This is a genomic window from Mycobacterium venezuelense (genome assembly GCF_054919535.1).
The window spans coordinates 56,704-113,949 of record NZ_JBONDW010000012.1 but is presented as its reverse complement, the minus strand read 5'-3'; the positions used below and the strand labels follow the sequence as shown (position 1 = coordinate 113,949).

The window sequence follows — 57,246 nt, the reverse complement described above, 5'->3', positions numbered from 1 at the left end:
CGCGGGCCAGGAACATCACGTGCGACGAAACACCTTGCAGTGCATCGGTTTCTGCGACGCCGGCAGCGCTGTCCGACGCGGCGGTCTCCAGGATCACGAACTGCGGTCCGATATGCAGGGCGGCATCCGGTGAGGCTACTTCGACCGTCAACTCCGGCAGCGCCCAATGACCGTCGGGCCGCTTGTTGCCGCCGAACACCTGCCACAGCGGCGGCAGATCCGGCCCGTCGACGACGTCGATCGGATCGACCGGCATCTTCTGCAGACCGTCCGGCGGGCTGCCGATCGCCACGCCCTGACCTTCGGTGAGCGCGATGACGCGGTCGGGCCGATCGGCGTCGAAAATGACCGACCGGCTGTAGCCCATCTGCCTGCCGCGTCTGAGCACCTCCGAATCGACCCGGATGCGGCGGACATCGAGCCCGGGGTCGAGGATGTGGCACGAGTGGATCACCGGATTGGGCACCGCTTCGAGGTCGGACATCCCGCCGCCCTCGGGCGACGAGATGCCGAGGACCGCCAGGAGAAGTCCGCCGCTCGGGTTGCGCATGTCGCGCCGCAGGGTGACGGTGTCGTCGGCGGGGCCGAGATCCATCGACGAGTACGTACGGCCCAGATACCGGTAGCTCAGCAGCCCGCCCCAGCGCCGGCGCAGTTCGGCCGCATACGCATCGGGGTCGGCGGCGAGGTCGCGGATATCACGCAACATTCCAGCGACAGTAGCGGGTCGGCAGGGATTAGCCTCGATGCCATGACCCTCAGCCGATTCAGTACAGACGTCTACGCCAAGCGGCTCCGGATGGCCGCGGCCGCCACCGCCGACGCCGGCCTGGCCGGGCTGGTCATCACCCCTGGTTATGATCTGCGCTATCTGGTCGGCTCGCGGGCCCAGACGTTCGAACGGCTCACGGCTCTCGTGTTGCCCGCCGATGGGGACCCCACGATCGTGGTGCCGCGTCTGGAACTGGCCTCCCTCAAGGAGTCGGCGGTCACCGAACTCGGTGTCGCGGTGGCTGATTGGGTCGACGGTGACGACCCGTACCGGCTCGTGGCCGACGCACTCGGGGGCGGGCCCGCCGCGGTCGCGGTGACCGATTCCATGCCTGCGCTGCACCTGCTTCCGCTGGCAGAGATACTCGGCGTCGTACCCGTGCTCGCGACCGATGTGCTGCGACGGCTGCGCATGATCAAGGACGCCGCCGAAATCGACGCCCTACGTAAGGCGGGCGCGGCGATCGATCGAGTACACGCCAGGGTGCCCGAATTCCTCGTTCCGGGCCGCACCGAGGCCGACGTGGCCGCCGACATCGCCGAAGCGATTGTCGCCGAGGGGCATTCGGAGGTGGCGTTCATCATCGTCGGTTCCGGCCCGCACGGTGCCGATCCGCACCACGAATGTTCGGACCGCGAGCTGAAGAAGGGTGACATCGTCGTCGTCGACATCGGCGGTCCCTATGAGCCCGGCTACAACTCCGACTGCACCCGCACCTACAGCATCGGTGATCCCGACCCCGAGGTGGCGCGCCGCTACGCGGTCCTGCAGCGTGCTCAGGCGGCCGCCGTTTCCGCGGTGCGGCCCGGGGTGACCGCCGAGCAGGTCGACGCCGCGGCGCGGGACGTGCTCGCCGCCGAAGGGATGGCCGACGCGTTCGTGCACCGCACCGGGCACGGCATCGGCCTGTCGGTGCATGAGGAGCCCTACATCGTGGCGGGCAACGACCTGCCGCTCGAGGCAGGCATGGCGTTCAGCGTCGAGCCAGGTGTGTACTTCCCGGGGCAGTGGGGTGCGCGCATCGAGGACATCGTCATCGTGACCGAAGACGGGGCGCTGTCGGTCAACAACCAGTCGCACGATCTCGTCGTGGTGCCCGTGCGATAGGGTCCGGCCGGTTGATCTCAGGCAGGGCCGCGGTCGAGCAGTTCCGAGGAGCCCAGCACACGTTCGATACGGACCTCGATCACGACGCGCCGCGGATTGACTCGTGGGGTCCGGTAGCGCTGCGCGTAGCGCAGCTCGGCGTCACGTACCGCGTCGGCATCGGTGCTGACGGTGGACTTGCCCTCCAATGACAGCCATCGGGCGCCGTCAACCTGGCTGAGTACCGCGACGCCACGCTCGTGGGCGTTGACGGCCTTCTGAGATCCGCCGGTGGTGATGACCCTGGCGATATGCGTCTTGGGATCGAAGGTGAACCCGACGGCCACGACGTGCGGGGAATTGTCCGAGCGCAGTGTGGTCAGCATCGCGAGATGGCGTTCGGTGAGAAACGCCAGCGCGTCGTTGGTGAGCCGGGTGGTTGCCTTCGCCATCGATGTCCAAACTAGCGCAGGACATAATCGCTGCCATGAATGACACGGCTGACACGGATCGTCGTGTCGTGGTGATTTTCGGTGGCCGCAGCGAGATCGGCACCGAACTCGCAGTTCGGCTGGCCTCGGGGGCCACCGTGGTGCTCGCCGCCCGAGGCGCCGACCGGCTCGCCCAGCAGGTCGACGCGGTGCGCGGCGCGGGTGCCGCGGCCGTGCACACGTGCGAGTTCGACGCCGACGACGTCGGATCGCACGCGGGGCTCATCGACGCGATCGAGTCCGCGCACGGCCGGATCGACACCGCGGTGCTGGCGTTCGGGGTGCTCGGGGATCAGGCCAGGGCGGAGGCCGATGCCGCGCACGCGGTGGCCGTTGTCCACACCGACTACGTCGCCCAGGTCAGCCTGCTGACCGTGCTCGCGCAGCGCATGCGCGCCGCCGGACGCGGTCAGCTCGTGGTGTTCTCCTCGATCGCCGGAGCGCGGGTGCGCCGCGCCAACTATGTCTACGGGTCGGCCAAGGCCGGGCTCGACGGTTTCGCGTGTGGCCTGTCCGATGCGCTTCACGGCACCGGCGCGCAGCTCCTGATCGTGCGGCCGGGGTTCGTGATCGGGCGGATGACCGAGGGCATGGATCCGGCGCCGTTCTCCAGCACGCCGGCCCAGGTCGCCGATGCGGTCGCGAAGGCGCTTGCCCGCGGCAAGCGTGCGGTGTGGGTGCCGTGGGCCATCCGGCCGATGATCTTCCTGACGCGATTTGTGCCGCAGACGATCTGGCGGAGGATGCCCCGATGATCATCGTGGTGGGGATCGGGGCCGACGGCATGACCGGCTTGTCGGCGGCCGCGCGCGCGGAGTTGGCCAGAGCGAAGGTGATCTACGGGTCGCGACGGCAGCTAGAACTGCTCGACGACTCCGTGACGACAGACCGCCGGACCTGGCCGTCACCGATGCTGCCCGCGCTGCGCACGCTGTTGGACGGCGTCGACGGTGATGTTCACGTGGTGGCGAGCGGTGACCCCATGCTGCACGGCATCGGAAGCGTGCTCATCCGGATGTACGGTCCGCACGCAGTCGCCGTGCTGCCGCACGTGTCGAGCGTGACGCTGGCGTGCGCGCGGATGGGGTGGTCGGTGCAGGACACCGAGATCATCAGCCTGGTCACCGCCCTGCCGCACACGGCGGTGCGTCGCGGTGGCCAGGCGGTGGTGTTGTCGCGCGACAGCACCAGCCCGGCCGCCCTGGCGAAGTTGTTGTCCGAGTCCGGCCGTGGCGACTCGGAGCTGACGGTGCTCGAACAGCTCGGCGGGCCGAGGGAACTGCGCCGCTCGGCTTCCGCGCGTGAGTGGGCGATGCGCCCGCCGCGTGACGTCGACGCACTCAACGTCATGGCCGTTCGTTATCTGCCCGACGACCGGTTGCTGGCGACCCTGCCAGACGAGGTCTTCGACCACGACGGGCAGATCACGAAGCAGGCCATGCGCGCGGTCACCATGGCCGCGCTCGCGCCGCGCCCCGGGGAATTGTTGTGGGATGTCGGTGCCGGATCCGGCAGCGTCGCGATCGAGTGGTGCCGAAGCGGACCGGGGTGTCGCGCAATCGCATTCGAACGCGACGACGCACGGCGCAGCCGGATCACCCGCAATGTGGCCGCATTCGGGTCCAGGGTCGAGCTGCGGAACGGGGCACCTGCGGCCTTCGACGGCGCGGACCAGCCGGCCGCGGTCTTCATCGGCGGCGGCGTCACCCAGCCAGGTCTGGTCGACGCATGCTACGAGCGGCTGCCCACCGGCGGCAGGCTGGTGGTCAACGCTGTCACGGTTGAGTCAGAAGCGCTTGTCGCGCAATGGTATTCGAAGGAGGGTGGCGATTTGCGGCGGTATCAGCACTATCAGGGCGGCGCGATCGGTGGGTTCACCGCGTGGCGTCCGGCGCTGCCCGTGACGCAGTGGTCGGTGGTCAAGCCGTGACGGTGTACTTCATCGGTGCCGGACCGGGTGCCGCCGATCTCATCACCGTGCGCGGGCAGCGACTGCTCAGCACCTGCCCGGTATGCCTCTATGCGGGCTCGATCATGCCTGCCGACCTTCTCGAGCTCTGCCCGGCCGACGCGAAGGTGGTGGACACTGGGCCGCTGAACCTCGACCAGATCGTCGACGAACTGGTCGCGGCGGACCGCGCCGGTCTCGATGTCGCGCGTCTGCACTCCGGAGATCCGTCGATCTACAGCGCGCTGGCCGAACAATGCCGCAGGCTCGACGCACTGGGCATCGAGTACGAGATCGTGCCGGGCGTACCGGCTTTCGCGGCCGTCGCCGCGGTGCTCGGCCGCGAACTCACGGTTCCCGGTGTCGCGCAAACCGTCACGCTGAGCCGGGTCGCCACGTTGTCGACCGCGATGCCGGAGGGTGAGGACCTGCGCACGCTGTCGCGGCCGGGGGCGACGCTGGTGTTGCATCTGGCGGCAGCTCAGATCGATGCCATCGTGCCACAGCTCGTCGACGGCGGGTATCGGCCCGAAACTCCTTGTGCGGTGGTCGCCTTCGCCAGCTGGCCCGAGGAAACCGTCCTGCGGGGCACCCTGGCCGACATCGCCGACAAGATGCACGCCGCGCAGGTGACGCGCACGGCGGTGATCGTCGTCGGTGACGTGCTCGCCGCGGAGGGTTTCACGGACAGCTACCTGTATTCGTCGGACCGGCGCCGCGGCAGCAGGCACTGATCACCGATGAAGATCCTGCTGCTCGGTGGGACGGGGGAGGCGCGCGCGCTGGCCGCCGCGCTGCACCCCGACGTCGAGGTGATCAGCTCGCTGGCCGGACGCGTGCCCGATCCGGCGCTGCCGGTGGGCGAGGTCCGCATCGGCGGGTTCGGCGGCGTCGACGGGATGCGTCGTTGGCTGCTGGATTCCGCCGTCGACGGCGTCGTCGATGCCACGCATCCGTTCGCGGCGACCATCACCGCGCATGCGGCGCAGGTGTGCGCCGAGTTGCTGCTACCGCATCTGGTGCTGGCCCGGCCGGCCTGGCCGCCCGGGGACGCGATACTGGTGGGATCTGACACCGAGGCCGCGGATGTGGTTACGCGACGGCGATTTTCCCGGGTCTTTCTGACCACCGGGCGTTCGGGCACCGCGGCTTTCCGTGATGTGGACGCCTGGTTTCTGATCAGGGCCGTCACGAAGCCGGACGCCGAAACTCTGCCGGCCCGCCATCGGTTGGTGTTGTCCCGCGGGCCCTATCACTACGAGGGCGAGTTGGCGCTACTGCGCGAGCACGGCATCGACGCCCTGGTCACCAAGAACAGCGGCGGCGACATGACCCAGCCGAAGTTGCGGGCCGCGGCCACGGCCGGGGTTGCCGTGGTGATGGTTGACCGGCCTCCGCTGCCGGAGGGCGTGCGATCCGTGGCGACGGTCGACGAAGCGCAGACGTGGGTCAGAGGGCTGCGATGAGGTCGAGCGTGCCGAGTTCACGGATAGCCTGACACCCGCGTTCGGCCATCACCACCATCATGTCGTCACCGCGTTCGGTCGACGTCGCGAACGCACAACCCAAGACGGTGATCAGCGGAGCCTGCAGCATGCCCAATCGGTAATCGCTCCAGCACGTTTCGCGGTCGTATCCGGTGACGCCGTGACCGCGCAACGTGCGGTGGTATTCGTCGACCAGATCTGCTTCGACCGCCGCCCGGATCTCGGGCAGCAGGCTGGTCGCGGTGAAATACGACAGGTCGCGGGTGGGCAACCCGGAACCCAGCGTCTGCCAGTCGACGATGGTGATGCGCGTGCGGTCGGGGTCGAACAGCATGTTGTCGAGGCGGTAGTCGCCGTGCAACACCGCGAACCGGTCCGGTTCGGCCAGCAGCCACGGGGTCACCACGGCCATTGCGGCAGCCAGGGTTTCGCGATTCTCGGGGCTCATGCGATCACCCAGTTTGTCGAGGGTGATATCCGCGGCCATCTTTGCGACGTCGCCGAAACCCTTCGCCGAGTCCGGCTCGGGCTTGGGCATGGCGATGCCGGGGAAGTTCGCCCACTGCGGATCGCACCACGTCGGCCCGTGCAGGTCGGCCAGTGCCCGCACGGCGAGCGCGGCCTCATCGCGCGTGCAGCCGGCGATTTGATCGCCCTGAACGGCTGGCGCCATATCGGCCAGCAGCAGCACGAAATCGGCTCCCTCGGCGGCGATCTCACAGTGATGGCAGTGCGGTACCGGAATGCGCACGTGGCGTGCGACATTGGTGTAAAAGGCATGCTCGGAGCGGTATCCGATGGTCACGCGATCGCGCACGGTTTCGTCCTGCGAGGGCAGCTTGATCGCGAAACTCGCGGGCAAATCGGGGTTCTCGTCAGCGTAGGTGGCCGAAACCCGATAGGTGGCGCCGGTCTGACCGGTCCCGATCGGGGCGGTCGTGACCGAACTGACGTCGGCGCGCAGGACCGTCGACAGCCACGCAGCCGTCACATCGGCCGGTCGGCTCGGGATGGACACCGCCGCGGTCATCGTGCCGTATCCCGATCGTTCGTCGTACCGTAGATCGCGCCCATCCACATCGCCTCCGCACCTTCCAGCAGTTGTCGGCGCGTCAGCGGACCGCCGATGATGAGCCGCTCCAGCAGCCGGTCGTTGAACTCCATCAGCAGGCTCGCCAGCACCTGCGCATCCGTGCCGTCCGGGGCGCGGCCGCTCGCGCGTTCGGCGGCGATCACCGCAGCGACGGTGGGGACGAACGACTCACGAGCCTGGTCCCACATGTCTCGCACCGCGCGACTGACCCCGCGGGCCTCCAACATCGCGCGGAACAGGTAGCGGTGGTCTTCGGCGGTCCGGAGCACCGCGTCAAGCGTGTCGTGTATCCGGACCCGCGGCGGTGCCGTGGTGTCGGCGAGGATGTTGTTGGCCGCGAACAGCGCATCGTGCATGGGCTCGAGCAGGGCGGCCACCGCGGCCGCCTTGTTCTCGAAGTAGAAGTAGAAAGCCGATCGGCCGACCCCGGCCTGCCGCGCGACCTCGGCGATGTTGAGCGCGTCGAAGCCGGTCTGCATCAAGTGCTCGTTGAGAGCATCCAATATTGCGGTGCGGCGTTGGTCGCTGCGCTGAGGTTGGCGCCGATCGATCGGCGATCGCACCGATGCACCCTGCTGTGCCACGCGTCTCCCATTCGACTGGTGTGACGCCGGACACTAATCGGCTTTCTGACAGCAGTCAATAAAAATCGACGGCAGTCAGTCCGGATAGTTGCGTGGGGTGAACACGCGTTCCTCGGTCTTGCCGTCGGAGGTGTCGCTGTACCACTGCGTCTGGGAAGACCCGATGATCAACAGGCAGCGCATGTCGACCTCGGTGGGGTCCAGTTCGGCGAGCCGGACCACGCGGACGCTTTCGCCCGGTCCGGGCCGCGCACCCGAAACACTCCGTCCGATGATCACCGGCGTACTCGGATCGCGATAGGTCAACAGCATGTCGCGCATCGCGCCGACCTGCCACGTGCGGGTCTTCGACGCCGGGTTGTAGATGGCGAGCACCAGGTCGGCCTTGGCGGCTGCGGTCAGTCGGTCGACGATGACATCCCACGGCTTGAGCCGGTCGGACAACGAAATCACCGCATAGTCGTGCCCCAGCGGGGCGCCTGCCCGGCTGGCCACCGCCTGGGCGGCCGTCATCGCCGGAATCACCCGCACTTCGACGCCCGGCCATTGCTTTGCCTCCTCGAGCACCGCGGTGGCCATGGCGAACACGCCCGGATCGCCGGACGACACGACCGCGACCGCACGGCCCTGTTGAGCCAACGTGCACGCGAGCCGCGCGCGTTCGGGCTCATCGGTGTTGTCGCTGGGGTGGTGCCGTTGCCCGGGCCGCAGACCCACCCGGTCGAGATAGGGGCCGTAGCCGATCAGGTCCGTCGCGGCCGCGAGTTCGCGCCGGCTCTGCGGGGTCATCCAGTCGTAGTCACCGGGGCCGAGGCCGACGACGACCACGCTGCCCTCGGTCGCCGGGCGACGCCCGCCGCCCGGGATCATCGCCAGCGAGAAGTACGGCACCTTGGCGGCGTCGACCTCGCCCGCGGGTGTCACCCGCTCGCGCTGCGTGCTGGCCCGCTCGACGTAATAGGCCTCATCGAGCCGGCCCGTCGTCGAAAGTGCTTCGCGCACCCGGGTATAGGAGCGGCCCAGCTTGAGCACCACGGCGGCGTCGGTGTCGGCCAGCCGCCGTTTGAGCTCGTCCTCCGGCAGAGTGCCGGGCAAAATGGTCAGCACGTCATCGCCCTGCACGAGTGGCGTGCCGATGGCGGCAGACGCGGCGCTGACAGACGTCACGCCAGGCACGATCACGGCGTCGAATCGCTGCGTGAGCCGGGTGTGCATGTGCATGTACGAGCTGTAGAACAGCGGGTCGCCCTCGGCAAGCAACGCGACGTCGCGCCCGGCCTCGAGGTGGACCGCGATCCGCTCGGCGGCCTCGGTGTAGAAATCCTCCATCGCCCCGGCGTAGCCACCGGGATGGTCGGTGGTCTCGGTGGTGAGGGGATAGACGAGGTGCTCCTCGAGCTGCCCCGGCCGCAGGTAGCGCTCAGCGATGCTCCTGGCGATGCTGTGGCCGTGCCGGGCACTGTGGTAAGCGACGACATCGGCTTCGCCGATCAGCCGGGCGGCCTTGACCGTCACCAGCTCAGGATCGCCGGGCCCGAGACCGACGCCGTACAGCACTCCTCTTGAAGTCATTCCCGCTCACTCGCAATCGCGTTGACGGCGGCCGCGGCCATGGCGCTGCCTCCGCGCCGGCCGGTGACCACCAGGTAGGACATCCCACGGGGACGGTCGATCAACTCCTGCTTGGACTGCGCCGAGCCCACAAAGCCGACCGGCCCGCCGAGCACCGCGGCAGGCGTCGGCGCCCCGTCGTCGAGCAATTCCAGCAGCCGGAAAAGCGCCGTCGGCGCGTTGCCGATCGCCAGCACCGCACCGTCGAGCCGGTCCGCCCACAGATCGACCGCCGCGGCCGACCGGGTGCTGCCGAGCCGCGCTGCGAGCTCGGGCGCGCGGCTGTCGGCCACCAGCGAAACCACCTCGTTGTCGGCCGGCAGGCGCGATCGGGTGATACCGGCCGCCACCATCGACGAGTCACACAGGACCGGCGCGCCTGCGGCGAGCGCCGCGTACGTCCTGGTCACCACGTCGTCGGTATAGGCGACGTGCTCGGTGACGTCGACCTGACCGCAGGTATGGATCAGCCGTACCACCACGCGCGACACGTCGGCGGGGAATCGCGACAGCTCCGCCTCGTCGCGGATCGTCGCGAACGACTGCCGGTAGATCTCGGCGGCATCGCGGATGTAGTCGAGCACCCGCTAACCCTACGGGCTGCGCAGTCGGTATCCCTCCTCGGTTGCCACCAGCACCTCGCCGACGGGCGGGCTGCCGCAGGCGCGGTCGCACCCCACAAAGTGGCGGTGGACGTCGCGCCGTGGACCGGCGCCATCGGCCTGTGCGGAGTTACTCACCGCCTGCGCCGCGTCGGCGCGCACATCGGCGGCCGACTTCGCGCAGCCCGGGCTGCCGGTGCAGGCGCTGACGTCGAGCCATGGCGAGTTCTCGTCGAACACGAGTCCCATCGGGGCCAGCACCCGCAACGCCACGTCGGCGGTGCCCTCGTCGAGGTCGAACACCAGAACCGAGCGCCATGGCGTGATCGCCAGGGGAGCCTCGATGGCCGCCAGGAACTGCGCCTCCCGTGCGCCCAGCACGCCGAGCGGCAGCCCCGCCCCGAGTGCGATCCTGCCGTCGCGCTGCTCGATCCAGCCGACCGGCGGCTTCACGGTCGGTGGCCACCGGGTGCCGCCCGGCTCGGCGGCGGACAACCCCGCGAGCAACTCCGTCGTGTCATCGAGTTCTGTTGTACGCCAGGCTTTTCCGCGCGTCGCGACGAAGCGTAGTGCCACGTCGACCAGGGTCGGGACGGCCTCGGCGGTGGGTAGCCGCACCCCGGTATCGGTACCGGCGAGCAGCAGCGCGGCGGTATCGCCGTCGAGGACGTGTACGCCGACGTCGGCCCCGGATCCGGATACGTCACCGCGGCCGTCGTCGATGCTGAACCAGAACCGGCCGGGCAGTTCGGCGAGCACCGGTTGGGCCTGGATGGCCGAATCGAGTTCGCCGGCCAGGCCCCGGACGTCGGCAAGCCCGCCGACGCGGCCGGACAGCGGTGAGGCCACGATGTTGCGGACGCGCTCATGGGTCGGCGACGGCAACAACCCGGCGTCGGTCAGCGCGGCGGGGACGGCTTCGGTGTCGGTGAGGGCCCGGAGCTGAATGTTGCCTCGCGAGGTGAGTTCCATTGCGGGGGAGCCGAACTCGTTGGCCACCTCGGCCAGGGCCGCGAGTTGCGCGGCGGTGATCACGCCGCCGGCCAGCCGGATGCGCACCAGGGCGCCATCGGCGGCCTGGTGCACGGTCAGCGCGCCGGGGCAGGCGTCGTGGTCACGGGTCCGAGCCATATCGGACCCATTCTAGGGATCAGCCCGCGAGCGCGACCGGGGCGACCACGCCCGAGTACGCCGAGGCGTCGCCGCTGACGACGCGGCTGCGCTCGCCGTGGATGTCGACCGGGACGTCGCCGGCGAGCGTGACGCGGTTGAGTCTGCGGTACTGGTCGTCATAGTCGGCGACCGCGTAGTGCTGGGTGGCGCGGTTGTCCCAGATCGCCAGGTCGCCGGGACGCCAGCTCCATCGAACGGTGTTCTCCAGCTTGGTGATCCGGTCCTGCAACAAGCGGAACAGGGCCGCCGACTCGGTCGAACCGAGGCCGACAAACTTCTTGACGAAATGCCCGAGCAGCAGCACACGCCTGCCGGTCTCGGGATGCACCCGCACGACGGGATGCTCGGTTTCGTAGTAGTCGGAGACGAATTGGGCGCGATACGCCCGCTCGGTCGCGCTGGGGTTGTCGCCGTCCGGCGCCGGGAATTGCGCGGCGTAGTCATACAGGTTGGTGTGAGTGGCCCAGAGATTCTCGACCAGCGCCCGTAGCGGTGCGGGCAGCTGATCGTATGCCGCCTCGGTCGAGGCCCACGTCGTGGTGCCGCCGTAGTCAGGCAACGCCACGGCCCGCAGAAGGGATGCCTTGGGGATCCGGTCGACGAACGTGACATCGGTGTGCCAGCTGTTGGCCTTGTCATAGCGGGAGTCGATCGAAAGCACCTGCTCGCCGCGCGACAGCGTGGGATGCGCCGTGGTGGGCGTGCCGAGGAGCTGCGCGAACGCGAGCTGCCCGTCGTCGTCGAGATGGTGCTGATCGGGAAAGAACAGCACCTTGTGGTCGAGCAGCGCGGCGTTGACGGCGTCGACAGTCGAGGGGGCCAGATCGCCGCCCAATCGCACGCCTTCGACGCGGGCGCCGATGTGCGCGCCGAGTTTGGTGACGGTCAGGCTGGTTGCGCGGGTTTCACTCACCCGGTCATTGCGTCACTTTTGCGCGGCTTGGTAAAGCATTTCGCTGGCCGCGATCGAAAACCGTGCGACGATTGTCCAGGCGATGCCCGGTATCGATAAGGCGGCAGGGCGCGTGGCCACAGTGCTCGTGCTTGTGGTCCTGGCTGCCATCGCCTTGCGCGGATATGTGCCCGGCGGGCGGCGCGCGCCTGTCGAAGCTCGCACCGACTCCCCGGCCAGCCTTGTCGCGGTCGTTGCCCTGCTCACGGTCGCGCTCGCGGGATTCGCGTTCGCGGTGATCGCCGCGCCCCGCAAACCCGACCGCCCGGCAGGCGAGGAGGGGTTCGGGCGCCTGGAGTCACGGGGACTGCGGGTCCGGCTGCGCTGGCGGTGGGCGCTTCTCGCGTTGGCGGTGCTGCTGTGGTGGTTGGTCGTGCTCGTTCTGATCACCCGGCTGGCCGACCCCGACAAGCCTGCGCCCGCGTCGGCACCGCCGACGTCGGCACCGCCGCGATCACCCCCGCAGCAACCCCCCGACCCCGTCGGTGGCGGCGACAGCGCATTGAAGTTTCTGGCGATCGCGACCGTGATCCTGTTGCTCATCGTGGCGTTCGGCACCGTCGTGCAGGCCAGAAGACGTGCGCGCCCGGTCACCTGGTTCGACGACGGCGAGCGCATCGCGTCACCGCCGAGGCCGGGGGGACCCGAAACTCTCGCGCACGCAGCCGAACTCGGCCTTGCCGAGATCGCCGACCTCAGCCGTGATCCACGCACCGCGATCATCGCGTGCTACGCCGCGATGGAACACGGGTTGGCGCACGCGCCGGGTTCGGTGCCGCAGGATTCCGACACCCCATCGGAGGTGCTGGCCAGGGCGGTCAGTCATCGCGCGTTGTCCGCCGGCAGCGCAACCGAACTCGTCGAGTTGTTCACCGAGGCCAGGTTCAGTCCGCACATCATGACCGAAGCGCACCGCGATGCCGCGGTGGCGGCGCTGCACCGGGTACTCGCCGACCTTCGGAGCCTGACGTGAAACGGACAGTGGTGGGGGGTTTTCTGCTGGTGATGCTCGTTGAGGCGTGGTCGCTGGCGCTGCCCGATCGGACCCTGGTGGGCTGGGTGACCGGTGCGGCACTGGCGATACTGTTGCTGGCGGTCCGCCGGTCGCTGCGCTCCGACGGCGAGGCCGGCGATCGATGGTCGTCCTCCGACGATGCCGCGGAGTTGCTGGCGCAATGGAAGACCGAGACCGAAACGTTGATCCGGCGGGCCGATTCCACCCGGCTCCAGTGGGACCGGCATCTGCGGCCGCGACTTGCGCGAGAGTTCGCCGCGGCGACCGGCCATCGGCAGGCCGCCGATCCCGCGGCGTTTAACGCGACCGGCCGGATGCTGTTCGGCGAACAGTTGTGGCAGTGGGTGGATCCGAACAACGTCGCAGGCCCGGCGGGCCGCGCCGACGAACCCGGCCCAGGGCGCGCAGTGCTCGGCGAGATCCTCGAACGATTGGAGCGGCTATGACCGGCCCGTCGCCCGTATCCGCCCAGGAGTCGGCGGCCGCGACCGCGCATGCCGTGCTCGACGAGATCGAACGGGTCGTGGTGGGCAAGCGCGATGCGCTCACGCTGATCCTCACCGCGCTGCTCGCCCGCGGGCACGTGCTCATCGAAGACCTTCCCGGACTGGGCAAGACACTCATCGCCCGCTCGTTCGCCGCGGCACTCGGGCTCAAGTTCACCCGCGTGCAGTTCACGCCGGATCTACTGCCTGCCGATCTGCTCGGCTCGACGGTCTACGACATGCAGTCCGGCCGCTTCGAATTCCGGCCGGGTCCCATCTTCACCAATCTACTGATGGCCGACGAGATCAACCGGACGCCGCCAAAGACCCAGGCCGCGCTCCTCGAGGCGATGGCCGAGGGCCAGGTCAGCATCGACGGTCAGACACACCGGCTGCCTGCCCCGTTCATCGTGCTCGCCACCGACAATCCGATCGAGTACGAAGGCACCTATCCATTGCCGGAGGCGCAACTCGACCGGTTCGCGATACGCCTTGAGCTCAAATATCTCTCGACCGCCGACGAGACCGCGATGCTCCGGCGCCGGCTGGACCGGGGCTCGGCCGAGGTGATCGTGAACCAGGTGATCGACGGCCCGCAGTTTCTCGCGATGCGCGACGCGGTGGAGCATGTGAGCGTGCACGACGACGTGCTGCATTACGTGGTTGCCCTGGCCGCGGCTACCCGGCACCATCCGCAGGTCGCGGTCGGTGCCAGTCCGCGCGCCGAACTCGATCTCGTCCAGCTCGCGCGCGCCCGTGCGCTGTTGCTCGGCCGCGACTACGTGATCCCCGAAGACATCAAGACGCTCGCGGTGGCTGCGATCGCACACCGCATAAGCCTGCGCCCGGAGATGTGGGTACGCAGCATCCACGGCTCGGACGTGATGAACGAACTGCTGCGACGACTTCCGGTGCCTCGCACCCATGCCGGGCCCGCCTGATCCGGCCATGTCTTCCGTCCGTTGCGTTGAAGCCGAACCGCGCTGGCGCGCGGCGCCGCTGGCCAAGGCGCTCGCCACCGCAGTGGCTCTCGTACTGGCGGCTGCGGTGGCCGGATCACGTTGGCAGTTGGTCGCTTTCGCGGCTCCGCTGCTCGGGGTGCTGTGCTCGATTCACTGGCAGCGCCCACCGGGCCGGATCGAGGTGTCCGGTGAACCTGCCGCGGTGCGGTGCTTCGAGAACGAGACCGCGCCCGTTTCGGTGCGGGTCGAGGCCGCGTCCGGCACCGCTTGTGCGTTGACGGTCGAGCCGATCGCGGGCATGCAGGTCGAGGTGGGTGCCGCGACGGGTGACCGCGTCACGGTCGCGGTAGGAGCGCCGCGGTGGGGCCGGTATCCGGTACGGGGCCGTGTCGAGGTGACCCCGCCGGGCGGGCTGATGGTGGGCGAGGCGATCGCCGACGCCGCCGAGGTGTACGTGTTCCCGCTCGCCGCCCCGCAGGGCACCCCGATCCCGCGCGCGGAATTGCCCGACCGGCTCGGCACTCACCTGACCCGGCACACCGGGCCGGGCGTCGAGTACGCCGACGTGCGGCCTTACGTCCCCGGTGATCATCTCCGCACGGTCAATTGGCCCGTGAGCGCGCGGCGAGGACGGCTGCATGTCACCGAACGGCTCACCGACCGCGGGGCCGACGTCGTCGTGCTGATCGATACGCACGATCAGGCGCCCGGTCCGGCCACGCACGCCACCGAACGCACGGCCCGCGGCGCGGCCCAGGTGGTGCAGAGCGCGCTGCGCAACGGGGATCGCGCCGGCATCGTCGCGCTCGGCGGCCGCCAACCTCGCTGGCTCGGCCTCGACATCGGCCGCAGGCAGTTCTACCGCGTGCTCGACGCCGTACTGGGTGCAGGCAGCGGATTCGAGACCACCACCGGCACGCTGGCACCGCGCGCGGCCGTGCCGGCCGGGGCCATCGTGGTGGCCTTCTCGACCCTGCTGAGTACCGAATTCGCGTTGGCGCTGATCGAACTGTGTAAGCGCGGGCACCACGTCGTCGCCGTCGACGTGCTCGAGGGGGCGCCGTTCGAGGGCGACCTTGACCCGCTCATCGCGCGGATGTGGGCGCTGCAGCGGTCGGCCATGTACCGCGATATGAGCACGATCGGTGTCGACGTCGTGCACTGGCGCAGCGACGGCCCGTTGCAGGACGCGATGCGGCTGATACCCGACCGGCACCGCCACGTGCACCGGCGGTTGTGAAGATGTCGGCGCAACCGGCTCCGCGGACCTTCTCGACGGTGTTCGGGTTGCTCATGGCTGCCGCCACGGCGGCTCCGGCCGACGGTCTGGCGTTGGTGGCGGCGGCGCTGGCCGCGGGAGGAGTGCTCGTCGGGCTGGTGCTGCGGCCCGTCGCGACCGCTGCCGTCATGGCGGCCGCGGCCGCGCTCGCGCTGGCGGAACCCGAGCCGGTGTTCGCGGCCCTCGCCGGACTCTCGGCGACGGCGTATCTCGTGATCAGGTACGCGGTCGGCACTCCGGAGGTGGTGACCACGACACGCCCCACGATGCTCACCGCGATCGGTTTCACCGTGGTGGGGCTGGCTGCGAGTTCGTGGGCTGTCACAGTGCCGTGGCTGCCCCTGCTGGCGCCACTGGCGGCCGGTGTCGTCTACGTGCTGGCGCTGCGCCCGTTCGTCGAGGAAGGGCGGTGGTCCACCGCACAGTACCGCCAGATGTGATATCTGTCACAGTTTCGGAAAGCTGTTCCGTCCCTTACAGATCGGCGACTTTGGGCTTCGCTGGGCGTACGTTTGCGGCAAGTATCCGGGACCACCGGTACCGGGAGTTGAAACCGGTTCTAGAAAGGAGCGACCATGCTTGCCTTTGGCGTCTTCGTCGCATTCGTGCTGGTGCTCGTGGCAGCTACGGGCCGGCCGTATCGGCAGTCCTGGCACGACCGCTTCGGCGAAATCCAGCGCTGACACCCGCGCGTACCGCACCGACTGCACCACCGCGTCGGCCGGTGCGGTACGAATGGTGAGTGTCTGACCCACTAGATCCGGCTGATCCGGCCACGTCCGCTGCTCCTACCGTTCTGCTGCTGTCGACGTCGGACACCGATCTGATCACCGCCCGCGCCAGCGGCGCGGAGTACCGGTGGGCCAATCCCTCGAGGCTGGTCAGCGGCGAACTGGAGGAATTGCTCGCGGGTGCCGACATCGCCGTCGTGCGTATTCTCGGCGGCTACCGCGCGTGGCAGGACGGCATCGACACGGTCGTGGCCAGCGGTGTGCCTGCCGTTGTCGTCAGCGGTGAACAGTCACCCGACGCCGAACTCATGGGCCATTCGACCGCGCCGCAAGGCGCGGCCCTGCAAACCCACATCTACCTCGCCCAGGGCGGCGTGGAAAATCTCGTCAATCTTCATCACTTCCTGTCCGACACCTTGCTCATGACCGGGTTCGGGTTCGCGCCGCCGGTCAGCACGCCGAGCTGGGGGGTGCTCGACCGGGCGGCAGCCACGGCCGATGGCCCCACCGTCGCCGTGCTGTTCTACCGCGCCCAGCAGTTGGCCGGGAACACCGGATACGTCGACGCACTGTGCGGCGCCATCGAGAACGCCGGCGGGCGCGCACTGCCGATTTTCTGTGCCTCGCTGCGGACAGCCGAGCCCGAACTGCTCGAAATGCTCGGCACGGCAGACGCTCTGGTGACCACGGTGCTGGCCGCCGGCGGATCGACACCGGCGACGGTTGGCGCCGGCGGAGCCGACGACTCGTGGAACGTGGCCCACCTTGCCGCGCTGGACGTTCCGATCCTGCAAGGGCTGTGCCTGACCAGTTCGCGCGAGCAGTGGTCGGGTAACGACGACGGCCTGTCCCCGCTCGACGTCGCCACCCAGGTGGCGGTGCCCGAGTTCGACGGCCGCATCATCACGGTTCCGTTCTCGTTCAAGGAGATCGACGACGAGGGCCTGATCTCCTATGTGCCCGACCCGGAGCGCTGCGCGCGGGTGGCCGGGCTGGCCGTGCGCCATGCGCGGCTGCGAGCCGTCCCGGCTGCCGAAAAGCGCGTCGCCCTGGTGTTCTCGGCGTATCCCACCAAACACGCCCGCATCGGCAACGCGGTCGGTCTCGACACCCCGGCGAGTGCGGTCGCGCTGCTGCGCGCGATGCGGGAGGCCGGATACGACCTGGGCGAGGCCGACGACATCCCCGGTCTGGAATCCGGCGACGGTGACGCCCTGATGCACGCGCTCATCGAGCGCGGCGGCCAGGACCCGGATTGGTTGACCGACGGGCAACTGGCCGGCAATCCGATTCGCGTGCCCGCCAAGGACTATCGCGCGTGGTTTGCCACGCTGCCCGCCGATCTCGCCGACGCGGTGGTCGAGCACTGGGGGCCGCCGCCGGGTGAGCTGTTCGTCGACCGCAGCCGCGAACCCGACGGTGAGATCGTCATCGCGGCGATGCGGGCAGGCAACGTGGCCATCATGGTCCAGCCGCCGCGCGGCTTCGGCGAAAATCCCGTGGCCATCTACCACGACCCCGACCTGCCGCCCAGCCATCACTATCTGGCCGCCTACCGATGGCTCGACGGGCAATTCGGCGACTCGTACCCCCATTTCAAAGCCGACGCCGTCGTGCACCTCGGCAAGCACGGCAACCTGGAGTGGTTGCCCGGCAAGACTCTTGGTATGAGCGCGGCCTGCGGTACCGACGCCTCGCTCGGCGACCTGCCGTTGATCTACCCGTTCCTGGTCAACGATCCGGGGGAGGGTACGCAGGCCAAGCGGCGTGCCCACGCGACCCTCGTCGACCATCTGATCCCGCCGATGGCGCGCGCCGAGAGCTACGGCGACATCGCGCGTCTGGAGCAGCTTCTCGACGAACACGCCAACGTCTCCGCACTCGACCCAGGCAAGCTGCCTGCGATCCGTCAGCAGATCTGGACGCTCATGCGGGCCGCCAAGATGGACCACGACCTCGGGCTCGAGGACCGTCCCGACGAGGACTCGTTCGACGACATGCTGCTGCACGTCGACGGCTGGCTGTGCGAGATCAAGGATGTGCAGATCCGCGACGGTCTGCACGTGCTGGGAGACAAACCCGCCGGTGAGGGCGAACTCGACCTGGTACTGGCGATCCTGCGCGCCCGGCAGCTGTTCGGTGGTGAGCAGACGGTCCCCGGCCTGCGGCAGGCGCTCGGCCTGACCGAGGACGGTTCCGACGATCGCGCCGCGGTCGACGCGGCCGAAGCCGCGGCCCGCGAGCTGGTGGCTGCCCTACAGGAAAGTGGTTGGGACCCACGCGCTGTCGACCGCTTGACCGACAACCCCGAGATCGCACGCATTCTGCGGTTCGCCGCAACCGAAGTCGTCCCGCGGCTGGCCGGCACGGAACGCGAGATCGACCAGGTGTTGCGGGCGCTCGACGGTCGCTTCATCGCCTCCGGGCCGTCGGGCTCGCCGCTGCGCGGCCTGGTCAACGTGCTGCCAACGGGCCGCAACTTCTACTCGGTGGACCCCAAAGCCGTGCCGTCGCGGCTCGCCTGGGAAACCGGTGTCGCCATGGCGGATTCGCTGCTTGAGCGGTACCACACCGATCACGGCCGCTGGCCTCAGTCGGTCGGGCTATCGGTGTGGGGGACGTCGGCCATGCGCACGGCAGGCGACGACATCGCCGAAGTGCTTGCCCTGCTGGGGGTTCGGCCGGTGTGGGACGACGCGTCGCGTCGCGTCGTCAACCTCGAGCCCATCGAGCTCGCCGAGCTCGGGCGGCCCCGTATCGACGTCACGGTGCGTATTTCGGGCTTCTTCCGGGACGCGTTCCCGCACGTGGTCACCATGCTCGATGACGCCGTCAAGCTGGTCGCCGGTCTCGACGAGCCCGTGGCCGACAACTATGTGCGGGCGCACGCCCAGGCCGACGTGGCCGAGCACGGCGATGAAAGACGCGCCACCACACGCATTTTCGGTTCCAAGCCGGGCACGTACGGCGCCGGGCTGTTGCAGCTGATCGACAGCCGCAACTGGCGAGACGACGCCGACCTCGCCCAGGTCTACACCGCATGGGGTGGCTTCGCGTACGGACGCGGGCTCGACGGTGCGCCCGCCGCCGATGACATGAACCGGGCCTACCGGCGAATCGCCGTGGCGGCGAAAAACACCGACACCCGCGAACACGACATCGCCGACTCCGACGACTATTTCCAGTACCACGGCGGCATGGTCGCCACGGTGCGTGCCCTGACCGGCAAGGCGCCCGTGGCCTATATCGGCGACAACACCCGCCCCGACGCCGTGCGCACGCGCACGCTGTCGGAGGAAACCAACCGCGTGTTCCGGGCCCGCGTCGTCAATCCACGGTGGATCAACGCCATGCGCCGCCACGGCTACAAGGGTGCGTTCGAGATGGCCGCGACCGTCGACTACCTGTTCGGCTACGACGCCACGGCCCACGTGATGGCCGACTGGATGTACGAGCGGCTGTCGGCCGAGTACGTGCTCGACGACGAGAACCGCAAGTTCATGGCCGAATCCAATCCGTGGGCGCTGCACGGCATGGCCGAGCGTCTGCTGGAGGCCGCGGGCCGTGGTATGTGGGCACAACCCGAACAGGCCACGCTCGACGGCTTGCGGCAGGTGTTGCTGGAAACCGAAGGTGAGCTCGAAGGGTGAGCCCACGCTAAGTTCGTGGCATGGCTCTCACCTTCGCCGATGTCGCCGGATCCGAATACATCCTGCTCACCACATTCACCAGGGACGGTCGCGAGAAGCCGACACCGATCTGGGCCGCCCCGGACGGCGACGGCCTGATCGTGATCACGCAGGAGAAGTCCTGGAAGGTCAAGCGGATCCGCAACACCCCGCGGGTCACGATCGCCAAGTGCGATATGCGGGGCAACCCCAAGAGCGAGCCGGTGGAAGCGGTCGCGGCCGTCAACGCGGTCCGCACGGCCGACGCATATCGCGCGATCGGCAGCCGCTACGGGCTGCTCGGCAAGACGTTCAACTTCTTCTCCAAGCTGCGCGGCGGCATGAAGAACAACGTGGCGCTCGAAATCCGGGCGGTCGCCTGAGCCCGGCCTTCGCCGGAGGAACCCTGGGCGGCCCTCGTCCGTTGTCAATGCATGCTGATGCGGTACTTCTTGCTCTACGTGATCGTGGAGATGGCGGTGATCGTCGCGCTCGCGGCCACCATCGGCGTCGGCTGGACCTTGTTGGCCCTCGTGGGCGCATTCGTCGTGGGGCTCGCGCTGGCCGGGTCGCAGCTGCGCCGTCAGCTCGCGACGCTGCGACGCGGTTCGACGAACCCCGGTGCGCAGGTCACCGATAGTGCCTTGGTCGCACTCGGCACCGTGCTGGTGTTCGTGCCTGGCCTGGTGACCACAGCCGTTGGCTTGCTGATGCTCGTTCCGCTCACCCGCTCGGCGATGCGTCCGCTGGCCGCGGGGCTTGCGGCGCGCGGCATGGCCCGGCACGTCACGTTAATCACACCGCGACGTGACTACATCGACGGTGAGGTCATCGACGTCCACGATGCACCCGGCGCGTGGACGCCGGCACGCCCGGCGATCAGGCCGCAGCCCGAATAACAAGCCGTCCGCGGGCGCCAAGTACGTTCTTGAGCGTGACGACGCTGCTGCTCAACGGGCACATACACAGCCCGAGTCATCCCGACGCGACGGCCATGGCGGTGCGCGACGGTGTGATCGCGTGGCTGGGCAGCGATGACGTCGGCCGCTCCCAATACCCCGGCGCCGACGTCGTCGACCTCGACGGTGGTTTCGTCGCACCGGCGTTCGTCGACAGCCATGTCCACATCACCGCCACCGGGTTGAACCTCGACGGGCTCGATCTGCGGGTGGCCACGTCGCTCCAGCACTGTCTGCGGCTGATCGGCGACTACGCCGCGAAGCATCCGGACGGGCCACTGTGGGGGCACGGGTGGGACGAATCCGGCTGGCCCGAGCGCACCCCGCCGAGCACCGACGACCTCGACGCCGTGCTGGGGGACCGGCCCGCGTACCTGGCCCGGGTCGACGTTCACTCGGCGGTCGCGACGTCCGCGCTGCGCCGGCTTGTCCCCGAAGTGGTTGATGCCGCCGGTTATTCGCCGCAGCAGCCGCTCAGTGCGCAAGCCCATCACCTGGTCCGCGCGGCGGCCCGGGATCGCCTGACCGCGCAGCAACGGCATGACGCGCGCGTCGCGGCGCTCGATCACGCGGCCGCGCTCGGCATCGTCGCGGTGCACGAATGCGCCGGACCGCAGATCGGCGGCCTCGTCGACTGGCAGGAACTGCGCGAGCTCGAGCACGGCGTCGAGGTGATCGGCTACTGGGGCGAACCGGCTCGCGACGCCGAGCACGCGCGGACCCTCATGGCCGAGACCGGGGCCAACGGGCTGGCCGGAGACCTGTTCGTCGACGGTGCACTGGGTTCGCGCACGGCTTTTCTGCATGGCCCGTACCACGATGCGCCCGACAGCTGTGGCAACCGCTACCTCGACGCCGAGACCATCGCTGCCCACGTGCACGCCTGCACCGAGGCCGGCATCCCCGCCGGGTTCCACGTGATCGGCGACGCGGCCGTCACGGCAGTCGTCGAAGCCATGGCCGCCGTCGTCGACCGGGTGGGGGCGCCTGCGCTCGCGCGCTGCGGCCACCGGCTTGAACACCTGGAGATGGTCTCTCCAGACCAAGCCCGCCAACTCGGGTCGTGGGGTGTGACGGCGAGCATGCAACCCAACTTCGACGCCTTGTGGGGCGGTCACGACGGCATGTATGCGCAGCGTCTCGGCTCTGATCGAGTCGATCGGCTCAACCCGCTCGCGCTGTTAGCATCCGAAGGCGTGCCCCTCGCCTTCGGCTCCGACACCCCGGTCACCAGCATGAACCCCTGGGAGACGGTGCGCGCCGCGATCGAGCACCGGACGCCGTCCAGCGCGATCTCGGCTCGCGCCGCGTTCGCCGCCGCGACCAGGGGAGGGTGGCGTGCGGGCGGTGTGCGCGATGGCGTCACCGGGACGCTCGTGGCGGGTGCGGCGGCCAGCTATGCCGTGTGGGATGCCGACGATCTCGAGGTCAGCGCACCCGCGAACGCGGCACAGCGCTGGTCCACCGATCCGCGGTCGCGGGTGCCCGCGCTACCGCGACTGGCCACCGGGTCGGCGCTTCCGCGCTGCCGGCAAACGGTCCACCGGGGTGTCCGCATTCATGGCTGATGACCGGCCCAGGCATTCGGGAAGCCGGTTCGACCGGCTTCGCGAGGGGCCCAACGAGGTCACCGAGGTGATACCGGCGATCGGTGACGACGAACCGATCGAGGACCTCGATCGCGACCCTCTGGCCGGCGATCTCGACGACGATGTCGATGACGCCGAACCAGCCGGCAAGGATCCGGAAGCCACGCGCCCTGCCTGGACCGCGCGGTTCGGCCGCGCGGTGCTGGACCGGTGGCCACAGCTGACCGCGACGATCGGCGGCGGCCTGGCGATGTGGGTGAGTTTCCCGCCTGTGGGTTGGTGGTTCGCCGCGTTCGTCGGGTTCGGCCTGCTCGCCTGGGTACTGACGAGCCGATCCACGACGCGCGCAGGCGGCTTCGGGTACGGACTGCTGTTCGGTCTGGCGTTCTACGTTCCGCTGCTGCCGTGGATCAGCGGTTTGGTCGGGGCGGTGCCGTGGCTGGCCCTTGCCACTGCGCAGGCGCTGTTCTGCGGTCTGTTCGGACTGCTCGCCGTGGTGATCCGACGGCTGCCGGGCTGGCCGGTGTGGTTCGCCGCGCTGTGGGTCGCCCAGGAATGGCTCAAGTCGACCGTGCCATTCGGCGGATTCCCCTGGGGCGTCGTCGGATTCGGGCAGACCGACGGCCCGCTGCTGCCGATCGCGCGACTGGGCGGGGCGCCACTGTTGTCGTTCGCCGTCGCGCTGGCCGGATTCAGCCTGACACTGGTCGCGCTTGAAATCGTGCAATGGTGGCACCACGGGCACAAGCCCGGTATGCCCGCGCCCGCTGTCCTGTTGCCCGGTGCGTCGATTGCCGTCGTGCTCCTGGCCACCGCTGTGGTGTGGCCCGCGGTGCGGCACTCCGGCATGGGTGCAGGCGATGATCCCTCCGTCACGGTGGCCGCCGTACAGGGCAACGTGCCGCGGCTCGGGCTCGAGTTCAACGCGCAGCGGCGCGCGGTGCTCGACAACCACGTCAAGGAAACGCTGCGACTGGCCGACGACGTCCGGGCGGGCCGCGCGGCACAACCCATGTTCGTCGTCTGGCCCGAGAATTCCTCCGACATCGATCCGCTGGCCAACGCGGATGCCGGCGCACAGATCAGCGCGGCGGCCGAGGCGATCGACGCGCCGATCCTCGTCGGCGGTGTGGTCAAGGCACCGGGGTACACCCCGGACAACCCCGTCGCAAACAACACCGTGATCGTGTGGAATCCGACCGACGGCCCCGGTGAGCGGCACGACAAGCAGATCGTGCAGCCCTTCGGCGAATATCTGCCGTGGCGCGGATTCTTCCGGCACCTGTCGTCATACGCGGACCGGGCCGGTTACTTCGTCCCCGGCAACGGCACGGGCGTCGTCCACGCGGCCGGTGTCCCGATCGGGGTGACGACGTGCTGGGAGGTCATCTTCGACCGCGCCGCGCGCGAGTCGGTGCTCAACGGCGCCCAGGTTCTCACGGTGCCCACCAACAACGCCACGTTCGACGAGGCCATGAGCTCCCAGCAACTGGCATTCGGCAAACTGCGCGCGGTCGAACACAACCGCTACGTGGTGGTCGCCGGGACCACCGGCATCAGCGCGGTGATCGCACCGGACGGCCGTGAGCTGGCCCGCACCGAGTGGTTCCAGCCCGCTTATCTCGACAGCCAGATCCGTCTCAAGTCAGAGTTGACGCCAGCCACGCGATGGGGTCCGATCGTCCAGGCAGTGCTGGTCATCACAGGTTTCGGTGCCGTCCTCGTGGCGGCCGTCACCGCGTTGTTCACGACGATGATGCACAATGGAAGGTTCGTGCCAAAAAGATTTCGGCGCCGGGCGGCAAACGCCGGCGATGATGAAGGAGCAACATGAGCCCGAGTCAGCGCACTCTGGTGATCATCCCCACCTATAACGAGCGGGAGAATCTGCCGCTGATCGTCGGGCGCGTGCACCACGCCTGCCCTGAGGTGCACATCCTGGTAGTCGACGACGGCAGCCCCGACGGCACCGGCAAGCTTGCCGACGAGCTGGCGCTGGCCGACCCTGATCGCGTCCACGTCATGCACCGCACCACGAAGGCCGGGCTCGGCGCGGCCTACCTGGCGGGCTTCGACTGGGGCCTGGGTCGCGGCTACTCGGTACTGGTCGAGATGGACGCCGACGGCAGTCATGCGCCAGAGGAGCTCAGCCGGCTGCTCGATGCCGTCGACGCCGGTGCCGACCTGGCCATCGGATCGCGCTATGTCCCCGGCGGCACCGTCCGCAACTGGCCGTGGCGGCGCCTGGCGCTGTCGAAAACCGCCAACACCTACTCCCGGTTTCTGCTCGGTGTCGGCATCCACGACATCACCGCCGGCTATCGCGCTTACCGGCGCGAGGTGCTGGAGAAGATCGACCTGTCGGCGGTCGATTCCAAGGGCTACTGCTTCCAGATCGACCTCACCTGGCGCGCCATCAACAACGGGTTCACCGTCGTCGAGGTCCCGATCACCTTCACCGAGCGCGAACTCGGCGTGTCGAAGATGAGCGGCTCCAACATCCGCGAGGCCATGTTCAAGGTCGCCGAGTGGGGTATTCGGGGCCGCCTGGACCGCGCTCGGGGCGTGGTCCGCTAGCGCACGCCGGCCGCAGACAAAAAAGAACCGCGAGCGTGGACACGCTCGCGGTTCCTTTATGGCGTTCAGCTACCGCGCCGCTTGGTCTTGATCAGGTCGAGACGCTCCTTGAGCAGCTCCTCGAGCTCCTCGACCGAGCGACGCTCCAGCAGCATGTCCCAGTGGGTCCGGGGCGGCTTGACCTTCTTCGGCTCCGGGACGTCACCCTCGATCAGGGTGCCCTCGAGGCCGTTGCGGCACAGCCAGGTGCCTGGAATCTCTGCGTCGTCGGCGAACGGAACGTCGAACTCCTCGCCGTTCTCGGTGCGGTAGCGCGCGACCTGACGCGGCGCCAGGTCATGGTTGCGGTCGGTCTCGTAGCTCACGGCTCCGAGGCGACTGCCTCTCAGGACACGATCAGCCATCGTCAAACACTCCTCATCACGCGATTTGGCCCGGATTACACAACGCATAACGGCGTTGCCAAGTTCCCGACTCGACCGTCCATGATACGCCGGATGCGGCAAGGGTCCGTCTACAGTCAGGACACATGGCCACCGGAAACAGCAGACGCCACCGTCCGCAGCCGTGTCGGTGGTGCGGGCGGGAGGTCTCCGACGCGCAGATGGGGCGCCGTCGCCAGTACTGCAGACAGTCCTGCCGGCAGCGCGCCTACGAACAGCGCGCAATGGTCAAGGGCACATCGCTGGCCCCGGATTCGGTGGTCCTCAGCGCCGACGAGGCTTCGCAGCTGTCGGACCGGGTGTATCAGGTGCGATGTGCGGCCGAGGATCTCGCGACCGCGGTCGACGAAGGTGCCGGAACGGATGAACTCCGCCAACTGTGCGATGCGCTGATGCAGGCGGCCAAGGCCGCTGACGGTTGGCGGTAGGACCGATTTGCTCCCCGATGTCGGCGGGGCCTTATCTGCTCCGCACGTGCGCGGGGCCCTACGATTGCGTCGGTGGCCGCCACATCCGATCCTGAACGCACTGAAACGACCCGTACCTGGCGATTCGACGACTTCGTCCTCGATACCGGTCGTTACGAGTTGCGCCGTGACGACGAGGTGATCCGGGTCGAACCTCAGGTGTTCGACGTCCTCACCCAACTGATCAGCCATCACGACCGTTTCGTGAGCAAAGAGGAACTCTTCGACTCTGTGTGGGGCGGGCGCTTCGTCGGGGAAGCGGCACTGACGAGCCGCATCAAGGCGGCGCGTCGCGCGCTTGGCGACGACGGTGAGTCGCAGCGCTACATCCGTACCGTCCGCGGCCGGGGCTACCAGTTCGTCGGCACGATCGCCGCACCTGAGGACCAGCCCGCGCAGCCCGTTGCGCCGCAACAGATCAACCCGGAGCCGCCACCGCGCCAGCACATAGCGTTCTGCCGCGCTGCCGACGGGGTCCGGTTGGCGTACGCCGTAGCGGGGGAGGGCCCGCCGCTCGTGCGAGCGGCGAACTGGATGACCCATCTCGGGTACGACATCGAAAGCCCGGTGTGGAGCCACTGGGTGCGCGATCTGTCGCGCAACCACACGTTCATTCGCTACGACGAACGCGGCTGCGGCTTGTCCGACTGGGAAGCCAGGGACTTCTCCTTCGAGGACTGGGTGGCCGATCTGGAATCGGTCGTCGAGGCGCTCGGACTGGAGCGTTTTCCGCTGCTGGGTGTCTCGCAAGGCGGCGCGGTGGCGGTGGCGTATGCCGCACGCCATCCCGAGCGGGTCAGCAGGCTCGTGCTGTGCGGCGCTTACGCAAGGGGGCGCGCCGTTCGCGCCGTGGGCGACGAGGAGAAACGAGCCGCCGCACTGGATCTCGACCTGGCCCGCGTCGGTTGGGGACGTGACGATCCGGCATTCCGCCAGGTGTTCGCCGCGCAGTTCCTACCGGACGGCACGCGCGCCGACTGGGCGGCGTTCGATCAGCTGCAGCGCCGCACGACCTCGCCGGAGAATGCGGTGCGCTTCCTGGAGGAGTTCGCCCGCATCGATGTGCGGGATGAGGCGAGCGAGGTGCGTTGCCCGACGCTGATCATGCACTCCCGCGAGGACCACCGGGTGCCGATGCAGTTCGGCGAGGAACTGGCGAGCTTGATCGACGACTCCAGGCTGGTCGCCCTGGCGAGCAACAATCACCTGCTGACGGCCACCGAACCGGCCTGGCCGGTCTTCTGCGCCGAGGTCGAGGCGTTCCTCGCGGACTGACGAACGCGGTTCGCCTCGGTTCTCCATGGAATCTCCATACATTCTTCATGTGCTTCACGGCGTCGCCATACATGCTGGTGACATGAGAAAACACCTGCGCAACCTGCTTGTGGGCGTCAGTGCGATGATCGCCCTCGGCGCCATCCCCGCCTGCTCCGGCGGATCGTCGACCGACGCCGGAACGTCTGGATCGGCGGCACCGGCCACCACCTCTGCCGCCGCGACCCCCGCACCCCTTCCCGCATCCGTCCGCTACATGGCCGACATGGAGTCCGAGGGCAAGAAGATGACCATCGGCATCTCCGTCGACGGCAACAACGTCACGGCCTACGCCTGCAACGGCGTGGACGACGAGGCCTGGTTCTTCGGAAACCAGACCGGCGGCAACATCGACATCACCTCGAAGTTCCGCGACACGCTCAAGGCGGACTTCACCGCAACCGACGCCAAGGGCGACCTGACGATGAACGGCGTGAACTACAAGTTCACCGCGGCCGCCGTGGCCGACCCCGCAGGCATGTACACCGCCGACTACCAGGGCGTGCGCGCATCGTGGGTCGTGCGTCCCGACGGCTCGGCGGTCGGCGTCCAGTTCAACGGCGGCATCAGCGGGCGCGACTTCGAACAGGCTGAGCTGCAACAGCTCAACGCCCAGCAGTTCCAGTCCCAGGTGCGCAACAAGCGCAAGTTGCAGCAGGCCCAGCAGCTGGTGCGGTTGCAGAACGGGACGTTCACCTCGAAGATCAACGGCCATGACGTGGTCGCCTCACTCGTCACGGGGAACACCCGCTTCGGCTGAGTAACGTTGCCGTACTGAGTAATCCCCGCCGGAACGATTCCGGCGGGGATTGCTGTATCGGCCGTGGCGTGTCGGCGGTGGATTCGATTTCACTCAGGCCGATTTCAATCATTACCGGCGGTATGCGGGGTGCGTAGCGTCGATTCACCGTGACCAGTCCCACCGAATCGGCCGCCCCGGCGACCACCGTCGCCAATCGCCGGTCAGGCGAACGCAAATGGGGCGCCATCCGGCTGATCTCACCAGTTGTCCTGCTTGCGCTGTGGCAGTTGGGCAGCGCGGTCGGACTGATATCGCAGGACGTCCTGCCCGCCCCGTCGTTGATCCTGGAGGCCGGGATCGAGCTCATCCGCAACGGGCAGCTCGCCGACGCGTTACAGGTGTCCGGGATGCGGGTGATCGTGGGGCTGTTGCTCGGTGGGGTGGTCGGTGTCGCGCTGGGAACGGCTGTGGGACTGTCCCGTTGGTTTGAGGCCACGGTCGATCCGCCGATGCAGATGATCCGGGCGCTGCCACACCTGGGCCTCATTCCGCTGTTCATCCTGTGGTTCGGCATTGGTGAGCTGCCCAAAGTGCTGCTGGTGGCGTTGGGCGTGAGCTTCCCGCTCTACCTGAACACCTTCTCGGCGATTCGGCAGGTCGACCCCAAGCTGTTCGAAACCGCTCAGGTACTGGGCTTTTCGTTCTGGCAGCGGTTCCGCACCATCATCGTGCCCAGTGCGGCACCCCAGGTGCTCGTCGGGTTCCGGCAGTCACTCGCGATCGCCTGGTTGACTCTGATCGTCGCCGAGCAGATCAACGCCGACAAAGGGATCGGCTTCCTGATCAACAACGCCCGCGATTTCCTGCGCATCGACATCATCATCTTCGGGCTGATTGTCTATGCGCTGTTGGGTATCGGTACCGATGCCATTGTCCGCATGCTGGAACGTCGAGCCCTGAGGTATCGCGCATGACCGTCATTTCGGACCGAACGACCAAGATCGCAGGCGAACTGCGCGGCGTGAACAAGTGGTACGGCGATCACCATGTGCTCGGCGACGTGTCGGTGCGCATCGGCAGCGGTGAGATCGTCGCGTTGATCGGACGCAGCGGATCCGGCAAGTCGACGGTTTTGCGTGTACTTGCGGGATTGTCCACCGACCACACGGGGGAGCGCGTGGTGTCGGGTGCGCCGGCGCTCGCCTTTCAGGAACCGAGGCTGTTCCCGTGGCGAGACGTCCGGACGAACGTTGCCTACGGCCTGACCCGAAGCCGGCTCTCGCGCGGACAGGCGTTGGCCCGGGCCGAGCGGGCCCTGGCCGACGTGGGCTTGGCCGATCGAGCCGGCGCATGGCCGTTGACGTTGTCCGGCGGCCAGGCTCAACGGGTGTCGCTGGCCAGGGCCCTGGTCGCCGAGCCGGAGTTGCTGCTGCTCGACGAGCCGTTCGGCGCGCTCGACGCGCTGACCCGGCTGAGCATGCGCAAGCTGTTGCTGGACCTGTGGCGCGAGCACGGCTTCGGCGTGTTGCTGGTCACCCACGACGTCGACGAGGCGGTTGCACTTGCCGACCGCGTTCTGGTGTTGGAGGAAGGCCGGGTGGTGCACACGCTCGACATCACCGACACGCGCCGATCACCGGGCGATCCCTCCGCGAACACCGAACGCTACCGGGCCGAGTTGCTCGACAGTCTCGGTGTCGCGCTCTGAGATGAGGAGAACGGGGATGTTGAAATCCAGTCGCATGGTCGCGGCGCTGCTGCTTGTCGCCGGATTGCTCGCGGGTTGCGTTTCCCGCCAAGACAATTCGGCTCCACAACAGGCTCCCGCGGCGGTGCCGCTCGCGGAACTCGCCGGGGTGACACTGCAGATCGGGGACCAGAAGGGTGGTACCGAAGCGCTGCTGCGAGCGGCGGGCGCGCTGGACGATCTGCCCTATCGCGTGGCGTTCTCCACGTTCACGTCGGGGCCACCGCAGATCGAGGCGGCCACCGCGGGCAAGATCGACTTCGCGATCACCGGAAACACCCCTCCGATATTCGGCGCGGCGTCGAACGCCAAGGTCAAGGTGGTGTCGGCATACGACGGCGGCGGTTACGGCGACCAGATCCTTGTCCACGCCGACTCGCCGATCCAGACTGTCGCCGATCTGCGCGGCAAGAGCATCGCGATCGCGAAAGGCAGTTCAGCGCACGGGCATACGCTCGTTCAGCTGAGTCGCGCCGGCCTCAGCCCGGCCGATGTCAAGCTGGTGTTCCTGCAACCCGCCGATGCGCTGTCGGCCTTCACGCAGCGCCGGGTCGACGTCTGGGCGGTGTGGGATCCCTATACCGCGCAGGCCGAGAAGGAGCTGCCGGTACGCAGCATCGCGCGCGCGACGGGCGTCACCAACGGCGCGGGATTCGGGGTTGCGTCGGACGCGGCGCTGGCCGATCCGAAACGCAACACCGCGCTCGCCGATTTGTTGGTGCGTTACGCGAAGGCCGTGCGATGGGCCAACGATCATCGCGACCAGTGGGTGCAACGCTACGCCGCGGAGGTTGGGCTCGACCCCGCCGTGGCAGCCGTCGCGCAGGGCCGCAGCCTGCGGTTGCCGACCGACCTGTCCGATCAGCTCATCGCGTCCGAACAGGAAATGGCCGACCTGTTCGCCGAATCGGGGCAGATAGCCGCCGCACCCGACTTCGCCAACTGGGTGGACCGCCGCTTCGCCGATCAGCTGCGGCCCTTCTACCTCAACCGCAACTAAGAAGGGGATGTCCGTGACTGTCCAGCCATCCGCTCGATTCTTCTGGTTCCTGCCCACCAACGGCGACAGCCGCTCGATCGTCGGGGCGTCGCACGCCTCCACGCATCACACCATCCCGGACAACTATCGTGCGCCGAGCCGTCGCTACCTCGCAGAAATCGCCCGTGCCGCCGACCGTCTCGGCTACGAAGGGGTACTCACCCCGACCGGAACCTGGTGCGAGGACGCGTGGTTGACCGCTTCGGCGCTGCTCGCCGAGACCGAGCGGCTCAAGTTCCTTGTGGCGTTTCGGCCCGGGTTGGTTCCGCCGACGCTCGCCGCGCAGCAAGCCGCGACGCTGCAGCGGTTCTCCGAGGGGCGTGTGCTGCTCAACATCGTCAGTGGCGGCGACAACGTCGAGCAACGCCGGTTCGGCGATTGGCTCAGCCACGACGAGCGGTACTCGCGCACCGGGGAGTTTCTCCACATCGTGAATTCGCTGTGGCGCCAAGGGCCGGACGAATCCCTGACCTACAAGGGCGAGTACTACTCGGTGGCCGACGCCAGGGTGTCGGCGGCGCCGGACCCGTTGCCGCAGATCTACTTCGGCGGTTCGTCGTCAGCCGCATTGCCGATCGCCGCCGAGCACGTCGACGTCTATCTCACCTGGGGTGAACCGCCGCAGGCCGCCGCTGCCAAGGTCGCACAGGTCCGCGAATTGGCCGCACAGCGCGGGCGCACCGTACGGTTCGGCGTCCGGCTGCACACGATCTCACGTGACACCTCGGCGGCGGCGTGGGCCGTGGCCGACGAGCTGCTGGCCGAACTCAGCCCAGAGCAGATCGCCAAAGCCACTGCACTGCATGCCAAGTCGGAGTCGGAAGGCCAGCGCCGCATGACGGCGCTGCACGGTGGCCGGGTGGACCAGCTCGAGATCTACCCCAACCTGTGGGCCGGCGTCGGCCTGGTCCGTGGCGGCGCGGGCACCGCGCTGGTCGGCAGCCACGAGGAGGTCGCCAACCTCATCTACGAGTACCACTCACTCGGTTTCGACGAGTTCATCCTGTCCGGCTACCCGCATCTCGAAGAGGCATACTGGTTCGCCGAAGGCGTGCTGCCGATCCTCAAACGCAAAGGGGTCGCCTAGTCCGGCGGGCAGCTGAACTGCCTACCCACCCCTACCGGCGGCGGGCCAGGCTTCAGGCAGCCGAGCGGCTCGACACCCGCGCCGCTGAACCGGACCCCCGACTGGTGTGCGTAATTGACGCACAGGAGAGCAGTGGCATCCGCGCGGCACCGGTAGTCGCCGAACCCGAGCGACTGCCCGGCCGGGAGCTCGGCGCCGTCGCCGTACGTGAATCGGCCCGGATCGCCGTGCAGCGAGCCGATGTCCACCGTCGGGCCCGCGAAGTCCACCCAGCCCGCGACCCAGTTCCCCTCGACGTCCGACGGCTTGTCGGGCAGCCCGTCGGCTTCGACGAGGCAGGACAGTTGGCCACCCACCAGTTTGTCGGTCGCACACCGCGTGCCCGCGGCCACGAACGCGATGTCCTCGCCGAGATCGGTGGTTTCGCCGTCACGCGTTGCGGTGTGGAAGCCCGCGACGTCGGCCGGCTTTCCGGCCTCCACCCACTTGATCACCTGCGGCATCGGGGTTCCCGCAGCCGGCGCGGTGGTGGGCAGCGGCGACGTCGTCGTCGGTGTCGGTTTGGCGCTCGGTTGCGTCGTAGCGGTCGGCACCGACAACCGGGGTTGCGACGTCGGTTCGGCTTCCCGACCCGACGAGCACGCTGCCAACAGCACAGACGCCGCGATGATCACAGCAATGCGCATCCCGCCAGGCTAGCGGTCGAGCTCGGGTGCACCGACCAGGCGCGTCGTACGCGAGCGATGTTCGCTACCGTCGAGTGATGCACGAACGGACCGTCCGCGCGCAGATCAGCACCGGAATCGTCGAGGGCTTCACGCGCGACGGCGTAAACCGCTGGCGTTCCATTCCCTACGCGCGGCCTCCGGTAGGGCCCTTGCGGTTGCGCGCGCCGCAACCGGCCGAGCCATGGCCGGGGGTGCGCTATTGCCACGGCTTCGGGTATTGCGCGCCGCAGCAACGGCGGTACACCGTGGTCGGGGTCGGCAAGTATCAGCCGATGAGCGAGGACTGCCTGACGCTCAACGTGGTTGCGCCGCAAACTCCGCCTGAGGGTCCGCTTCCGGTGATGTTTTTCGTGCACGGCGGCGGCTACATCCTCGGCAGCTCGGCAACGCCGATCTATGACGGTGCCGCGCTGGCGCGTCGCGGGTGCGTCTACGTCTCGGTCAACTACCGGCTCGGGGTGCTGGGCTGCATGGAATTGTCGTCGCTTTCCACCCCCGAGCATCCGATCGACGACAATCTGTTCCTGCGCGATCTGGTCCTGGCATTGCAGTGGGTCAAAGACAACATCGCGGCGTTCGGCGGCGACCCCGACAACGTCACGATCTTCGGTGAAAGCGCAGGCGCGCAGGCGGTCGCCACGCTGTTGGCGGTGCCTGCGGCCGAAGGTCTGTTCGCGCGGGTGATCTCCGAGAGCCCCGCCAGCGGCATGGTCAGCTCGGCTGCCGCGGCCGCCCGGCTCGCCGCCCAGTTCGCGGGCCTGGTCAGTTCGGGCGGCGATGCGGCCGCGGCGCTCAAGACGGCGCGCGCCGCCGAACTGGGCAGGGCGCTTGAGCAACTCATCTCGCGAGGCATGACCGACATGCCGGGTGCGTTCCCGGTCGGCCCGACGTTCGGCACCGAATTCCTGCCCGCCGATCCGGTCGCGGCAATGGCCGACGGAACCGCACACCGACTGCCGTTGATCGTCGGGAACAACGCCGACGAAGGCCGGCTGTTCACCCGTTTCCTGCCGTTGCTCCCGACCAACGAGCGCATGATCGAGAAGCTGTTCGCCGATGCCGACCCGGAGCACCGGGAGCGGATCGTCGCGGCGTACCCGGGCTATCCCAACAGCGCGGCGTGTGTGCGGCTGGGCGGCGACTTCGCGTTCGGCTCGGCCACGTGGCAGATCGCCGAGGCGCACAGCCGTCATGCGCCCACCTATGTGTATCGCTACGACTACACGCCACGGGCCCTGCGCTGGGCGGGGTTCGGCGCCACCCACGCCATGGAGTTGCTGGCCGTATTCGACACGTACCGGACGCGATACGGCTCGATGCTCACCGCGGCTGCGGACCGGCAGTCAGCCCGGTTCGTGAGCCGTGACGTGCAGACGCGGTGGCGCGAGTTCAGCCGCACCGGCGTGCCGGGTGCGGGTTGGCCGCGCCACGACGCCGAAACGCGCGGGGTGTACGTATTCGATCGCACGCCACGCGTCGAGTACGACCCGGATGCCGATCGCCGGCTGGCATGGGAGGGGTTCACGCTCGCCGAGCGCTGACTCTGCGCGATCGCCTGCGGGCAGCGCGCCCGGTGTGGTTGCGTGATCGGGTGGACCATCCCCTTGACCCGCTGTCGGCCGACGAGTTCACCGCGGTGGCAGCGATATTGCGGCGTGAGCACGGTGTCGCAGATGGGTGGCGGATCGCGTCGGCGGAACTGGCCGAGCCGTCCAAAGCCGAACTGGCCGGCTTCGAGGAAAGTGGCTCGACGCCGCCGCGGCGTGCCGCGGTCATCTGCCTCAACCGAGCCGAGAACGCCACGTACAAGGGCGTGGTGTCGTTGACGCGCGACGCCGTCGAAGCGTTCGAGCACATCCCCGGCGTGCAGGCCAACTTCACCGTCGACGAATTCGCCGAGTGCGATCAGATGCTGCGCCACCATCCAGATGTGATCGCCGCGTTGGCCAACCGCGGCATCACCGATATCGACAACGTCTTCATGGACACCTGGACCTATGGCGACGCCGTCGCCCCACCGGAGTACCGGAACCGGCGCATCGGCTGGTCCGACACCTGGTACAAGGCGGCGCCCGGCGCCAACCCGTACGCGCACCCGGTCAGCGGCCTGCACTGCGTCGTCGACCTCAACGCCATGGAGCTGCTGCGCGTCGAGGACGACGGTAGTGACGAAATGCCGGATGTCATGGGCGAATACGTGCCCCACCACATTCCGCAGCGAATCCGGTCGGCGTGGAACCGGGAGCCGATCGCGCCACTGCACATCACTCAGCCGGACGGGCCGTCGTTCACCCTCGACGGCAACCTGTTGCGCTGGCAGAACTGGTCGCTGCGGGTCGGGTTCAATCACCGGGAAGGGATGACACTGCACACCGTGCGATACCGTGACGGGGACGCGAATCGTTCGGTGGCGCACCGGTTGTCGTTCGCCGAGATGGTGGTGCCGTACCGTGACCCGTCCGTCGATCACTACCGGCGCACCGCATTCGACATCGGTGAGTGGGGTCTGGGCTTCATGACCACATCGCTCGCGCTCGGATGTGACTGCCTCGGCGAAATTCGTTATCTGGACGCCGTTCTGCACAACAGCAAGGGCGAGCCGTACACCATCACCAACGCGATCTGCATCCACGAAGAAGACAACGCCGTGCTGTGGAAGCACGTCGACCACGACGCGGGCGCCGAAGTACGTCGGATGCGCCGGCTGACCCTGTCGTTCCACGTCACCGTCGCGAACTACGAGTACCTGGTGTACTGGCGGTTCTATCAGGACGGCAACATCGAATGCGAGGTGCGTGCCACCGGCATCATGGTGACCACACCGCTGGCTCCGGGCCAACCCAACCCCAACGGAACACTCGTCGACGAGCGGACCTACGCGCCTTTCCACCAGCACTTCCTGATCGCTCGGCTCGACCTCGACATCGACGGCACCGACAACACGGTTTACCGGACGGAGTCGTACGCCGAACCGGTCGGCCCCGACAATCCGTACGGGTTGTCGCTCGTGGTGCGCAACCAGGCGCTGCGCAGCGAGGATGACGGCAAGCAGGACGTCGACTTCGCGACGCAGCGCGCCTGGAGAATCGTCAACACCAACGTCGTCAACGGCCTGGGCACCCACCCGTCCTACAAGCTGGTGCCCGCCGGGGCGATTCCGCCGATGTTCGATCCGGCCTCGCCCGTGCTGCAGCGCGCCAACGTCATCGGCCACACGCTGTGGGTGACCCCGAACCACCCCGACGAGCGTTGGCCCGCAGGGGAATTCGTCAACCAATCCGCCACCGACACCGGGCTGGGGCAGTGGACCAAGGCCAACCGGTCGATCGACAACACCGACGTGGTGCTGTGGTACGTGTTCGGCATCCACCACATCACCCGACCCGAGGACTGGCCGGTGATGCCCGTCGACGTCGTGTCCTTCTGGCTCAAGCCGTACGGCTTCTTCGACCGCAACCCGGCGCTCGACGTGCCCGCGGCTCCGCCGGACGCCTGTACCCACACCGGCGCGAGGTCGGCGCACCATTAGTTGACACCTGTCATGTGTGATCCCGGCCACTGCTAAGTTGCGTGTGTGCAACCGACTCAGAACGCCGTGCTCGAGCGTCCCGATGACCTGACCAGCGACTGGCTGACCGCCGCGCTCGGCGCGGGCCCCGTCACCGGATTCAGTCACGAACGGATCGGCACCGGTCAGATGAGCGAGTGCTACCGCGTGTCGCTCACCTACGGAGACGGCGGGACCGGCCCGGCGTCAGTCGTGCTCAAGGTCGCCGCGACCGATCCCAGCAGCCGCCAGACCGGACTTGCGCTCGGCCTCTACGAACGTGAGGTGCGGTTCTACACCGACATCGCGCCGGGCCTACCGGCCGGGCCGGTGGCGCCGTGCTATCACGCCGCCTTCGATCCCCAAACGGGGGCGTTCGACCTGCTGCTCGGTGATGCCGCACCCGCCACGGTCGGTGACGAGATCCGCGGCGCGACAGCCGAACAGGCCTCAGTCGCGCTGGCCGAACTCGGCCGCGTGCACGGCCCGATACTGGCCGACCCGAAGCTGGGCCGGGCCGACTGGCTCAACCGCGATGCCCCGGTCAGCCAAGCGATGATCGCGGGCTTGTACGCGGCGTTCGCCGAGCGCTACGACGGCATGATCACCGCCGAACAGCGCCAGGTGTGCGAACGGCTCGTGGAGAGCTTCGACGCCTACATCGCCGCCGAGGGCGAACCGGGGCGCCCGCTCGGCCTTGTGCACGGCGATTACCGGATGGACAACATGCTGTTCGGTGAGCCGGGCGCGGATCGCGTGCTGACCGTGGTCGATTGGCAGACGGTCACCTGGGGTCCCGCGCTGACCGATGTCGCGTACTTCATCGGGTGTGCGCTGCCCGTCGAGCGGCGCCGCGGACACTACTACGCGTTGTTGCGCACCTACCATGCCGCGCTGGGCCCGAACCCGGCGCTGAGCCTGGAGCAGGTCCGCGACGGCGTGCGCAGGCAGAGTTTCTTCGGCGTGATGATGGCGATCATCTCGTCGATGCTCGTCGAACGCACCGAGCGCGGCGATCAGATGTTCATGACGATGCTGGACCGCCACTGCAGCCACGTGCTGGACACCGGCGCACTCGATATCCTCGCGCCTCCCGAGGTCCCTGCGCCGCTCGTTCCGTCGGCCGCCGACGAGGCCGCCCACGAGCCCACCGACGAAGCACTGTGGAACGAGAGCTGGTACTTCGATTTCGTCGACAAGGCCGCCGGATTCGGCGGCTGGGTGCGCCTCGGACTGATGCCCAACCAGGACACCGCGTGGATCAACGTGCTGCTGTCGGGTCCGGGCCTGCCGACCATCGCGCTCAACGACTTTCACGCCCCGCTGCCTGCCGACATCTCCAGCGTCCTGGGTGCCGGTGCCGAACTCGCGTTGCTGCCGATCGAGCCACTTCAGACGTACCGGGTCGCCGCGTCGGGCAGTGGACAGTCCTACGAAGATCCGGCGGCGCTTCTGCGCGGCGAGGACGGGACGCCCGTGGCAGTCACGATGGACCTCACCTGGACCACCGCGGCGACCCCGTACCAATACCGCATCACGCCCCGCTACGAGCTGCCGTGCACAGTCTCGGGCACGGTGACGGTGGGGGATCAGACCTACCGTGTCGTGGCCGTGCCTGGCCAGCGTGATCACTCCTGGGGTGTCCGCGACTGGTGGTCGATGGAATGGGTCTGGAGCGCACTGCATCTCGACGACGGCACCCACCTGCACGGCGTCGACATCCGGATACCGGGCATGGCGCCGATCGGCGTGGGCTATTCGCAGCGGGCGGGCGAACCACTCGTCGAGCTGGAAAAGGTGACCGCGCAGCACACCCTGGGGGAGGACGACCTTCCCGTCACCACCACACTGTCGCTGCAACCCGGTGACATCGAGGCGACCGTCGACATCCAAGGCCACGCACCGGTACTGCTGACCTCACCCGACGGCAAGGTCAGCCAGTTCCCCCGCGCCTGGGCGACCGTGCGCACCGCCGACGGCCGCACCGGCGTCGGCTGGCTGGAGTGGAACCGCAACCTCGGCTAGACCTGACCTGTTCTCCTCCCACCGCGAGCGTGCGTGTCTGCTCCGCGACACGCCGCCCTGGAGCAGCATTTTGCGCACGCTGGGTCGCGGTCAACTGATGCGGAAACGCTTCACTCGCGCCGTCGCCCCGGAGACCAGCTCCACGTGGCTGCGCGGCACGCCGAGATGCGCGGCAAGCAGTTTCGTGACGGCCTCATTGGCCTTGCCGTCGACCGCGCGCTCAGGCACGTAGATGGTCAGCGCGCCGTCGTCGCCGACCTCGACCAGCGGGCCTTTGCGACTGCCGGGCTTGACTCGGACTGTGATCATGTCTCGCCGAACGTGAGCTCGTGTGTCAAATTCCGGGAGATCTTCGCACACAAGCCAACACTCGGTGCCGTGCCGTGGACGGATCTAGCGCGCGACGATGACCGACGATCCGTGGCCGAACAGACCCTGGTTGGCCGTGACACCGACCTTGGCGCCTTCGACCTGCCTGCCCGTCGCTTGCCCCTTCAGCTGCCAGGTCAGCTCGCACACCTGCGCGATGGCCTGGGCTGGGATGGCCTCACCGAAGCACGCGAGTCCGCCGGACGGATTGACCGGGACCCGGCCACCGATCGCCGTCGCGCCGCTGCGCAGCAGCTGTTCCCCTTCGCCTTTCGCGCACAGCCCGAGGTGCTCATACCAGTCCAGCTCGAGCGCGGTGGACAGGTCATACACCTCGGCCAGGCTGACGTCCTCGGGGCCGATACCGGCCTCGGCATACGCCGCGTCGAGGATCTGATCTTTGAACACCCGCTCGGGCGCCTCGACAACCGCGGTGGAATCCGTTGCGATGTCCGGCAATTCGGGGAGATGCTGCGGGTAGCGCGGCGTCACGGTGCTGATCGCGCGCACCGACGGCACACCCTCAAGCGAGCCCAGGTGCTTGCGGGCGAAGTCCGCGCTGGCCACGATCAACGCCGCCGCGCCGTCGGAGGTCGCGCAGATGTCGAGCTGACGCAGCGGGTCGGCGACGACCGGGCTGGCGAGCACGTCCTCTACCGCGGACTCCTTGCGGTAGCGGGCGTTCGGGTTCTGCAGACCGTGCCGCGAGTTCTTCACCTTGACCTGTGCGAAGTCCTCGGCGGTCGCGCCGTAGAGGTCCATCCGGCGCCGGGCCAGCAGCGCGAAGTACACGGGGTTCATCGCGCCGATCAGATGGAAACGCTGCCAGTCGGGATCGTTCTTGCGCTCGCCGCCGACCGGCGCGAAGGCGCCCTTCGGCGTGGTGTCGGCGCCGATCACCAATGCCACGTCGCAGAACCCGGCCAAGATCTGGGCCCTGGCGCTCTGCAGTGCCTGGGAGCCGCTCGCGCACGCCGCGTACGAAGACGAGACCGGCACGCCGTTCCAGCCGAGCTTCTGGGCGAAGGTGGACCCCGCGATGAAGCCGGGGTAGCCGTTGCGGATCGTGTCGGCGCCGGCCACCAACTGGATCTGGCGCCAGTCCAGCCCGGCCTCGCCGAGCGCCGCGCGCGCCGCGACGACGCCGTACTCGGTGAAGTCCCGGCCCCATTTGCCCCACGGGTGCATGCCCGCGCCGAGGATGTAGAGCGGTTCGGGTGCGCTCATGACGGGATCCTCCATGCGTAGGTGGTGCGCTCGACACCTTCGGCGTCGGTGTAGAGCGTCATCGTGGTGAGTTCCATCTCCATGCCGACCTGAAGATCGGCCGCGAGGGTGCCCTCCACGACCTTGCCGAGCACGATCAGCCCCTCGTCGGCCAATTGCACCGCGGCGATGGCGAACGGTTCGAAGGGATCGGGCGCCGGATAGGGCGCCGGTGGTGGATACCGGTTCTCGGTGTAGCTCCACACCTTCCCGCGCCGCGACAGGGGCACAAGGTCGAGCACGTCGCTGTCGCAGGCCGGGTTCGGGCAGTTGTTCTCGCGTGGCGGGAACACATAGGTGGCGCACTGGGCGCACTTGCCGCCGATCAGATGAGTCGCGCCGGAATCGTCGGCGGCGAACCATCCTTCGATAGCGGGCTGCGTAGAAGCTGCTGGCACCCGGTCAGACTAACCGAGATCCACCCAGAAACTGAAACGTGTTGCAGTTTTGTCCCGACTGCCGGGAGGTCATCGCGAGGCGACATCCAGCAGGATCTGCAGCACCTCATCGGTATGGCCGGCCAGCAGGTTGTGCGTGCTGTCCAGCGCATGTGTGGTCCATGACGGGTCGTGGCTCAGCTTCTCGAACAGGGCCGCGAACGGCGGTTCGCCGTCCCACTGAGTGGCATAGACGTACACGCGGCGCCGAAACTTCGACAGATCGCCGGTCAACCGGATCGGCTGCATCAACGATGCCAGCGGGTGGGCGGTGGCCCGCTTGTCGAAGAACGGCAGGGGAGGCACGCCGTACCCGGTGGCGTCGACGTCGGCATACCAGCCGCGCAAGTCGTCGGTCACCAGATTCCAGCACGAGTCGCCGTCGGCCGGCACGAACGCGTCGAGGTACACCAGTGAATCGACCAGGGCGGCAAGACGATCCGCCACGGCAGTGATGACCATGCCGCCATAGCTGTGCCCGACCAGCACGGCGTCGGTCACCTGTTGCGCATCGAGTTCGGCCAGTACGTCGACGATGTGGGTCTCCAGGTTGACGCCCGCGTGCGCGAGGTGGGCGCGCTCGGCCACCCCGGTCAACGTGATGGCCAGCACGCGGTGCCCGTGTGCACGCAGTCGCGCGGCCAGCCCGTCGTAGTACCACCTGCCGTGGCAGGCGCCGGGAACAAGAACATAGGTCGTCATGTCAGGCTCCGATCTGCGTTCGTGTCGCGCCGATAGTCGGCGGTGACGCGGGCGAGTTCCTCGGGACGCGACGCGCCGATGCGGTGCATCGCGCGGTTGGCCGCGACCACGTCGGCGGTCGCGGGCCTGCGGATGTCCTCGTAGCGTCGCAGCCCTGTTTCGATGTCGCGGGCGAGTTCGTCGGCCAGCACCCGGGCGTCGACGATCGCCTGCGAACCACCGTTCGCCCCAACGGGATACATCGGATGGGCGGCGTCGCCGAGCAACGTGACGCGTCCGGCGCCCCACCACGGGAGCGGGGCCCGGTCGACCATCGGGTATTCGAGCACGGTTGCGGTCCGCTCGATCAAATCGGCGACATCGAGCCAGCCGAGGTCCCAACGGGCAAGGTGGGCCAGCACTTCCGACCGGTCGCCGGGCTGGTTCCACCGCGCGTCACCGGGCAGCGGTCCGGGTTCGGATTCGGGCACCAGGATCACCCAGTTGGTCAGCCCGCCGCCGATTCGATAGACGACGAGTTCGGCCGCATCGTCTTTGACGATGGCCATGGTGTGCCCGTCGAGGAACGGTTCGCCGGGCGCGGCGCCGCGGAACATCCGCACACCTGACCACAGCAGTGGATCGACGCCCGGGTGAAGTCGTGCGCGCACGGCCGAATGGATGCCGTCAGCTCCGATCAGCGCTGCGGCGCCGAAGTCGCCGGCCGAGGTCCGCACTGTGACGTGCGCGCCGTCGTCGTCGAACCCGATCAGTCGTGCGCCGGTGTGGACGCGGTCCGGCCCGAGTGCCGACAGCAACAGCATCTGCAGTTCGCCCCGGTGGACCGAGTACTGCGGGTGGCCGTAGCCACCGTCGATGCCACGTGGTTCGCGAAACAGCAGGGTTCCGCTGGCGTCGTAGTAGCTGATCGCCGCCGGTGCCACCGCGATCTCCGACAGCGCATCGCCCAGTCCGAGTTCGGACAGTTCCCGGACCGCGTGCGGCAACAGATTGATGCCGACCCCGAGCGGTCGCATGTCGCGCGCGCGTTCGATGACGGTTGCGGAGATCCCGCGGGCCCGCAGCGCGAGGGCAGCGGTCAGCCCGCCGATGCCGGCGCCTGCGATGAGTATTTCGGTCATGACCCCAGCGTCAGAGTCGCCGATCTATAAGTCCAATACCCGGTTAGTCCAGAAACTATAATCAGGCGTTATGGAACTTCGGCAGCTCGAATACTTCGTCGCCGTTGCCGAAGAGGCCAACTTCACCCGCGCGGCACAGCGGGTGCATGTCGCCCAGCCGGCCGTCAGCGCTCAAATCCGCCGTCTGGAGCGGGAATTCGGCCAGCAGCTGTTCGATCGCAGCCGGCGCGCCGTCCGCCTGACCGCTGCGGGGCAGGCGGCGTTGCCTCATGCCCGTGCGGCGTTGGCCGCGGTGGCGGATGCGCGCACCGCGGTCGACGAACTCGGAGATCTGGTGCGCGGTTCGATTGCCGTTGGCACCGTGACGGCCCACGACTTCGACATGGCAGGCCTGCTGGCGGAATTCCACACTGCACACCCGTTGGTCGGCATCACGCTGGGCACTGACGACTCCGATGCGCTGATCGAGGGTGTGCTGAGCGGACGCCTCGATGCGGCCATCGTGTCGGTGGGGCGCGACGTGCCCGCCGGACTCGAGGCAGAGGTCGTCACCGATCAACGCATCGTCGCGGCCGTCGGGGCCGGCCATGCGTGGCGTCGGCGGCGCACCATCAGCCTCGACGATCTCGCCGGCTGTCCGATCATCGCGTTGCCTGTGGGCACGGGCATCCGTCACCAGTTCGACCGTGCGTGCGCGGCGGCCGGGGTGCAGGTGCGCGTCGCATTCGAGGCCAGCACACCACTCGCGCTGGCCGACCTCGCCGAGCGCGGTCTTGGCGTCGCAGTCCTGCCGGAATCGGTCGCGACGACCCGAGGCGGACTGCGTTCGGTACGCATCGCGCCCGAGCTTCGGGGGCGGCTGGTCTTCGCGTGGCGGTCGCACGGTCCGATGACCCCGGCCGCCCGCGTCCTGGTCGAGATGGCTCGCCGCCGCCTGCGCGTCAGTGCTCCCGAATAGAGTGTGGGCCGTGAGCCCAGCCAAGACCGAGCCGAAGAACGCATCCGCCGAAACAGCGACCGACAAGCCCACACTGATGCTGCTGGACGGCAATTCGCTGGCGTTCCGGGCGTTCTACGCGCTACCTGCCGAGAATTTCAAGACGCAGGGCGGTCTGACCACCAACGCGGTGTACGGGTTCACCGCGATGCTGATCAACCTGCTGCGCGACGAGCAGCCCACCCACGTCGCGGCGGCTTTCGACGTCTCGCGCCAGACGTTCCGCAAGGAGAAGTACCCCGAGTACAAAGAGGGCCGCTCGGCGACGCCGGACGAGTTCCGCGGCCAGATCGACATCACCAAGGAGGTGCTCGGTGCGCTGGGCATCACGGTGCTGGCCGAACCGGGGTTCGAGGCCGACGACATCATCGCGACGCTGGCCACCCAGGCCGAGGAGGGCGGGTACCGCGTGCTGGTGGTCACCGGCGACCGGGACTCGCTGCAGTTGGTGAGCGACGACGTCACCGTGCTCTACCCGCGTAAAGGCGTCAGTGAGCTGACGCGGTTCACGCCTGAGGCGGTGCTGGAGAAGTACGGCCTGACCCCGGCGCAATATCCCGATTTCGCGGCCCTGCGCGGCGACCCGAGCGACAACCTGCCCGGTATCCCGGGCGTGGGGGAGAAGACCGCCACCAAATGGATCGTGGAGTACGGCTCGCTGCAGGCCCTGGTCGACAACGTCGACAAGGTCAAGGGCAAGGTCGGCGACGCGCTGCGGGCCAACTTGTCCAGCGTGGTGCTCAACCGCGAGCTCACCGATCTGGTCCGCGACGTGCCGCTCGCGCAGACCCCCGACACCCTGCGGGTCCAGCCGTGGAACCGCGACCAGATCCACCGGTTGTTCGACGACCTGGAGTTCCGGGTGTTGCGCGACCGCCTGTTCGAGACGCTGGTCGCCGTCGAACCCGAGGTCGAGCACGGATTCGACGTGCGCGGCCGCGCGCTGGAGCCCGGCGAACTGGCCGCGTGGCTGTCCGAGCACAGCCTCGGCAACCGCTTCGGCCTCGCCGTCGTCGGCACGCATCTGGCCTACGACGCCGACGCGACCGCGTTGGCGATCGTGTCGGCCGACGGCGACGGGCGCTACATCGACACCGCCACGCTGACACCTGAGGACGAGGCCGCGCTGGCATCCTGGCTGGCCGATCCGGGGCCGCCCAAGGCGCTGCACGAGGCCAAGCTCGCGATGCACGATCTGGCCGGGCGGGGGTGGACGCTGCGCGGCGTCACCTCTGATACCGCGCTGGCCGCGTACCTGGTGCGGCCCGGCCAGCGCAGCTTCGCCCTCGATGATCTGTCGGTGCGCTACCTGCGTCGCGAACTTCGCGCGGAAACCCCGGAGCAGCAACAACTTTCGCTGCTAGATGACTCCGACGGGGTTGACGAGCAGGCGGTGCAGACCGTGATTCTGCGGGCCAGCGCGGTGCTCGACCTTGCCGACGCCCTCGACGAGGAACTGGCCCGCATCGACTCGTCGTCGTTGCTGGGCCGGATGGAACTTCCCGTGCAGCAGGTCCTGGCCGAGATGGAACATGCGGGCATCGCGGTGGATCTCGACCACCTGCAGGAACTGCAGGGCGAATTCGCCGATCAGATCCGCGACGCCGCCGAGGCGGCCTACGGCGTGATCGGCAAGCAGATCAACCTCGGCTCACCCAAGCAGTTGCAGGTCGTGCTGTTCGACGAGCTGGAGATGCCCAAGACCAAGCGCACCAAGACGGGGTACACCACCGACGCCGACGCGCTGCAGTCACTGTTCGACAAGACCGGTCATCCGTTCCTGCAACACCTGTTGGCGCATCGCGATGCGACGCGGCTCAAGGTTACCGTCGACGGCCTGCTGAACTCGGTCGCCTCGGACGGCCGCATTCACACGACGTTCAACCAGACAATCGCAGCGACGGGCCGGCTGTCGTCCACCGAGCCGAACCTGCAGAACATTCCGATCCGCACCGAGGCAGGCCGCCGGATCCGCGACGGGTTCGTGGTCGGCGAGGGCTACGCCGAGCTCATGACCGCCGACTACAGCCAGATCGAGATGCGGATCATGGCCCATCTGTCGCGCGACGAAGGCCTCATCGAAGCTTTCAATACCGGTGAGGACCTGCATTCGTTCGTGGCGTCGCGCGCTTTCTCGGTGCCCATCGACGAGGTCACACCGGAACTGCGCCGCCGCGTCAAGGCGATGTCGTACGGCCTGGCGTACGGGCTCTCAGCCTATGGGTTGGCCAGCCAGCTCAAGATCTCCACCGAAGAGGCCAAGGTTCAGATGGAGCAGTACTTCGACCGATTCGGCGGGGTACGGGACTACCTGCGCGATGTCGTGGACCAAGCCCGCAAGGACGGCTACACCTCGACCGTGCTCGGCCGCCGGCGCTACCTGCCCGAGCTCGACAGCAGCAACCGTCAGGTGCGCGAGGCCGCCGAGCGGGCCGCGCTCAACGCGCCGATCCAGGGCAGCGCCGCCGACATCATCAAGGTGGCGATGATCAACGTCGACAAGGCGATCAAGGACGCCGGGCTGCAGTCACGCATGCTGCTGCAGGTGCACGACGAGCTGTTGTTCGAGGTCGCCGAAGGCGAACGTGAGACGCTGGACAAACTGGTCCGTGAGCACATGGGCGCGGCCTATCCGCTGGATGTGCCGTTGGAGGTGTCGGTGGGGTACGGCCGCAGCTGGGACGCCGCCGCGCACTAGCGGCGGTTGAGGTCGGGGCCAGCTAGTGGGCCAGCTGTTCCGCTGCGGCGTGGTCGTGGGTGGGCACGATCCGTACTCGGTTCCGCGCCATATGGAGCCGGTGCAGCGTGCGGAAGGCTTCCTCGCGTTGTTCGTCGGCCAGTGCGCCCGGATAGCTGGCCTTCTGCCGTATCAGGTCGATCTGCTTGGTGTGCCACGCGGCGTCGCCGGCCAGCAACACGGGTCCGGTGACGGTGTTGGTGAGCAGCCCGACGTGTCCCGGGGTGTGTCCGGGTAGGTCGACGATGAGCACCGAGCCGTCACCGAACAGGTCGTGGCTGCGGGCGAACGTCAGCACCGGCGGGCCGTCGAGGCGGAAGGTGTTGACCGGGCGCTCGCGCAGTGCGTCGCGGACGCCGCCCACTGGGGCGATCGGACCGGTGTCGGCCCAGTCGAGTTCCGCTTGATGGACGTGAAGGGCGAGCGACGGCAGGTCGAGCAGGCCGCAGACGTGATCCCAGTGCAGGTGCGTCGGCAATGCGAAGTCCACGGATCCGCCGAATGCACGCAGTGATTCGGCCGTCGGTATCGCAGCGATGGGCGGTTTCACTGCGACCCGAAGGATCGCGGGCAGTTGCGATACCGCCCGACTCCTGACATCGGTGCAGATGCCCGGGTCTACCACGAACCGCGCCTGTGGGTGTTCGATGACGAATGCCGTCATGGCGATCGCGATCGGGCGAATCGAGCGAACGCCTTCCACGACACCCGCTGTCGGAAACGATCTTGGAATCTGTTGCAGCACAGATAGTTTGACCGTCTGGCTAGACAGCGGCAAGCCGGCATCGACGAGTTGACCCAACAGGTCGCGGTCGGGTCGGCGTGGCCGCAGCAGCCCGGTCGGCATCCCGGCGAACGCCGAGCAGCATTGCCGCAACGTCGGCTGGCGCACGGGGTCGACGGCTGGTTGCCGAGCGGGGGTGGGCGTCATGTGTGCGACGCTAAAACTTCGGGTCGACCCGAAGTCAACGAGAAAGGGCTGAGATGAGCGACGGCCTCAGCGTCAGCGCCGCAGCCGCCGCGGTGGGCGTCGGACCGCACGTGTTGAGGCACTGGGAGGACGTCGGTGTGCTCATCCCGTTGCGCACGTCCTACGGACACCGTCGTTACGACGACGAACTTCTTGCCCGGGCCCGACTCGTGCGCCTGCTGCAGCGCGCCGGCCTGGCGCTCGCGGAGATCCGCGCATTGCGGGCCGCCGACCGCGACACCCGGATCGAGCTGATCGCCTCCACACAGGACCGGATCCGAGCCGACGTATCCCGCTTGCAGCGTGCTGAGCAGTTCCTCTCCCACGTCGTCAGTTGCGTACATCCGATCGCGTCGGAGTGCCCGGGCTGTGCTGACTTCGCGATGGACCGCGCCGACTGAAGGGTCGTCGTACCCGTCAGCGCCCCGTGGCGCGGTAGTTGGCGAGCCATCCCAGGATCGGCGCCTGCGACCGGGCGGCGGCCACGGCGTGGATCTCCTCGTTCTGCAGCGCATACACCCGCGCATCGCCGAAGCCGCGGTCGATGCGGTCCCGCACGAAGGCCAGCTCGACGACCGCGGCGGCGAATCCGGCGACCGCCTTTCCCGCCGGCCGCCCGCCGGCACGGGTCGCCTGATCGATCGCGGCGCGCCGGGCGCGAAGCGATCCCAACCACGTGGCTTCGTTGGGGCTGATGAGTCCGGCGGCCACCATGCCAGGCAGTTTGGTGGCGACGATGCGCTGTTCGCGACGGCGGCTCCAGATCGCCAGTCCGATCACAAGCGCGAAGATCGGCACCATCCACACCACGTAGACGACGAAGTACGTCTCGACGCCCACCAGCGAGGAACCGTTCCACAGCCCGTGGATGAAGGCCGCCGCGAGGTAGCCGAGCAGAATGCAGATGGCTTTGGCCACGACACCGCGTCTGTGCAGTGCGAAGTACACGCCGATCGCGATCATCGTGGTGAACAGAGAGTGCGCGAACGGCGCCATGATGAGGCGCATCGCCGCGGTGACCAGCGATCCCGCCACGGAATCTGCGCTGGCGATGTACATGATGTCTTCGAGCCAGGCGAAACCGATGCCGACCATGCCGGCATAGACCAGGCAATCGGTCAGCGAGTTGAGTTCGTTGCGTCGCCGCCCGGTCATCATGATCAGCAGAAACAGCCCTTTGGCGGCCTCCTCGATCAACGGCGCCCGGATCGCGATGGAGGCGAACCCCTCCGGCAGGGCCGGATTAGGAGGAAACAGCGCATCGCCGAGCAGACTCAGCACGACCGACAGCAGAACCGCGATCGAGGCGCCCCAGCCGAAGGCCAGCAGCAGGAGCCTGGGCGGTTCGGGCTCGAAGCGGTCCAGCCACAGGTAGGCGAACACGACGCCGGTCATCGCGATGCTCGAAAGCACGAAGCCGATGATGGCGCCGACCGGGTTCAGTGCGGTGAACAGCAGGATCAATCCGCCGGTGAGGACACCGAGGATGATGATCACGGCCAGCGGGGCGCCGACCTTACGGACCGGCCTGGGCAGTGGTGCGGCTACCGGGAACCACGGTGGTGGGGCCGGGTGTTGCATCGGGGAGTACGCCACGATCGAAGGGTAGCTGCGGCGCCCCGCCGGGCAGGCGGTTTGTCCTGCGTGTACCGGGTCGAGTACCCTCGGTACGTACCTGTGTGCAGAGCTCGTCGGCGCCTCAGGTAAGCACAGCACAACCGGCGCTCGCGCCGGAGCAGCACAACATTTCTGTCCCTACGATCAAACCTGTCCGGAGCAACCCACCACATGCCAAGTCCCTCCGTCACCTCGCCGCAAGTAGCCGTCAACGACATCGGCTCGGCTGAGGACTTTCTCGCCGCCATCGACAAAACCATCAAATACTTCAACGATGGCGACATCGTCGAGGGAACCATCGTCAAGGTTGACCGTGACGAGGTCCTCCTCGACATCGGTTACAAGACCGAAGGTGTCATTCCTTCTCGCGAACTCTCCATCAAGCACGACGTCGACCCCAACGAGGTCGTTTCCGTGGGCGATGAGGTCGAGGCCCTCGTTCTCACCAAGGAGGACAAGGAAGGCCGCCTGATCCTGTCCAAGAAGCGTGCTCAGTACGAGCGCGCCTGGGGCACCATCGAGGAACTCAAGGAGAAGGACGAGGCCGTCAAGGGCACCGTCATCGAGGTCGTCAAGGGCGGCCTGATCCTCGACATCGGCCTGCGTGGCTTCCTTCCCGCGTCCCTCGTCGAGATGCGTCGTGTCCGCGATCTGCAGCCGTACATCGGCAAGGAGATCGAGGCCAAGATCATCGAGCTCGACAAGAACCGCAACAACGTGGTGCTGAGCCGCCGCGCCTGGCTGGAGCAGACCCAGTCCGAGGTGCGCAGCGAGTTCCTCAACCAGCTGCAGAAGGGCGCCATCCGCAAGGGTGTCGTGTCCTCGATCGTCAACTTCGGCGCCTTCGTCGATCTCGGCGGTGTCGACGGCCTGGTCCACGTTTCCGAGCTGTCCTGGAAGCACATCGACCATCCGTCCGAGGTTGTCCAGGTGGGCGACGAGGTCACCGTCGAGGTGCTCGACGTCGACATGGACCGCGAGCGGGTTTCGCTGTCGCTCAAGGCGACTCAGGAAGACCCGTGGCGTCACTTCGCCCGCACCCATGCGATCGGCCAGATCGTGCCGGGCAAGGTCACCAAGCTCGTGCCGTTCGGTGCGTTCGTCCGCGTCGAAGAGGGCATCGAGGGTCTGGTGCACATCTCGGAGCTGTCCGAGCGCCACGTCGAGGTCCCCGACCAGGTGGTCCAGGTCGGCGACGACGCGATGGTCAAGGTCATCGACATCGACCTGGAGCGTCGCCGCATCTCGCTGAGCCTCAAGCAGGCCAACGAGGATTACACCGACGAGTTCGACCCGTCGAAGTACGGCATGGCCGACAGCTACGACGATCAGGGCAACTACATCTTCCCCGAGGGCTTCGACGCCGAGACCAACGAATGGCTCGAGGGCTTCGACAAGCAGCGGGAAGAGTGGGAGAGCCGCTACGCCGAGGCCGAGCGCCGGCACAAGATGCACACCGCGCAGATGGAGAAGTTCGCCGCTGCCGAGGCGGAGGCCGCCAACGCTCCGGTGTCCAACGGGTCTTCGCGCTCGGAGGAGTCCACCGGTGGTGGCACGCTGGCCAGCGACGCGCAGCTCGCCGCTCTGCGGGAGAAGCTCGCAGGCAGCGCCTAACCAGAACTGTCAGTACGAGAACTCCCCGGCTCTGTGTGAGCCGGGGAGTTTTCGTTTCACCCGTACTGAGAGACTTATGCCGTGCTTCGTATTGGATTAACCGGCGGTATCGGCGCCGGGAAGTCAACCGTGTCGGCCACATTCAGCGAGTGCGGCGGGATCGTTGTCGACGGCGATGTGATCGCGAGGGAGGTCGTCGAGCCAGGCACCGAAGGCCTGGCACGGCTGGTCGAGGCGTTCGGTGAGGAGATCCTGCTGCCGGACGGCGCGCTGAATCGGCCCGCGCTCGCGGCTGTGGCGTTCAGTGACGACGAGAAACGCGCGGTGCTCAACGGCATCGTGCACCCGCTGGTCGGTCAGCGCCGCACTGAGCTGATCGAGGCCGCTCCCGGAGACGCCGTCATCGTCGAGGACATCCCGCTGCTCGTCGAATCACAGATGGCACCGCTGTTTCCGTTGGTCGTCGTCGTGCACGCCGACGTCGAAACACGGGTCAGCCGCCTCATCGAGCACCGCGGCATGCCCGAGGAGGACGCCAGGGCGCGTATCGCCGCCCAAGCGACCGACGAGCAGCGGCGTGCCGTGGCCGATGTCTGGTTGGACAACTCGGGCAGCCAGGCGGATCTCGTGGAGCGCGCAAAACAACTGTGGTTCAACCGCATCCTGCCGTTCGCCCGCAATATCCAGGCCGGCGAGCCCGTCGCCGCTCCGCTGCAGCCGGTGCCGTTCGATGCGGGCTGGGCCGGTGAGGCACGCCGCATCGTGGCCCGGTTGCAGACGGCGTGTGGACACCGGGTGGTGCGCGTCGACCATGTCGGGCTGACGGCGGTTCCGGGGCTCGACGCACCCGACGTCATCGACGTGCAAGTGACCGTTGAGTCCCTTGATGTGGCCGATGAACTGTCCGGCGCACTCCGGGCGGTCGGCTATCTGCCGCTTGCCGACGGCATCGATGCGGTCGAGTCGGACGCCCGGAGCACGGTCGCGGCGTTCGACCATTCCGATGATGCTGCGCTGTGGCGCAGCCGCCTGCACGCCTCCGCGGATCCTGGCCGGCCCACCAACGTCCATCTCAGGGTGGCGGGGTGGCCGAATCAGCAATACGCGTTGTTGTTCACCGACTGGTTGCGGGCCAACCCGGGTTCCGGCCTGGATGGCGCCTACCGGCGCGCGTGGGAGTGGGCGGACGAGACGGGCTGGCGGCCCTAGGTGGATCGATTCGCGATGGTGGAAAAGGCTCTGCGGCGTAAGGTATTTCGACTCGCGCTGGACGAACCGGGTTTTGGTCTATTGGGTAAGGCAAACGCCTCCAAGTAGCTCGTGCGGTAGTCTGTTCGCACCAGAAGGGGGCTGGCGTGGCGGTGACGAAACCGGCTTTGGTTCCGGTCCGGCAGATCCCGGCCCATGAGTTGGTCCTCGATCAGATGCGACGTGCTTTGGAACTTGGGCAGTTTCGGCCCGGTGACCGTCTACCGACTGAGCGGGAACTCGCGGACATACTCGACGTCTCTCGGACGACCGTACGCACCGCGGTGGCCGTGCTCGAACGCGAAGGGCTGATCGGTGTACGGCGTGGACGTGGCGGTGGGTTCACCGTGCAGGCGCCTCAATTCGATCCGGTCGAGATGCGCCGCGAAATGCGTCGCAACAAGCGAGCCGTGCGCGACGCGTTCGATTACCGTGTCGTCGTCGAAACCGGTGCCGCCAGGCTTGCCGCCGAGCGGCGCCGTGCGGCGGATCTGATTGAGCTACGCAAGCTGCTCACCGGTATGAACGCGGCATTGCAAACGGCGCTCGACGATCAGTCGGCCAGGCACACAACGGATTTCCAGACACTGGACTCGGCCTTCCATCTCGGTATCGCTCAAGCTGCACAGAACGACCAGTTGCTTGATGCGGTTGCCGATGCGCGCAGGCGAATGTGGCTGCCGGTCGGTGCGATCTTCGGGCGGCTGGAACCGAACGCAAACGACTTCCACGAGTCCATTCTCGAGGCGATCGAGAACAATGCACCGGACCTCGCTGCCGCCCGTATGGAGGCGCACATAAACGACACCCGGCGCACGGTCGAGTCCTGGATGAAGCGCTGACGCGCGGTGTTCTAAGCGGCGGGCGGCGCCGGCACAGCGGGGTCAACCGGCGCTGCCGGGATGACGGGAGCCGTGCCGAGGACATCCACGCTGGCACCGCACGGCAGAGTCCCATAGCCGGGGTCGTTGTTCGGGCGGGTCAGCCGTGGTGCAACCCAGCTGTCTGCCTGGGCGACGATTTGGTCGTCGACCAGGATCTCGCAATGCAGGTTGGCCGAGTACGGCCAGTCGATGCGCACGGTCATGCCGGCCAGCTGCGGGTCGGACACGACCCCGGTGGCCTCGAACGTCCGGCCCGGCAGCATCGTCGGATCGGCGGTGTTGACCTGGCTGTCATCGATCTTGTAGGTGATCTGCGCGTTGCGGGAGACCCCGTCGATCCTCGCCTTGTAGGTGACGTTGTGCAGTTGCTGATCCGGTTGGGGTTCGACCTCGGGCTGAGGTGGCATCTCGGGTTCGGCCAGCGCCGTGGCGGGAACCAACTGTGCGCCGGACAGCAGCCCTGCCAGCACAGCAGCCACCGCCCACGCGTACTTAGTTGACCTCATGAATCTCGACCTTACCGCCCTTGCCACGTGAGGGCCATGCCGTTGCCAGCAAGCCACCGGTCGAGGTCGTAGCCGTGGCGGGCCAGCCCGTCGACGGTCGCCGTGGCAGTCTGCACGGCGTGCTCGGCGGTCTCCGGCGTCAACAAGCCGTGCCGAACCGCCGTCAGCAGCTCATCGACATCGCACAGTTCGACCCCGATCCCGGTGCGCAGCACCAGGTCAAGGTAGTGGTCCTCGGAGTGCCAGGCGCTTGCCCCTGCCGTGAACCGGCCGACGTCGAGGTAGTAGTCCTGGTCTCGTTCGTGACCGGGACTGAAATGGAAGATGCTGGCCCGCAGCCCGAGCGACGGCAGCAGCCAGGATTCCAGATAGTGGAACTGAGCCCGCCCCGGCGTCGGCCGCGCCATGTACAGACCCCACGGCTCGACGGTGTAGACGTCGACGGCCCGCACGATCCCCTTCGGATCCGTATTCGTGCGGTCGACCAGGTTGAATGTCTCGTGTTTGGGCGCGTGGATGGCGTCAGCCTACGCGGTCGGCGAACACATCAGGAACTTGTCGGTGCGCAGTTCTACCCTGGTGAACATGGCTTTCGCTACCGAACATCCCGTGCTCGCGCATTCGGAGTACCGGCCAGCTGTCGATGCCGTAGACGGTCTCGTCCGTACCGGCGGCCGGTTCGAGGTGGTCAGCCAGTATCAGCCGGCCGGTGATCAGCCGGCGGCCATCGACGAGCTCGAACGCCGGATCAAGGCGGGGGAGCGCGATGTCGTGCTGCTGGGTGCCACTGGCACCGGCAAGTCGGCCACCACGGCCTGGCTCATCGAGCGGCTGCAACGGCCCACGCTGTTGATGGCGCCGAACAAGACGCTGGCCGCGCAGCTCGCGAACGAATTGCGCGAGATGTTGCCGCACAATGCGGTCGAGTACTTCGTCTCGTACTACGACTACTACCAGCCCGAGGCGTACATCGCGCAGACCGATACCTACATCGAGAAGGACAGCTCGATCAATGACGACGTCGAGCGCCTGCGTCACTCGGCCACGTCGAGCCTTTTGTCCCGGCGCGATGTCGTCGTGGTCGCATCGGTGTCGTGCATCTACGGCCTCGGTACCCCGCAGTCGTACCTGGACCGCTCGGTCGAGCTGAACGTCGGTGACGAGGTGCCGCGCGACGGTCTGCTCCGGCTGCTGGTTGACGTGCAGTACAACCGCAACGACACCGCGTTCACCCGCGGCACGTTCCGGGTCCGCGGCGACACCGTCGAGATCATCCCGTCCTATGAGGAGCTCGCCGTGCGGATCGAGTTCTTCGGCGACGAGATCGAGGCGCTCTACTACCTGCACCCGCTGACCGGTGACGTGGTCCGCCAGGTGGATTCGCTGCGCATCTTTCCCGCGACTCACTATGTGGCCGGGCCGGAGCGCATGGCCCACGCGATCTCCACCATCGAGCAGGAGCTGGAGGAGCGGTTGGCCGAACTGGAGGGCCAGGGCAAGCTGCTCGAGGCCCAGCGGTTGCGCATGCGCACCAACTACGACGTGGAGATGATGCGCCAGGTCGGGTTCTGCTCCGGCATCGAGAACTACTCGCGCCACATCGACGGACGCCCGGCAGGTTCGGCTCCGGCGACCCTGCTGGACTACTTCCCCGAGGACTTCCTGCTGGTGATCGACGAGTCGCACGTGACGGTGCCGCAGATCGGCGGCATGTACGAGGGCGACATGTCGCGCAAGCGCAACCTGGTCGATTTCGGTTTCCGGCTGCCTTCCGCGGTCGACAACCGGCCGCTGACCTGGGAGGAATTCGCGGATCGCATCGGTCAGACGGTGTATCTGTCGGCGACCCCTGGCCGCTATGAGCTCGCGCAGACAGGCGGCGAGTTCGTCGAACAGGTCATCCGCCCGACCGGCCTGGTCGACCCGAAGATCGTCGTGAAGCCGACGAAGGGCCAGATCGACGACCTGATCGGGGAGATCCGCAAGCGCGCCGAAGCCGACGAGCGCGTCCTGGTCACGACGCTCACCAAGAAGATGGCCGAGGACCTCACCGATTACCTGCTGGAACTCGGCATCAAGGTGCGCTACCTGCACTCGGAGGTCGACACGTTGCGACGGGTCGAGTTGCTGCGCCAGCTGCGCCTCGGTGAATACGACGTGCTGGTCGGTATCAACCTGCTGCGTGAGGGTCTGGACCTGCCCGAGGTGTCGTTGGTGTCGATCCTCGACGCCGACAAGGAGGGCTTCCTGCGCGATGCCCGCAGCCTGATCCAGACCACGGGTCGTGCGGCGCGCAACGTGTCGGGCGAAGTCCACATGTACGCCGACAAGATCACCGACTCGATGCGTGAGGCCATCGACGAGACCGAACGACGCCGGGCCAAGCAGATCGCGTACAACAAGGCCAACGGCATCGACCCGAAACCGTTGCGCAAGAAGATCGCCGACATCCTCGATCAGGTCTACCGCGAGGCCGACGACAGTGAGACCGTCGAGATCGGCGGTTCCGGGCGGAACGCATCTCGCGGTCGTCGCGCCCAGGGTGCACCGGGGCGGGCGGTCAGTGGCGGCATCGTCGAGGGCCGCGACACCACGAACATGCCGCGGGCCGAACTCGCCGACCTGATCAAGGATCTGACCGAACAGATGATGACGGCAGCGCGTGATCTGCAGTTCGAGTTGGCGGCCCGTATCCGTGACGAGATCGCTGATTTGAAGAAGGAACTGCGCGGTATGGACGCGGCGGGGCTCAAATAGGTCGTCCTTGACCTCAACGGCGGTTGAGGATCTAGCGTCAGCGGCGTGACGGACACTGCGCCGACGGCGACAATTGGGGCGAGCGGAACCTGGCGCCACTTGCTGGGGCCCCGGAATCTCGGGGCGTCGACCGTCCTGGCCGGCGGCGTGTTGTTGTACGCCACCAACGAGTTTCTGACCATCAGTCTGTTGCCGAGCGCTGTCGCCGACATCGGCGGCCAACGGTTCTACGCCTGGGTGACGACCGTCTATCTCGTAGCTTCGGTGATCGCCGCGACGACCGTGCACTCGGTGTTGATGCGGATAGGCCCGCGGCTCGCGTACCTGTCGGCGCTAACGGTGTTCGGCGTCGGCAGCCTGGGTTGTGCGCTCGCGCCGAGCATGCAGATTCTGCTCACCGGTCGCACGGTGCAGGGGTTCGCGGGCGGCCTGTTGGCCGGGCTCGGCTATGCCGTCATCAACACCGCACTGCCAAACGCGTTGTGGACCAAGGCATCTGCCCTGGTGTCGGCGATGTGGGGGGTCGGCACGCTTGTCGGCCCGGCCGCTGGCGGACTGTTCGCCCAGTACGGGCATTGGCGGTGGGCGTTCGGTGTGCTCGTGATCCTCACGGTCGCGATGGCCGTGCTGGTTCCGATCGCGCTGCCGGGGCGTGGCGGGGCCGGGACCGATACTCCGGGGATACCGGTTGCGTCCCTCGCGCTGCTGGGCTCCGCCGCCATGGCCGTCAGTGTGGCCGGCATACCGCACGATGCGCGGGCCACCGCCGCCCTGCTCGCACTGGGGATCGCGCTCGTGGTCGTCTTCGTGTTCGTGGACCGGCGAATGACGGCATCCGTGTTGCCGCCCAGCACATTTGGTCGAGGGCCGCTCAAGTGGATCTATCTCACGCTGGGCGTGCTGATGGCCGCGACCATGGTCGACATGTATGTGCCGTTGTTCGGGCAACGTCTCGCACACCTGACGCCGGTGGTGGCCGGGTTCTTCGGCGCGGTGCTGTCGGTCGGTTGGACGGTCGGTGAGATCGCGAGCGCATCGGTGCAGAAGCACCGGGTCATCGTGCGGACGGTGGCGATCGCGCCGCTCGTGATGGCGGTCGGCCTGACGGCCGGCGCGACACTGGTCCGCAACGGCATGCCCGCCTGGCTCGTCGTGCTGTGGGCGCTCGGCTTGCTCGTGACGGGCGCGGGCATCGGCATCGCCTGGCCTCACCTGTCGGCGTGGGCCATGAGCGGCGTCGACGATCCCGCCGAAGGGCCCGCCGCGGCAGCGGCCATCAACACCGTGCAACTCATCTGCGGGGCGTTCGGAGCTGGATTGGCCGGTGTCGTCGTCAACCTCACCGCCGCCGGCGACGCATCGGCGGCCCGGTGGCTGTTCGGCGCTTTCGCAGTGCTCGCAACCGTCGGCGCAATCGCATCATTCCGTTCTGGCCGTCCCCGCTAGCACCGCGAGCGTGCGTGTCTGCTGGGCGAAACGCCGTGAACTAGCGGCATTTTGCGCACGCTCGTCAACGTAAAGCCTGAAACCGACTGTCAACCAGCCTGAGTCAGTCCTCGGCGACCTCGGCACGATCGGTGTCGAGCGTCAATTCGACGTGCACAGTGTCGCCGTGAGACTTCCCGAGCGTATCTTGGATCTCCTTGCGCACGCCGAGGATGTGCCTGCCGCCGTAGGGGGCCAACGATCCGGTGTAGTCAACCGTGTCGTCGAAACGCACGTGAACCGGTACCCGCGCGCGAACACCGAAGAGTTCGACCGGACTGAACGGAAAGGCGACGTAAGCGCCTGGGCGGTCAGGCTTTTCGATCACCGCGT

53 protein-coding genes and 1 pseudogene (2 of these 54 cut by a window edge) are annotated in these 57,246 nt (G+C 67.8%); 34 read left to right on the top strand and 20 right to left on the bottom strand.

Annotated elements, in window-relative coordinates; translation table 11 throughout:
• Positions 1-709 carry the 5' portion of a hypothetical protein gene (locus ACRCUN_RS20360; protein ID WP_462143432.1) on the bottom strand. The gene continues 143 nt to the left of window position 1, outside the view, so the window shows 709 of its 852 coding nt (coding positions 1-709); it begins with the start codon at positions 707-709; the stop codon falls past the left edge of the window.
• Positions 710-751: 42 nt separating this feature from the next.
• Here ACRCUN_RS20360 and ACRCUN_RS20355 point away from each other — a divergent pair, with 42 nt between their 5' ends.
• Positions 752-1,879: a M24 family metallopeptidase gene (locus ACRCUN_RS20355; RefSeq protein ID WP_462143431.1), complete on the top strand. Its 1,128-nt coding sequence runs from the start codon at positions 752-754 to the stop codon at positions 1,877-1,879.
• A gap of 17 nt (positions 1,880-1,896) precedes the next feature.
• Here the strand turns inward: ACRCUN_RS20355 and ACRCUN_RS20350 are convergent, their stop codons facing one another.
• A complete protein-coding gene (locus ACRCUN_RS20350) occupies positions 1,897-2,310 on the bottom strand; it encodes a F420-dependent biliverdin reductase (RefSeq protein WP_067852867.1) in 414 nt (137 codons plus the stop codon).
• A gap of 35 nt (positions 2,311-2,345) precedes the next feature.
• Between ACRCUN_RS20350 and ACRCUN_RS20345 the strand changes: the two genes are divergently transcribed.
• The 4 genes from ACRCUN_RS20345 to ACRCUN_RS20330 are packed head-to-tail and all read left to right on the top strand — an operon-like array spanning position 2,346 to position 5,763.
• A complete protein-coding gene (locus tag ACRCUN_RS20345) occupies positions 2,346-3,104 on the top strand; it encodes a decaprenylphospho-beta-D-erythro-pentofuranosid-2-ulose 2-reductase (RefSeq protein ID WP_462143430.1) in 759 nt (252 codons plus the stop codon).
• Positions 3,101-4,279: a precorrin-6y C5,15-methyltransferase (decarboxylating) subunit CbiE gene (gene cbiE, locus ACRCUN_RS20340; protein ID WP_462143429.1), complete on the top strand. Its 1,179-nt coding sequence runs from the start codon at positions 3,101-3,103 to the stop codon at positions 4,277-4,279. Before ACRCUN_RS20345 ends, cbiE begins: the two co-directional genes overlap by 4 nt.
• Positions 4,276-5,031 (top strand): precorrin-4 C(11)-methyltransferase, encoded by a 756-nt coding sequence (gene cobM, locus ACRCUN_RS20335; protein ID WP_462143508.1) that lies wholly within the window; start codon positions 4,276-4,278, stop codon positions 5,029-5,031. Before cbiE ends, cobM begins: the two co-directional genes overlap by 4 nt.
• A gap of 6 nt (positions 5,032-5,037) precedes the next feature.
• Positions 5,038-5,763, top strand: coding sequence for a cobalt-precorrin-6A reductase (locus ACRCUN_RS20330; RefSeq protein ID WP_462143428.1), 726 nt, complete (start codon positions 5,038-5,040; stop codon positions 5,761-5,763).
• Here the strand turns inward: ACRCUN_RS20330 and ACRCUN_RS20325 are convergent.
• The 6 genes from ACRCUN_RS20325 to ACRCUN_RS20300 form a co-directional block, all read right to left on the bottom strand.
• On the bottom strand, positions 5,747-6,814 hold the full coding sequence (locus ACRCUN_RS20325; protein WP_462143507.1) for a phosphotransferase family protein: 1,068 nt from the start codon (positions 6,812-6,814) through the stop codon (positions 5,747-5,749). The genes ACRCUN_RS20330 and ACRCUN_RS20325 overlap by 17 nt on opposite strands.
• Positions 6,811-7,440 carry a TetR/AcrR family transcriptional regulator gene (locus ACRCUN_RS20320; RefSeq protein ID WP_462143427.1) on the bottom strand — a complete coding sequence of 210 codons (630 nt, stop codon included), beginning with the start codon at positions 7,438-7,440 and terminating at the stop codon, positions 6,811-6,813. The genes ACRCUN_RS20325 and ACRCUN_RS20320 overlap by 4 nt, the downstream gene beginning before the upstream one ends.
• Before the next feature lie 96 nt (positions 7,441-7,536).
• Positions 7,537-9,033, bottom strand: coding sequence for a precorrin-2 C(20)-methyltransferase (locus ACRCUN_RS20315; RefSeq protein ID WP_462143426.1), 1,497 nt, complete (start codon positions 9,031-9,033; stop codon positions 7,537-7,539).
• On the bottom strand, positions 9,030-9,656 hold the full coding sequence (locus ACRCUN_RS20310) for a precorrin-8X methylmutase (protein WP_462143425.1): 627 nt from the start codon (positions 9,654-9,656) through the stop codon (positions 9,030-9,032). Before ACRCUN_RS20310 ends, ACRCUN_RS20315 begins: the two co-directional genes overlap by 4 nt.
• A 9-nt stretch (positions 9,657-9,665) precedes the next feature.
• On the bottom strand, positions 9,666-10,805 hold the full coding sequence (cobG, locus tag ACRCUN_RS20305) for a precorrin-3B synthase (protein ID WP_462143424.1): 1,140 nt from the start codon (positions 10,803-10,805) through the stop codon (positions 9,666-9,668).
• A gap of 19 nt (positions 10,806-10,824) precedes the next feature.
• Positions 10,825-11,760 (bottom strand): TauD/TfdA dioxygenase family protein, encoded by a 936-nt coding sequence (locus ACRCUN_RS20300; RefSeq protein ID WP_462143423.1) that lies wholly within the window; start codon positions 11,758-11,760, stop codon positions 10,825-10,827.
• An 82-nt stretch (positions 11,761-11,842) separates the two neighbouring features.
• Here ACRCUN_RS20300 and ACRCUN_RS20295 point away from each other — a divergent pair, with 82 nt between their 5' ends.
• From ACRCUN_RS20295 to ACRCUN_RS20245, 11 genes and pseudogenes are all read left to right on the top strand, one after another.
• Positions 11,843-12,772: a DUF4129 domain-containing protein gene (locus ACRCUN_RS20295; RefSeq protein WP_462143422.1), complete on the top strand. Its 930-nt coding sequence runs from the start codon at positions 11,843-11,845 to the stop codon at positions 12,770-12,772.
• Positions 12,769-13,260, top strand: coding sequence for a hypothetical protein (locus ACRCUN_RS20290; protein WP_462143421.1), 492 nt, complete (start codon positions 12,769-12,771; stop codon positions 13,258-13,260). The genes ACRCUN_RS20295 and ACRCUN_RS20290 overlap by 4 nt, the downstream gene beginning before the upstream one ends.
• Positions 13,257-14,240 carry an AAA family ATPase gene (locus tag ACRCUN_RS20285; protein WP_462143420.1) on the top strand — a complete coding sequence of 328 codons (984 nt, stop codon included), beginning with the start codon at positions 13,257-13,259 and terminating at the stop codon, positions 14,238-14,240. The genes ACRCUN_RS20290 and ACRCUN_RS20285 overlap by 4 nt, the downstream gene beginning before the upstream one ends.
• Positions 14,241-14,247: 7 nt before the next feature.
• Positions 14,248-15,501: a DUF58 domain-containing protein gene (locus ACRCUN_RS20280; RefSeq protein WP_462143419.1), complete on the top strand. Its 1,254-nt coding sequence runs from the start codon at positions 14,248-14,250 to the stop codon at positions 15,499-15,501.
• Positions 15,502-15,503: 2 nt separating this feature from the next.
• Positions 15,504-15,980, top strand: a complete 477-nt coding sequence (locus tag ACRCUN_RS20275; RefSeq protein WP_462143418.1) for a hypothetical protein — start codon at positions 15,504-15,506, stop codon at positions 15,978-15,980.
• Positions 15,981-16,282: 302 nt separating this feature from the next.
• Positions 16,283-19,921, top strand: a complete 3,639-nt coding sequence (gene cobN / locus ACRCUN_RS20270) for a cobaltochelatase subunit CobN (RefSeq protein ID WP_462143417.1) — start codon at positions 16,283-16,285, stop codon at positions 19,919-19,921.
• 20 nt (positions 19,922-19,941) lie between these two features.
• A complete protein-coding gene (locus ACRCUN_RS20265; protein WP_462143416.1) occupies positions 19,942-20,322 on the top strand; it encodes a PPOX class F420-dependent oxidoreductase in 381 nt (126 codons plus the stop codon).
• Between the two features lie 51 nt (positions 20,323-20,373).
• Positions 20,374-20,838 (top strand): FxsA family protein, encoded by a 465-nt coding sequence (locus ACRCUN_RS20260; RefSeq protein ID WP_462143415.1) that lies wholly within the window; start codon positions 20,374-20,376, stop codon positions 20,836-20,838.
• A gap of 35 nt (positions 20,839-20,873) precedes the next feature.
• Entirely contained in the window at positions 20,874-22,466 is a 1,593-nt protein-coding gene (locus ACRCUN_RS20255; protein WP_462143414.1) for an amidohydrolase, read from the top strand.
• Positions 22,459-24,321: an apolipoprotein N-acyltransferase gene (lnt, locus tag ACRCUN_RS20250; RefSeq protein WP_462143413.1), complete on the top strand. Its 1,863-nt coding sequence runs from the start codon at positions 22,459-22,461 to the stop codon at positions 24,319-24,321. The genes ACRCUN_RS20255 and lnt overlap by 8 nt, the downstream gene beginning before the upstream one ends.
• A gap of 2 nt (positions 24,322-24,323) precedes the next feature.
• Positions 24,324-25,046, top strand: a pseudogene (locus ACRCUN_RS20245) (polyprenol monophosphomannose synthase); the annotation flags it as partial.
• An 83-nt stretch (positions 25,047-25,129) separates the two neighbouring features.
• On the opposite strand, the gene rbpA reads toward ACRCUN_RS20245, so the two are convergent.
• On the bottom strand, positions 25,130-25,468 hold the full coding sequence (gene rbpA / locus ACRCUN_RS20240; protein WP_003880369.1) for an RNA polymerase-binding protein RbpA: 339 nt from the start codon (positions 25,466-25,468) through the stop codon (positions 25,130-25,132).
• Positions 25,469-25,593: 125 nt separating this feature from the next.
• Between rbpA and ACRCUN_RS20235 the strand changes: the two genes are divergently transcribed.
• The 7 genes from ACRCUN_RS20235 (at position 25,594) to ACRCUN_RS20205 (ending at position 31,903) form a co-directional block, all read left to right on the top strand.
• On the top strand, positions 25,594-25,935 hold the full coding sequence (locus tag ACRCUN_RS20235) for a hypothetical protein (RefSeq protein ID WP_462143412.1): 342 nt from the start codon (positions 25,594-25,596) through the stop codon (positions 25,933-25,935).
• 72 nt (positions 25,936-26,007) lie between these two features.
• Entirely contained in the window at positions 26,008-27,249 is a 1,242-nt protein-coding gene (locus ACRCUN_RS20230) for an alpha/beta hydrolase (protein WP_462143411.1), read from the top strand.
• Between the two features lie 82 nt (positions 27,250-27,331).
• The gene (locus ACRCUN_RS20225) at positions 27,332-28,048 is read left to right on the top strand and encodes a hypothetical protein (protein ID WP_462143410.1); all 717 of its coding nucleotides are present in this window, start codon (positions 27,332-27,334) and stop codon (positions 28,046-28,048) included.
• Between the two features lie 149 nt (positions 28,049-28,197).
• On the top strand, positions 28,198-29,004 hold the full coding sequence (locus ACRCUN_RS20220; RefSeq protein WP_462143409.1) for an ABC transporter permease: 807 nt from the start codon (positions 28,198-28,200) through the stop codon (positions 29,002-29,004).
• Entirely contained in the window at positions 29,001-29,738 is a 738-nt protein-coding gene (locus ACRCUN_RS20215) for an ABC transporter ATP-binding protein (RefSeq protein WP_462143408.1), read from the top strand. Before ACRCUN_RS20220 ends, ACRCUN_RS20215 begins: the two co-directional genes overlap by 4 nt.
• Before the next feature lie 16 nt (positions 29,739-29,754).
• Entirely contained in the window at positions 29,755-30,777 is a 1,023-nt protein-coding gene (locus tag ACRCUN_RS20210; RefSeq protein WP_462143407.1) for an ABC transporter substrate-binding protein, read from the top strand.
• A gap of 13 nt (positions 30,778-30,790) precedes the next feature.
• Complete coding sequence (locus ACRCUN_RS20205; RefSeq protein WP_462143406.1) at positions 30,791-31,903, top strand: LLM class flavin-dependent oxidoreductase; 1,113 nt, start codon at positions 30,791-30,793, stop codon at positions 31,901-31,903.
• Here ACRCUN_RS20205 and ACRCUN_RS20200 read toward each other — a convergent pair.
• A complete protein-coding gene (locus tag ACRCUN_RS20200; protein WP_462143405.1) occupies positions 31,900-32,589 on the bottom strand; it encodes a hypothetical protein in 690 nt (229 codons plus the stop codon). The genes ACRCUN_RS20205 and ACRCUN_RS20200 overlap by 4 nt on opposite strands.
• Before the next feature lie 77 nt (positions 32,590-32,666).
• On the opposite strand from ACRCUN_RS20200, the gene ACRCUN_RS20195 reads away from it, so the two are divergent.
• From ACRCUN_RS20195 to ACRCUN_RS20185, 3 genes are read left to right on the top strand one after another with little or no spacing between them, the layout of a single operon-like run.
• Complete coding sequence (locus ACRCUN_RS20195; protein ID WP_462143404.1) at positions 32,667-34,172, top strand: carboxylesterase/lipase family protein; 1,506 nt, start codon at positions 32,667-32,669, stop codon at positions 34,170-34,172.
• Positions 34,173-34,204: 32 nt separating this feature from the next.
• Positions 34,205-36,160 (top strand): primary-amine oxidase, encoded by a 1,956-nt coding sequence (locus ACRCUN_RS20190; RefSeq protein ID WP_462143506.1) that lies wholly within the window; start codon positions 34,205-34,207, stop codon positions 36,158-36,160.
• 45 nt (positions 36,161-36,205) lie between these two features.
• Positions 36,206-38,203, top strand: coding sequence for a DUF7064 domain-containing protein (locus tag ACRCUN_RS20185; protein ID WP_462143403.1), 1,998 nt, complete (start codon positions 36,206-36,208; stop codon positions 38,201-38,203).
• 90 nt (positions 38,204-38,293) lie between these two features.
• Here ACRCUN_RS20185 and ACRCUN_RS20180 read toward each other — a convergent pair whose 3' ends face one another.
• From ACRCUN_RS20180 to ACRCUN_RS20160, 5 genes are all read right to left on the bottom strand, one after another.
• The gene (locus ACRCUN_RS20180) at positions 38,294-38,512 is read right to left on the bottom strand and encodes a DUF167 domain-containing protein (protein ID WP_462143402.1); all 219 of its coding nucleotides are present in this window, start codon (positions 38,510-38,512) and stop codon (positions 38,294-38,296) included.
• An 84-nt stretch (positions 38,513-38,596) separates the two neighbouring features.
• Positions 38,597-39,799 (bottom strand): lipid-transfer protein, encoded by a 1,203-nt coding sequence (locus tag ACRCUN_RS20175; RefSeq protein WP_462143401.1) that lies wholly within the window; start codon positions 39,797-39,799, stop codon positions 38,597-38,599.
• Positions 39,796-40,236, bottom strand: coding sequence for a Zn-ribbon domain-containing OB-fold protein (locus ACRCUN_RS20170; protein WP_462143400.1), 441 nt, complete (start codon positions 40,234-40,236; stop codon positions 39,796-39,798). The genes ACRCUN_RS20175 and ACRCUN_RS20170 overlap by 4 nt, the downstream gene beginning before the upstream one ends.
• A 69-nt stretch (positions 40,237-40,305) precedes the next feature.
• Positions 40,306-40,977 carry an alpha/beta fold hydrolase gene (locus tag ACRCUN_RS20165; protein WP_462143399.1) on the bottom strand — a complete coding sequence of 224 codons (672 nt, stop codon included), beginning with the start codon at positions 40,975-40,977 and terminating at the stop codon, positions 40,306-40,308.
• Positions 40,974-42,098 carry an FAD-dependent monooxygenase gene (locus ACRCUN_RS20160; RefSeq protein ID WP_462143398.1) on the bottom strand — a complete coding sequence of 375 codons (1,125 nt, stop codon included), beginning with the start codon at positions 42,096-42,098 and terminating at the stop codon, positions 40,974-40,976. Before ACRCUN_RS20160 ends, ACRCUN_RS20165 begins: the two co-directional genes overlap by 4 nt.
• A 70-nt stretch (positions 42,099-42,168) precedes the next feature.
• Here ACRCUN_RS20160 and ACRCUN_RS20155 point away from each other — a divergent pair, with 70 nt between their 5' ends.
• Both ACRCUN_RS20155 and polA read left to right on the top strand, forming a co-directional pair.
• On the top strand, positions 42,169-43,056 hold the full coding sequence (locus ACRCUN_RS20155; RefSeq protein WP_462143397.1) for a LysR substrate-binding domain-containing protein: 888 nt from the start codon (positions 42,169-42,171) through the stop codon (positions 43,054-43,056).
• 76 nt (positions 43,057-43,132) lie between these two features.
• Positions 43,133-45,793, top strand: coding sequence for a DNA polymerase I (polA, locus tag ACRCUN_RS20150; protein ID WP_462143505.1), 2,661 nt, complete (start codon positions 43,133-43,135; stop codon positions 45,791-45,793).
• A 22-nt stretch (positions 45,794-45,815) separates the two neighbouring features.
• Here polA and ACRCUN_RS20145 read toward each other — a convergent pair whose 3' ends face one another.
• Positions 45,816-46,763 (bottom strand): MBL fold metallo-hydrolase, encoded by a 948-nt coding sequence (locus tag ACRCUN_RS20145; RefSeq protein WP_462143396.1) that lies wholly within the window; start codon positions 46,761-46,763, stop codon positions 45,816-45,818.
• Between the two features lie 53 nt (positions 46,764-46,816).
• On the opposite strand from ACRCUN_RS20145, the gene ACRCUN_RS20140 reads away from it, so the two are divergent.
• Complete coding sequence (locus ACRCUN_RS20140; RefSeq protein WP_462143395.1) at positions 46,817-47,203, top strand: helix-turn-helix domain-containing protein; 387 nt, start codon at positions 46,817-46,819, stop codon at positions 47,201-47,203.
• A 16-nt stretch (positions 47,204-47,219) separates the two neighbouring features.
• Here the strand turns inward: ACRCUN_RS20140 and ACRCUN_RS20135 are convergent, their stop codons facing one another.
• On the bottom strand, positions 47,220-48,383 hold the full coding sequence (locus ACRCUN_RS20135) for a PrsW family intramembrane metalloprotease (RefSeq protein ID WP_462143504.1): 1,164 nt from the start codon (positions 48,381-48,383) through the stop codon (positions 47,220-47,222).
• Positions 48,384-48,590: 207 nt separating this feature from the next.
• Between ACRCUN_RS20135 and rpsA the strand changes: the two genes are divergently transcribed.
• The 3 genes from rpsA (at position 48,591) to ACRCUN_RS20120 (ending at position 52,123) form a co-directional block, all read left to right on the top strand.
• Positions 48,591-50,033: a 30S ribosomal protein S1 gene (rpsA, locus tag ACRCUN_RS20130; protein WP_462143394.1), complete on the top strand. Its 1,443-nt coding sequence runs from the start codon at positions 48,591-48,593 to the stop codon at positions 50,031-50,033.
• Between the two features lie 81 nt (positions 50,034-50,114).
• Complete coding sequence (coaE, locus tag ACRCUN_RS20125) at positions 50,115-51,242, top strand: dephospho-CoA kinase (protein ID WP_462143393.1); 1,128 nt, start codon at positions 50,115-50,117, stop codon at positions 51,240-51,242.
• Positions 51,243-51,388: 146 nt separating this feature from the next.
• Positions 51,389-52,123 (top strand): FadR/GntR family transcriptional regulator, encoded by a 735-nt coding sequence (locus tag ACRCUN_RS20120; protein WP_462143392.1) that lies wholly within the window; start codon positions 51,389-51,391, stop codon positions 52,121-52,123.
• An 11-nt stretch (positions 52,124-52,134) separates the two neighbouring features.
• Here ACRCUN_RS20120 and ACRCUN_RS20115 read toward each other — a convergent pair whose 3' ends face one another.
• Positions 52,135-52,671 carry a hypothetical protein gene (locus ACRCUN_RS20115; RefSeq protein ID WP_462143391.1) on the bottom strand — a complete coding sequence of 179 codons (537 nt, stop codon included), beginning with the start codon at positions 52,669-52,671 and terminating at the stop codon, positions 52,135-52,137.
• 11 nt (positions 52,672-52,682) lie between these two features.
• The gene (locus ACRCUN_RS20110; protein ID WP_462143503.1) at positions 52,683-53,189 is read right to left on the bottom strand and encodes a ribonuclease FAU-1 family protein; all 507 of its coding nucleotides are present in this window, start codon (positions 53,187-53,189) and stop codon (positions 52,683-52,685) included.
• Positions 53,190-53,256: 67 nt separating this feature from the next.
• Between ACRCUN_RS20110 and uvrB the strand changes: the two genes are divergently transcribed.
• Together uvrB and ACRCUN_RS20100 are read left to right on the top strand one after the other, a co-directional pair.
• A complete protein-coding gene (uvrB, locus tag ACRCUN_RS20105) occupies positions 53,257-55,428 on the top strand; it encodes an excinuclease ABC subunit UvrB (protein WP_462143390.1) in 2,172 nt (723 codons plus the stop codon).
• Between the two features lie 45 nt (positions 55,429-55,473).
• Entirely contained in the window at positions 55,474-56,874 is a 1,401-nt protein-coding gene (locus tag ACRCUN_RS20100) for an MFS transporter (RefSeq protein WP_462143389.1), read from the top strand.
• A 103-nt stretch (positions 56,875-56,977) separates the two neighbouring features.
• Here the strand turns inward: ACRCUN_RS20100 and ACRCUN_RS20095 are convergent, their stop codons facing one another.
• Positions 56,978-57,246, bottom strand: the 3' portion of a protein-coding gene (locus ACRCUN_RS20095) for a DUF1905 domain-containing protein (protein ID WP_462143388.1). It continues 37 nt past the right edge of the window; only the last 269 of its 306 coding nucleotides appear in the window; its start codon lies beyond the right edge, outside the window — the gene reads right to left on this strand; the stop codon is at positions 56,978-56,980.

Coding starts and splice junctions, on each gene's coding strand:
- ACRCUN_RS20115 (WP_462143391.1), bottom strand. CDS start 52,671: ATGAGGTCAACTAAGTACGCGTGGGCGGTGGCTGCTGTGCTGGCAGGG.
- rbpA (WP_003880369.1), bottom strand. CDS start 25,468: ATGGCTGATCGTGTCCTGAGAGGCAGTCGCCTCGGAGCCGTGAGCTAC.
- ACRCUN_RS20225 (WP_462143410.1), top strand. CDS start 27,332: ATGAGAAAACACCTGCGCAACCTGCTTGTGGGCGTCAGTGCGATGATC.
- ACRCUN_RS20345 (WP_462143430.1), top strand. CDS start 2,346: ATGAATGACACGGCTGACACGGATCGTCGTGTCGTGGTGATTTTCGGT.
- ACRCUN_RS20140 (WP_462143395.1), top strand. CDS start 46,817: ATGAGCGACGGCCTCAGCGTCAGCGCCGCAGCCGCCGCGGTGGGCGTC.
- ACRCUN_RS20260 (WP_462143415.1), top strand. CDS start 20,374: ATGCTGATGCGGTACTTCTTGCTCTACGTGATCGTGGAGATGGCGGTG.
- cobG (WP_462143424.1), bottom strand. CDS start 10,805: ATGGCTCGGACCCGTGACCACGACGCCTGCCCCGGCGCGCTGACCGTG.
- ACRCUN_RS20200 (WP_462143405.1), bottom strand. CDS start 32,589: ATGCGCATTGCTGTGATCATCGCGGCGTCTGTGCTGTTGGCAGCGTGC.
- ACRCUN_RS20210 (WP_462143407.1), top strand. CDS start 29,755: ATGTTGAAATCCAGTCGCATGGTCGCGGCGCTGCTGCTTGTCGCCGGA.
- ACRCUN_RS20350 (WP_067852867.1), bottom strand. CDS start 2,310: ATGGCGAAGGCAACCACCCGGCTCACCAACGACGCGCTGGCGTTTCTC.
- ACRCUN_RS20355 (WP_462143431.1), top strand. CDS start 752: ATGACCCTCAGCCGATTCAGTACAGACGTCTACGCCAAGCGGCTCCGG.
- ACRCUN_RS20165 (WP_462143399.1), bottom strand. CDS start 40,977: ATGACGACCTATGTTCTTGTTCCCGGCGCCTGCCACGGCAGGTGGTAC.
- ACRCUN_RS20145 (WP_462143396.1), bottom strand. CDS start 46,763: ATGACGCCCACCCCCGCTCGGCAACCAGCCGTCGACCCCGTGCGCCAG.
- ACRCUN_RS20160 (WP_462143398.1), bottom strand. CDS start 42,098: ATGACCGAAATACTCATCGCAGGCGCCGGCATCGGCGGGCTGACCGCT.
- ACRCUN_RS20275 (WP_462143418.1), top strand. CDS start 15,504: ATGTCGGCGCAACCGGCTCCGCGGACCTTCTCGACGGTGTTCGGGTTG.
- ACRCUN_RS20180 (WP_462143402.1), bottom strand. CDS start 38,512: ATGATCACAGTCCGAGTCAAGCCCGGCAGTCGCAAAGGCCCGCTGGTC.
- uvrB (WP_462143390.1), top strand. CDS start 53,257: ATGGCTTTCGCTACCGAACATCCCGTGCTCGCGCATTCGGAGTACCGG.
- cbiE (WP_462143429.1), top strand. CDS start 3,101: ATGATCATCGTGGTGGGGATCGGGGCCGACGGCATGACCGGCTTGTCG.
- polA (WP_462143505.1), top strand. CDS start 43,133: ATGCTGCTGGACGGCAATTCGCTGGCGTTCCGGGCGTTCTACGCGCTA.
- ACRCUN_RS20330 (WP_462143428.1), top strand. CDS start 5,038: ATGAAGATCCTGCTGCTCGGTGGGACGGGGGAGGCGCGCGCGCTGGCC.
- ACRCUN_RS20175 (WP_462143401.1), bottom strand. CDS start 39,799: ATGAGCGCACCCGAACCGCTCTACATCCTCGGCGCGGGCATGCACCCG.
- ACRCUN_RS20280 (WP_462143419.1), top strand. CDS start 14,248: ATGTCTTCCGTCCGTTGCGTTGAAGCCGAACCGCGCTGGCGCGCGGCG.
- ACRCUN_RS20285 (WP_462143420.1), top strand. CDS start 13,257: ATGACCGGCCCGTCGCCCGTATCCGCCCAGGAGTCGGCGGCCGCGACC.
- ACRCUN_RS20325 (WP_462143507.1), bottom strand. CDS start 6,814: ATGACCGCGGCGGTGTCCATCCCGAGCCGACCGGCCGATGTGACGGCT.
- ACRCUN_RS20235 (WP_462143412.1), top strand. CDS start 25,594: ATGGCCACCGGAAACAGCAGACGCCACCGTCCGCAGCCGTGTCGGTGG.
- rpsA (WP_462143394.1), top strand. CDS start 48,591: ATGCCAAGTCCCTCCGTCACCTCGCCGCAAGTAGCCGTCAACGACATC.
- ACRCUN_RS20265 (WP_462143416.1), top strand. CDS start 19,942: ATGGCTCTCACCTTCGCCGATGTCGCCGGATCCGAATACATCCTGCTC.
- ACRCUN_RS20295 (WP_462143422.1), top strand. CDS start 11,843: ATGCCCGGTATCGATAAGGCGGCAGGGCGCGTGGCCACAGTGCTCGTG.
- ACRCUN_RS20135 (WP_462143504.1), bottom strand. CDS start 48,383: ATGCAACACCCGGCCCCACCACCGTGGTTCCCGGTAGCCGCACCACTG.
- ACRCUN_RS20195 (WP_462143404.1), top strand. CDS start 32,667: ATGCACGAACGGACCGTCCGCGCGCAGATCAGCACCGGAATCGTCGAG.
- lnt (WP_462143413.1), top strand. CDS start 22,459: ATGGCTGATGACCGGCCCAGGCATTCGGGAAGCCGGTTCGACCGGCTT.
- ACRCUN_RS20155 (WP_462143397.1), top strand. CDS start 42,169: ATGGAACTTCGGCAGCTCGAATACTTCGTCGCCGTTGCCGAAGAGGCC.
- ACRCUN_RS20315 (WP_462143426.1), bottom strand. CDS start 9,033: ATGACTTCAAGAGGAGTGCTGTACGGCGTCGGTCTCGGGCCCGGCGAT.
- ACRCUN_RS20215 (WP_462143408.1), top strand. CDS start 29,001: ATGACCGTCATTTCGGACCGAACGACCAAGATCGCAGGCGAACTGCGC.